Source organism: Heliorestis convoluta, from assembly GCF_009649955.1.
GTDB classification, from domain to species: domain Bacteria; phylum Bacillota; class Desulfitobacteriia; order Heliobacteriales; family Heliobacteriaceae; genus Heliorestis; species Heliorestis convoluta.
The window spans coordinates 2,860,001-2,917,315 of sequence record NZ_CP045875.1; the positions used below are offsets into that span (position 1 = coordinate 2,860,001).

At 44.8% G+C, this 57,315-nt stretch carries 61 protein-coding genes, 4 tRNA genes, 1 pseudogene and 1 riboswitch (2 of these 67 only partly in view); of the genes and pseudogenes, 12 read left to right on the forward strand and 54 right to left on the reverse strand.

Going from position 1 to position 57,315, the window contains the following annotated elements:
- The 3 genes from FTV88_RS13600 to FTV88_RS13610 form a co-directional block, all read left to right on the forward strand.
- On the forward strand, positions 1–995 hold the 3' portion of the coding sequence (locus FTV88_RS13600; RefSeq protein ID WP_153726114.1) for a sensor domain-containing diguanylate cyclase. The gene continues 334 nt to the left of window position 1, outside the view; 995 of the gene's 1,329 nt are visible here — the last part of the coding sequence; the start codon falls outside the window, past its left edge; it ends in the stop codon at positions 993–995.
- Positions 996–1,078: 83 nt separating this feature from the next.
- On the forward strand, positions 1,079–1,939 hold the full coding sequence (locus FTV88_RS13605; protein WP_153726115.1) for a carbon-nitrogen hydrolase family protein: 861 nt from the start codon (positions 1,079–1,081) through the stop codon (positions 1,937–1,939).
- A 72-nt stretch (positions 1,940–2,011) separates the two neighbouring features.
- On the forward strand, positions 2,012–2,674 hold the full coding sequence (locus FTV88_RS13610) for a GNAT family N-acetyltransferase (protein ID WP_153726116.1): 663 nt from the start codon (positions 2,012–2,014) through the stop codon (positions 2,672–2,674).
- A gap of 104 nt (positions 2,675–2,778) precedes the next feature.
- Here FTV88_RS13610 and FTV88_RS13615 read toward each other — a convergent pair whose 3' ends face one another.
- Positions 2,779–4,389 carry a DMT family transporter gene (locus FTV88_RS13615; protein ID WP_153726117.1) on the reverse strand — a complete coding sequence of 537 codons (1,611 nt, stop codon included), beginning with the start codon at positions 4,387–4,389 and terminating at the stop codon, positions 2,779–2,781.
- A 141-nt stretch (positions 4,390–4,530) separates the two neighbouring features.
- On the reverse strand, positions 4,531–5,223 hold the full coding sequence (locus tag FTV88_RS13620; protein WP_162008062.1) for a PRC-barrel domain-containing protein: 693 nt from the start codon (positions 5,221–5,223) through the stop codon (positions 4,531–4,533).
- 407 nt (positions 5,224–5,630) lie between these two features.
- On the opposite strand from FTV88_RS13620, the gene FTV88_RS13625 reads away from it, so the two are divergent.
- Entirely contained in the window at positions 5,631–6,539 is a 909-nt protein-coding gene (locus tag FTV88_RS13625; protein WP_153726119.1) for a polysaccharide deacetylase family protein, read from the forward strand.
- A 127-nt stretch (positions 6,540–6,666) separates the two neighbouring features.
- Here the strand turns inward: FTV88_RS13625 and FTV88_RS13630 are convergent.
- Positions 6,667–6,754: transfer RNA gene (locus FTV88_RS13630), tRNA-Leu, on the reverse strand.
- Positions 6,755–6,879: 125 nt separating this feature from the next.
- Between FTV88_RS13630 and FTV88_RS13635 the strand changes: the two genes are divergently transcribed.
- Positions 6,880–7,113 (forward strand): hypothetical protein, encoded by a 234-nt coding sequence (locus FTV88_RS13635; RefSeq protein ID WP_153726120.1) that lies wholly within the window; start codon positions 6,880–6,882, stop codon positions 7,111–7,113.
- Positions 7,114–7,185: 72 nt separating this feature from the next.
- Here FTV88_RS13635 and FTV88_RS13640 read toward each other — a convergent pair.
- The 20 genes and pseudogenes from FTV88_RS13640 to FTV88_RS13735 all read right to left on the reverse strand — a co-directional run bounded on the left by FTV88_RS13640 (position 7,186) and on the right by FTV88_RS13735 (position 26,389).
- Positions 7,186–7,260, reverse strand: a tRNA-Gly gene (locus FTV88_RS13640).
- Between the two features lie 4 nt (positions 7,261–7,264).
- Positions 7,265–7,340 (reverse strand) — tRNA-Phe (locus tag FTV88_RS13645).
- 11 nt (positions 7,341–7,351) lie between these two features.
- Positions 7,352–7,428: transfer RNA gene (locus FTV88_RS13650), tRNA-Asp, on the reverse strand.
- Positions 7,429–7,547: 119 nt separating this feature from the next.
- Positions 7,548–8,372, reverse strand: a complete 825-nt coding sequence (gene speB, locus FTV88_RS13655) for an agmatinase (RefSeq protein WP_153726667.1) — start codon at positions 8,370–8,372, stop codon at positions 7,548–7,550.
- 35 nt (positions 8,373–8,407) lie between these two features.
- A complete protein-coding gene (gene speE / locus FTV88_RS13660; protein ID WP_153726121.1) occupies positions 8,408–9,247 on the reverse strand; it encodes a polyamine aminopropyltransferase in 840 nt (279 codons plus the stop codon).
- A 15-nt stretch (positions 9,248–9,262) separates the two neighbouring features.
- Positions 9,263–9,721 (reverse strand): pyruvoyl-dependent arginine decarboxylase, encoded by a 459-nt coding sequence (locus FTV88_RS13665; protein ID WP_153726122.1) that lies wholly within the window; start codon positions 9,719–9,721, stop codon positions 9,263–9,265.
- 124 nt (positions 9,722–9,845) lie between these two features.
- Positions 9,846–11,045 (reverse strand): glycosyltransferase family 2 protein, encoded by a 1,200-nt coding sequence (locus FTV88_RS13670; RefSeq protein WP_153726668.1) that lies wholly within the window; start codon positions 11,043–11,045, stop codon positions 9,846–9,848.
- Between the two features lie 191 nt (positions 11,046–11,236).
- Positions 11,237–11,922 (reverse strand): annotated as a pseudogene (locus FTV88_RS13675) (DUF421 domain-containing protein).
- Between the two features lie 121 nt (positions 11,923–12,043).
- Positions 12,044–12,634, reverse strand: a complete 591-nt coding sequence (locus FTV88_RS13680) for a lytic transglycosylase domain-containing protein (protein ID WP_243137174.1) — start codon at positions 12,632–12,634, stop codon at positions 12,044–12,046.
- Positions 12,628–13,224, reverse strand: coding sequence for a dephospho-CoA kinase (gene coaE, locus FTV88_RS13685; RefSeq protein ID WP_153726124.1), 597 nt, complete (start codon positions 13,222–13,224; stop codon positions 12,628–12,630). Before coaE ends, FTV88_RS13680 begins: the two co-directional genes overlap by 7 nt.
- 63 nt (positions 13,225–13,287) lie before the next feature.
- Positions 13,288–13,593, reverse strand: a complete 306-nt coding sequence (locus tag FTV88_RS13690) for a manganese efflux pump (RefSeq protein WP_207707881.1) — start codon at positions 13,591–13,593, stop codon at positions 13,288–13,290.
- On the reverse strand, positions 13,590–14,003 hold the full coding sequence (locus tag FTV88_RS13695) for a manganese efflux pump (RefSeq protein ID WP_153726126.1): 414 nt from the start codon (positions 14,001–14,003) through the stop codon (positions 13,590–13,592). Before FTV88_RS13695 ends, FTV88_RS13690 begins: the two co-directional genes overlap by 4 nt.
- A 72-nt stretch (positions 14,004–14,075) precedes the next feature.
- Positions 14,076–16,061, reverse strand: coding sequence for a ribosomal protection-like ABC-F family protein (abc-f, locus tag FTV88_RS13700; protein ID WP_153726127.1), 1,986 nt, complete (start codon positions 16,059–16,061; stop codon positions 14,076–14,078).
- Positions 16,062–16,079: 18 nt separating this feature from the next.
- The gene (gene mutM / locus FTV88_RS13705; protein ID WP_153726128.1) at positions 16,080–16,904 is read right to left on the reverse strand and encodes a DNA-formamidopyrimidine glycosylase; all 825 of its coding nucleotides are present in this window, start codon (positions 16,902–16,904) and stop codon (positions 16,080–16,082) included.
- 3 nt (positions 16,905–16,907) lie between these two features.
- Positions 16,908–19,631, reverse strand: a complete 2,724-nt coding sequence (polA, locus tag FTV88_RS13710; protein ID WP_153726129.1) for a DNA polymerase I — start codon at positions 19,629–19,631, stop codon at positions 16,908–16,910.
- A gap of 130 nt (positions 19,632–19,761) precedes the next feature.
- On the reverse strand, positions 19,762–22,536 hold the full coding sequence (gene fdhF / locus FTV88_RS13715; protein ID WP_207707966.1) for a formate dehydrogenase subunit alpha: 2,775 nt from the start codon (positions 22,534–22,536) through the stop codon (positions 19,762–19,764).
- 21 nt (positions 22,537–22,557) lie between these two features.
- Positions 22,558–24,342 (reverse strand): NADH-quinone oxidoreductase subunit NuoF, encoded by a 1,785-nt coding sequence (gene nuoF, locus FTV88_RS13720; RefSeq protein WP_153726131.1) that lies wholly within the window; start codon positions 24,340–24,342, stop codon positions 22,558–22,560.
- 15 nt (positions 24,343–24,357) lie between these two features.
- Positions 24,358–24,852: an NADH-quinone oxidoreductase subunit NuoE gene (nuoE, locus tag FTV88_RS13725; protein ID WP_153726132.1), complete on the reverse strand. Its 495-nt coding sequence runs from the start codon at positions 24,850–24,852 to the stop codon at positions 24,358–24,360.
- Positions 24,836–25,507, reverse strand: coding sequence for a 5-formyltetrahydrofolate cyclo-ligase (locus tag FTV88_RS13730; protein WP_153726133.1), 672 nt, complete (start codon positions 25,505–25,507; stop codon positions 24,836–24,838). The genes nuoE and FTV88_RS13730 overlap by 17 nt, the downstream gene beginning before the upstream one ends.
- Positions 25,508–25,705: 198 nt before the next feature.
- Positions 25,706–26,389, reverse strand: a complete 684-nt coding sequence (locus FTV88_RS13735) for a redox-sensing transcriptional repressor Rex (protein WP_153726134.1) — start codon at positions 26,387–26,389, stop codon at positions 25,706–25,708.
- A 336-nt stretch (positions 26,390–26,725) separates the two neighbouring features.
- On the opposite strand from FTV88_RS13735, the gene FTV88_RS13740 reads away from it, so the two are divergent.
- Entirely contained in the window at positions 26,726–27,718 is a 993-nt protein-coding gene (locus FTV88_RS13740; RefSeq protein WP_153726135.1) for a 4Fe-4S dicluster domain-containing protein, read from the forward strand.
- Entirely contained in the window at positions 27,718–28,482 is a 765-nt protein-coding gene (locus FTV88_RS13745; RefSeq protein ID WP_153726136.1) for a formate dehydrogenase subunit gamma, read from the forward strand. The genes FTV88_RS13740 and FTV88_RS13745 overlap by 1 nt, the downstream gene beginning before the upstream one ends.
- Before the next feature lie 109 nt (positions 28,483–28,591).
- Here the strand turns inward: FTV88_RS13745 and FTV88_RS13750 are convergent, their stop codons facing one another.
- From FTV88_RS13750 to FTV88_RS13860, 23 genes are all read right to left on the reverse strand, one after another.
- A complete protein-coding gene (locus FTV88_RS13750; protein ID WP_153726137.1) occupies positions 28,592–29,296 on the reverse strand; it encodes a metal-dependent hydrolase in 705 nt (234 codons plus the stop codon).
- A gap of 49 nt (positions 29,297–29,345) precedes the next feature.
- Entirely contained in the window at positions 29,346–31,151 is a 1,806-nt protein-coding gene (locus FTV88_RS13755; RefSeq protein WP_153726138.1) for an aldehyde ferredoxin oxidoreductase N-terminal domain-containing protein, read from the reverse strand.
- A 23-nt stretch (positions 31,152–31,174) separates the two neighbouring features.
- Positions 31,175–31,771 (reverse strand): 4Fe-4S dicluster domain-containing protein, encoded by a 597-nt coding sequence (locus FTV88_RS15690; protein ID WP_207707882.1) that lies wholly within the window; start codon positions 31,769–31,771, stop codon positions 31,175–31,177.
- A 305-nt stretch (positions 31,772–32,076) separates the two neighbouring features.
- Positions 32,077–32,736, reverse strand: a complete 660-nt coding sequence (locus tag FTV88_RS13765; RefSeq protein ID WP_153726139.1) for a class II aldolase/adducin family protein — start codon at positions 32,734–32,736, stop codon at positions 32,077–32,079.
- 24 nt (positions 32,737–32,760) lie between these two features.
- Entirely contained in the window at positions 32,761–33,810 is a 1,050-nt protein-coding gene (tsaD, locus tag FTV88_RS13770; RefSeq protein WP_153726140.1) for a tRNA (adenosine(37)-N6)-threonylcarbamoyltransferase complex transferase subunit TsaD, read from the reverse strand.
- 13 nt (positions 33,811–33,823) lie between these two features.
- Positions 33,824–34,120, reverse strand: coding sequence for a CC/Se motif family (seleno)protein (locus FTV88_RS13775; protein WP_153726141.1), 297 nt, complete (start codon positions 34,118–34,120; stop codon positions 33,824–33,826).
- Between the two features lie 117 nt (positions 34,121–34,237).
- Positions 34,238–35,032: a dihydropteroate synthase gene (locus tag FTV88_RS13780; protein WP_153726142.1), complete on the reverse strand. Its 795-nt coding sequence runs from the start codon at positions 35,030–35,032 to the stop codon at positions 34,238–34,240.
- Between the two features lie 89 nt (positions 35,033–35,121).
- Positions 35,122–35,547, reverse strand: coding sequence for a CBS domain-containing protein (locus FTV88_RS13785; RefSeq protein WP_153726143.1), 426 nt, complete (start codon positions 35,545–35,547; stop codon positions 35,122–35,124).
- Positions 35,548–35,624: 77 nt separating this feature from the next.
- Positions 35,625–36,122 (reverse strand): ribosomal protein S18-alanine N-acetyltransferase, encoded by a 498-nt coding sequence (rimI, locus tag FTV88_RS13790; RefSeq protein ID WP_153726144.1) that lies wholly within the window; start codon positions 36,120–36,122, stop codon positions 35,625–35,627.
- 11 nt (positions 36,123–36,133) lie between these two features.
- Positions 36,134–36,865, reverse strand: coding sequence for a tRNA (adenosine(37)-N6)-threonylcarbamoyltransferase complex dimerization subunit type 1 TsaB (tsaB, locus tag FTV88_RS13795; RefSeq protein WP_153726145.1), 732 nt, complete (start codon positions 36,863–36,865; stop codon positions 36,134–36,136).
- Positions 36,829–37,344, reverse strand: coding sequence for a tRNA (adenosine(37)-N6)-threonylcarbamoyltransferase complex ATPase subunit type 1 TsaE (tsaE, locus tag FTV88_RS13800; protein WP_153726146.1), 516 nt, complete (start codon positions 37,342–37,344; stop codon positions 36,829–36,831). Before tsaE ends, tsaB begins: the two co-directional genes overlap by 37 nt.
- A gap of 96 nt (positions 37,345–37,440) precedes the next feature.
- On the reverse strand, positions 37,441–37,872 hold the full coding sequence (locus FTV88_RS13805) for a response regulator (protein ID WP_162008063.1): 432 nt from the start codon (positions 37,870–37,872) through the stop codon (positions 37,441–37,443).
- Positions 37,873–37,983: 111 nt separating this feature from the next.
- Positions 37,984–39,132: an amidohydrolase gene (locus tag FTV88_RS13810; RefSeq protein ID WP_153726148.1), complete on the reverse strand. Its 1,149-nt coding sequence runs from the start codon at positions 39,130–39,132 to the stop codon at positions 37,984–37,986.
- A gap of 15 nt (positions 39,133–39,147) precedes the next feature.
- Positions 39,148–40,149 carry an asparaginase gene (locus tag FTV88_RS13815; RefSeq protein ID WP_162008064.1) on the reverse strand — a complete coding sequence of 334 codons (1,002 nt, stop codon included), beginning with the start codon at positions 40,147–40,149 and terminating at the stop codon, positions 39,148–39,150.
- An 86-nt stretch (positions 40,150–40,235) separates the two neighbouring features.
- On the reverse strand, positions 40,236–40,967 hold the full coding sequence (locus tag FTV88_RS13820) for a gamma-glutamyl-gamma-aminobutyrate hydrolase family protein (RefSeq protein ID WP_162008065.1): 732 nt from the start codon (positions 40,965–40,967) through the stop codon (positions 40,236–40,238).
- 53 nt (positions 40,968–41,020) lie between these two features.
- Positions 41,021–41,374 carry a type II toxin-antitoxin system PemK/MazF family toxin gene (locus FTV88_RS13825; protein WP_153726151.1) on the reverse strand — a complete coding sequence of 118 codons (354 nt, stop codon included), beginning with the start codon at positions 41,372–41,374 and terminating at the stop codon, positions 41,021–41,023.
- A 5-nt stretch (positions 41,375–41,379) separates the two neighbouring features.
- Positions 41,380–41,649 (reverse strand): CopG family ribbon-helix-helix protein, encoded by a 270-nt coding sequence (locus FTV88_RS13830; RefSeq protein WP_151620922.1) that lies wholly within the window; start codon positions 41,647–41,649, stop codon positions 41,380–41,382.
- 117 nt (positions 41,650–41,766) lie between these two features.
- The gene (gene alr, locus FTV88_RS13835; RefSeq protein ID WP_153726152.1) at positions 41,767–42,918 is read right to left on the reverse strand and encodes an alanine racemase; all 1,152 of its coding nucleotides are present in this window, start codon (positions 42,916–42,918) and stop codon (positions 41,767–41,769) included.
- Positions 42,919–42,934: 16 nt separating this feature from the next.
- Entirely contained in the window at positions 42,935–43,405 is a 471-nt protein-coding gene (locus FTV88_RS13840; protein ID WP_243137176.1) for a CBS domain-containing protein, read from the reverse strand.
- A gap of 13 nt (positions 43,406–43,418) precedes the next feature.
- Complete coding sequence (locus FTV88_RS13845; protein ID WP_153726153.1) at positions 43,419–44,966, reverse strand: NAD(P)H-hydrate dehydratase; 1,548 nt, start codon at positions 44,964–44,966, stop codon at positions 43,419–43,421.
- On the reverse strand, positions 44,957–45,391 hold the full coding sequence (gene acpS / locus FTV88_RS13850; protein WP_162008067.1) for a holo-ACP synthase: 435 nt from the start codon (positions 45,389–45,391) through the stop codon (positions 44,957–44,959). Before acpS ends, FTV88_RS13845 begins: the two co-directional genes overlap by 10 nt.
- Before the next feature lie 56 nt (positions 45,392–45,447).
- The gene (locus FTV88_RS13855) at positions 45,448–45,948 is read right to left on the reverse strand and encodes a chemotaxis protein CheW (RefSeq protein WP_153726155.1); all 501 of its coding nucleotides are present in this window, start codon (positions 45,946–45,948) and stop codon (positions 45,448–45,450) included.
- Positions 45,948–46,421: an ATP-binding protein gene (locus FTV88_RS13860; RefSeq protein WP_153726156.1), complete on the reverse strand. Its 474-nt coding sequence runs from the start codon at positions 46,419–46,421 to the stop codon at positions 45,948–45,950. Before FTV88_RS13860 ends, FTV88_RS13855 begins: the two co-directional genes overlap by 1 nt.
- A 325-nt stretch (positions 46,422–46,746) precedes the next feature.
- Between FTV88_RS13860 and FTV88_RS13865 the strand changes: the two genes are divergently transcribed.
- The 4 genes from FTV88_RS13865 (at position 46,747) to FTV88_RS13880 (ending at position 48,068) form a co-directional block, all read left to right on the forward strand.
- Positions 46,747–46,956, forward strand: coding sequence for a cation transporter (locus tag FTV88_RS13865; protein WP_153726157.1), 210 nt, complete (start codon positions 46,747–46,749; stop codon positions 46,954–46,956).
- Between the two features lie 123 nt (positions 46,957–47,079).
- Positions 47,080–47,379, forward strand: a complete 300-nt coding sequence (gene rpsF / locus FTV88_RS13870) for a 30S ribosomal protein S6 (RefSeq protein ID WP_153726158.1) — start codon at positions 47,080–47,082, stop codon at positions 47,377–47,379.
- A gap of 49 nt (positions 47,380–47,428) precedes the next feature.
- The gene (rpsR, locus tag FTV88_RS13875; RefSeq protein ID WP_153726159.1) at positions 47,429–47,692 is read left to right on the forward strand and encodes a 30S ribosomal protein S18; all 264 of its coding nucleotides are present in this window, start codon (positions 47,429–47,431) and stop codon (positions 47,690–47,692) included.
- Positions 47,693–47,843: 151 nt separating this feature from the next.
- A complete protein-coding gene (locus FTV88_RS13880) occupies positions 47,844–48,068 on the forward strand; it encodes a YgaP-like transmembrane domain (protein ID WP_153726160.1) in 225 nt (74 codons plus the stop codon).
- Between the two features lie 3 nt (positions 48,069–48,071).
- On the opposite strand, the gene FTV88_RS13885 is transcribed toward FTV88_RS13880, so the two are convergent.
- The 6 genes from FTV88_RS13885 to FTV88_RS13910 all read right to left on the reverse strand — a co-directional run bounded on the left by FTV88_RS13885 (position 48,072) and on the right by FTV88_RS13910 (position 54,334).
- Positions 48,072–49,175 carry an ABC transporter ATP-binding protein gene (locus tag FTV88_RS13885; RefSeq protein ID WP_153726161.1) on the reverse strand — a complete coding sequence of 368 codons (1,104 nt, stop codon included), beginning with the start codon at positions 49,173–49,175 and terminating at the stop codon, positions 48,072–48,074.
- Entirely contained in the window at positions 49,172–49,972 is an 801-nt protein-coding gene (locus FTV88_RS13890) for a sulfate ABC transporter permease (RefSeq protein ID WP_153726162.1), read from the reverse strand. The genes FTV88_RS13885 and FTV88_RS13890 overlap by 4 nt, the downstream gene beginning before the upstream one ends.
- The gene (cysT, locus tag FTV88_RS13895; RefSeq protein ID WP_207707883.1) at positions 49,972–50,799 is read right to left on the reverse strand and encodes a sulfate ABC transporter permease subunit CysT; all 828 of its coding nucleotides are present in this window, start codon (positions 50,797–50,799) and stop codon (positions 49,972–49,974) included. The genes FTV88_RS13890 and cysT overlap by 1 nt, the downstream gene beginning before the upstream one ends.
- Positions 50,800–50,807: 8 nt before the next feature.
- Positions 50,808–51,881 (reverse strand): sulfate ABC transporter substrate-binding protein, encoded by a 1,074-nt coding sequence (locus FTV88_RS13900; protein WP_153726163.1) that lies wholly within the window; start codon positions 51,879–51,881, stop codon positions 50,808–50,810.
- 131 nt (positions 51,882–52,012) lie between these two features.
- The gene (locus FTV88_RS13905) at positions 52,013–53,158 is read right to left on the reverse strand and encodes a trans-sulfuration enzyme family protein (RefSeq protein ID WP_153726164.1); all 1,146 of its coding nucleotides are present in this window, start codon (positions 53,156–53,158) and stop codon (positions 52,013–52,015) included.
- Between the two features lie 45 nt (positions 53,159–53,203).
- The gene (locus tag FTV88_RS13910) at positions 53,204–54,334 is read right to left on the reverse strand and encodes a trans-sulfuration enzyme family protein (protein ID WP_153726165.1); all 1,131 of its coding nucleotides are present in this window, start codon (positions 54,332–54,334) and stop codon (positions 53,204–53,206) included.
- Between the two features lie 74 nt (positions 54,335–54,408).
- Positions 54,409–54,511, reverse strand: a riboswitch (SAM riboswitch).
- Between the two features lie 247 nt (positions 54,512–54,758).
- Between FTV88_RS13910 and cysK the strand changes: the two genes are divergently transcribed.
- Entirely contained in the window at positions 54,759–55,688 is a 930-nt protein-coding gene (gene cysK / locus FTV88_RS13915; protein WP_153726166.1) for a cysteine synthase A, read from the forward strand.
- 112 nt (positions 55,689–55,800) lie between these two features.
- Here cysK and FTV88_RS13920 read toward each other — a convergent pair whose 3' ends face one another.
- Together FTV88_RS13920 and FTV88_RS13925 are read right to left on the reverse strand one after the other, a co-directional pair.
- Positions 55,801–56,013 carry a hypothetical protein gene (locus FTV88_RS13920; RefSeq protein ID WP_153726167.1) on the reverse strand — a complete coding sequence of 71 codons (213 nt, stop codon included), beginning with the start codon at positions 56,011–56,013 and terminating at the stop codon, positions 55,801–55,803.
- A gap of 46 nt (positions 56,014–56,059) precedes the next feature.
- Positions 56,060–57,315, reverse strand: partial view of a methyl-accepting chemotaxis protein gene (locus FTV88_RS13925; protein ID WP_162008068.1) — the 3' portion only. The gene runs 772 nt beyond the window's last position; 1,256 of the gene's 2,028 nt are visible here — the last part of the coding sequence; the start codon falls outside the window, past its right edge — the gene reads right to left on this strand; its stop codon occupies positions 56,060–56,062.

Consider the following 57,315-nt stretch of genomic DNA (forward strand, 5'->3'; position numbering starts at 1 on the left):
TTGTATGTCGAGCTGATAAACCTTGTTTTATCTTAGGAATTGCACGAGATGTGACAAAGTATAAAGCCTTAACGCGTCAACTGGCTGAACACCAAGCTCTTCTGAAAAGCTTGATGAATTCTATGCCTGACATAGTTTTCTATAAAGATACAGAAGGCCATTATCTTGGTTGTAACAAAGATTTTGAAAAACTTGTCGGAAAAACCGAAAGTGAAATCGTCGGCCTTAAAGATGTCGATCTCTTTCCTCCAGAAATAGTAGCGCTATACCAGGAGCAAGAACACCTCTTAATGAAAACGAAAAAAACGCAACGGGTAGAAGTTTTTCTTACCAATGCAAAAAGACAACGCCGTTTTTACGATACGATGAAAACCCTTTTCACAGGTCCGCGTGGTGAAGAGTTTGGGTTGATTGGCGTTAATAGGGATATTACTGAATTGGTTCAAGCCAAGTTAGAGGCAGAAATCGCTAGAGATGAAGCGCAACATATGGCCTCTACCGATTTTCTTACAGGTGTTCTAACGAGAAGAGCTTTGATCCAGCGATTAGAAGGTGAAATTAATCGAACGCGGCGCCACACAAATTCTGTGCTTAGTATGATTTTCACCGATATCGATTATTTCAAAAAAGTCAATGATACCTACGGTCACCAAGCCGGTGATCGTGTATTACAGGTGGTAACACAACTCTTACAGAGTCGTTTGCGTTCTTACGATACCATCGGTCGCTCTGGCGGGGAAGAATTTATGATTATTTTACCAGATACACCAAGAGAAGGTGCGTTCAAGGTTGCCGAGGAGCTCCGCTTAATCTTGTCCACAACGCCGATCGAGCTTTTTACGAACAAGAATCAAAAGACGGTTGTTCAAGTTACAGCTAGCTTTGGTGTGGCTACCATGTTGGATTCGGAGTGTAAAGAAATTGATGATCTGATTCGTGAAGGTGACCACGCTCTCTACAAAGCCAAAGAAAAGGGCCGTAATCGCGTAGAGTAAATCTTTTACTATGATTCCTAAGGAAGAATCAAAGTGAGTTTTTTTTGAGATTCGTAAAATTAAAAGGTCTGGGGGAAGTTGACATGAAAGTTCGTGTATCAGCTGTTCAGTATCATTTGCATCGCATTCATCACTTTGATGATTTTAAGGCCCAAGTAATGCACTATGTAAAGACAGCAGAGGAATTTGATACGGATATTCTATTGTTTCCAGAGTTTATGACAACACAATTGCTCTCTATGGGTAAAAAAGATGGCAGTCCTATGACCATTCAGGATTTGCCGGACTTTACAGAGTCTTATATCTCTTTCTTCAAGGATGTGGCTACTAACAGGAAGTTGATTGTTGCAGCAGGTACTCATGTCATTTCAGAAGGCGGTAAGTTATATAACGTTGCTTTTATGTTTCAACCTGATGGTACGGTTTCTCAGCAAGCCAAACTGCATATTACACCAACAGAAAAAAAGGCCTGGAATATGACAGAAGGTAATGACGTAGCCCTGTTCGAAACAGAAAAAGGAACTATCGCTTTGTTGACTTGCTATGATATTGAGTTTCCAGAAGTAGTGCGTATGGTTAGAGCCAAGGGGGCAGATCTTATTCTTTGCCCTTCCTGTACTGACAATGAGCAGGGCTTTTATCGTGTCCGCTATTGTTGTCATGCTAGAGCCATTGAGAACCAGATCTATGTGGTTAATACAGGTACTGTTGGTGCTTTACATGAAGTTGATTTTATGCGCTCTAATTATGGTCAAGCTGCATTGATTACACCTAACGATATTCCCTTCCCCCCTCGAGGCATTATGGTAGAAGGTGTTTTGAATCAAGACATGGTCGTAACAGGCGATTTGGATCTCGATCTTCTCTATGAAGTTCGTGAAAAGGGCTCTGTAAGAACTTGGCTCGATCGTAGACTCGATCTTTATCCTTCTTTTCAATCTTAATTCTTTACTTCAGCTTACTTTTGTAGCCACTTACAAATTCATTGGAGGTACGATTCATAGGAGGTACGAAAGTTGAATAAAGAAATCTTTGTTTTTAACGGAAAAAGTCATCAGAAAGTACGAATTCGCAATTATACCAAAGATGACTTTGACGGATTAATTCGTGTTCAACAAGAAAGTTATCCACCGCCTTTTCCTCCTGAGTTATGGTGGAATCAAGAACAGCTAGAAAATCATTGTACACTCTTTCCTAAAGGTGCTTTATGTGTAGAAGTAGATGGCCGGATTGCTGGTTCTATGACGGGATTGATCGTTCCTTTTGATCCAGCTCATCCTGTCCATACTTGGGAAGAAGTTACCGATAACGGCTATATTCGCAATCATAATCCCCAAGGTGACACTTTGTATGTTGTAGACATCTCTGTAAGCCCTTTGTACCGTCAGTTAGGCCTGGGCAGATGGCTGATGTTTTCAATGTATGAAGTGGTAATTCAACTCCGCTTGAAGCGTCTACTAGGTGGCAGTCGCATGCCAGGTTATCACAAAAAAAGTAAAGATTTGACGGCCCAGGCTTACGTAGAGGCCTTGTTACGAGGCGACTTTCATGATCCCGTCGTATCTTTTCTTCTTCGCTGCGGTCGCATGCCGATTGCGGTGATTCCAGAATATCTAGAAGATGAGGAATCTTGTAATTATGCTGTTCTCATGGAATGGCGCAATCCTTTTATCTCTTGATAGACCACATGACCTATAGCAACATAAAAACCGACTCCAATCTCACACAGCGTAGAGTATTGGAGTCGGTTTTCTTATATTCTTTATACTTGCGTAAGAAGAACTTAGGAGGACTTGTCTTCCTCAATAGGACGTTGCTTATCGATAAGCGCATTCAGTTCTTTGGAAAGAGCGTGCAACTCCTGAAATGCTGTGATCAGTGGAATCAAGTGATCTTCCATTCGAACCATTTGATTATAAAGCTTATCTATCTTGATGCCTTTTTCGCTAAGTTCAACCACTGCGTCTAAGCTATCGTGATAAGAGTCTAACAAGGATTGAAGGACTTTTCCTGAATTAGTAACCCGCTCTGTAAACTGTACTGCCTGTTCCTTGGCTTTTTCCCAAGCATCGCGATCCTGATGAATCATGTCATCGGCAATACCGCGCATCGTGTTTAGGAAAGTGCGATCCTGCAGTACTTTTGTCAGAGCGATCAAGGTATCTTCTGTCATTGCTGCTGGGATAACTTTTGGAGAGGCCTCTATAGCAGTTCTTGAAACTTCTTCTGTAACTGCTACTTCTGTTGCTTCTTTCACGGACTTTGGTTCTTTTGCTTCCGGTTCTTTTGTTTCCGTTACTTCAGCGACTCTTTCTTCTATAGCTTCTACCTGTTCTGTAGCTTCTGTTTCTGTCGTCGTTGCTACAGCCATTATGTTTTCTTGGCTCTCTACAGGTTCAGACTGGCTATCTTCAACAGGCACAACAGCTTCAACTGGTTCTTCCACTTCTGTTGGTTCAAGCACTCTTTCAGGTTCAACTTTTTCAAGCTCAACCTTTTCCTCTTGTTCGGCGTCTTCAACCTTTTCAAGTTCAACAATAACTTCCGCAGGCTCTACATTTGTTTCTGCTGTCTCAGCGAAGCCCGAATCTTCCTTCTTCTCGAATGACTCTGCTTCTATGACATCAGAATCATCATCACGCCGGCAGGCAGAAAGAAGCCACTCTTTTTCTTCCACTGTTAAAGCAGCAGAGGGCACATTCACTGTTATTTCCCGTTCTTCTATCATGGCTTGTTCAACAGGCCCATAGGATGTGCCGGATAGGTCTGTCGTTCCCTGTGCATCGTAAGCTTTTTCATCAATCGCAGAGGCTTGCGCCGTTGCGGTTTCAGGCACTTTCATTTCCACCTTTTCCTTTCCGTTCATTTCGTTAAGAGCCACAATAGGCTCTGGCACGATATCAGGACGAGTTGGTTCGGTGTTATCAGGTGAAATGACGGCTGCAACTTCGGTGGTTCTATCTAGTATAGATGCGTCCTGCTCATCTTTTCTATCTTCCGTATCAAAAGAAGCCGCACTGCTTTCTTCCGTCTTAGGCATTGCCCATAAAGCAAGAGCAGAGGCGATAAAGCCCATTACGGCTAACAAGTGAACCCACCAGAGCGCTTCAGCCATAAGCCACCACAATACTAAAACACAGGAAGCTATGCTAGAAATGGCCCATGCAACAAAGACAACCATACCTTGAGATGGACCCATCCTTCGTGCAAGAGCTGTGGCAGCCACTCCTATCCCATCATTAATTGCACGGATCCAAAGATTTCTTTCTAATTCTCCGGAAGTCCAAGTGGATAGGATTATGATTACAAATGATACAAATGCGCCAGCAGCCAAGCCCACAAGAAATTGGCGCGGAGTAGAATTGAAGCCTTTTATCGATTCTGCGGTAGGCAAGACTTGCTCAACTCCCCTATGTTCAATTGACGCGCTATCTCTAAAGCACATTCATTGAACAAAATGAACATTTCAAGGTAATGAAATAGCTGTCTAAAAAATAAGGACCATAGCATGATACTTGAAAGAGAGTTCTTATAATTAACTCTCCAGCGTTTCAAAAATCGAACGTGGTAGACGGGAAGCTCTAGATTCCTTTTTCTCTAGTTCCTGTTCAGCATTCTCGTTCTCTTCAGAAGCGCTTTCTTTCACTTCTTTTACTTCTTCTGTTACAACTGTTTCTGCTTTTTCAGTGACTTCAACAGTCTCTTCTACAACTGTAGCCACAAAAGCTTCTGAAAAAAGCTCTAGGCTCTCTTCGTTGAGATCTTCCACAACAACCAGTATGTCACGACCGAAGGTAACTACACTATCGACAGGAATGATGCGCTCACCCAAGTCTTTTTTTGCTGGTACAAGCAAACAACCGCTGATCTTTCCAGAATTAACGTCAACAAAGTACTCATCAACATTTCCGATCATACGGCCATGCTTGGTCAATACTTTGGTTCCTGTAATTTTTACATTCCGTTTAATGAGCTCTTGAACTTCTTGAAGATCATGTAGTCGTTGTAAAGATGCTTCACTTTCAATGGTAGCAGCGTACTCTCCTACGCCTTGTAACTCTTGAAAAGGAATTACATCTGCACCGAGATACCAGGAGTCGTTTTCAACTATCAAATACTCCACGGCCCGCTTTTCAGGGTTGATAATTAAATTACGTACTATCCCCAGTTCTCGACCATCGTTGATACTAATAATAGCCAATCCAATGATATTTTGGCTGTTGGTCATGAAGCTTGTCCTCCTCTCAGATAAAAAAACATCTTTCAGATGTACCGCGACTGCTTTACCATTTTTCATGTATTGGTATAGCTATTTGGATTTACTGGTACAACATAATGGTATCTTTCGACAGAAAAAATCAAAACCCTTCAAAACACGTTACACGAATCGATAAAGAAAAAATATTTTTATTTGAACATCATTGTATTATTGTAGCAAGATAGACCTAATTAATGCAATACACAGACAGGTTAGATTTCATAAAAAACGTTAATAGGTACAGTGCTTGATCTTTCCAAGAATTTGGTATATATTCAGTATTGTAAAATGTAGTAATAATGTTCAATGTATTCGAAGTCATCTATGAATATTTTTGTACGCTTCGATTACATAATTGAGGGGAAGGGTCTTTCATTGTGAAGAAAAAGTCACCTATCGTAGGTCTTCCTCTAATGAAGTTGTTTCTTCTGTCTATGTCATTCTTCTTATTGATTCAGTCTGTCTCTTATCTTTATCAGCTAGCTCCCGAACGAAGGACAGAGATTATTTCTTCTATAACAACTTCATCTTTTTCTACCGGTGTCGTCGCCATGGCCGAAGAGCGCGTTGCCTCGGAAACAGATGCTATTTTATGGGAAGAAGTTGAAGAGGAAAGCAGTGCCCTTACAATACTTATAAAAGAAGAAGATGAGCTTGTAGAAGAAACAGTAGAGAAAAAGACTGTTTATCTAACTTTCGATGACGGTCCTAGCTCCATTACACCTTTTGTATTAGACATTTTGCAGGCTTATAATGTGCCAGCTACTTTTTTTGTAATTGGCAACCAGGTGGAGAGATATCCAGAGATTGTGCAACGCATGGTTGACGATGGGCATCTCGTTGGCAACCACACTTACTCTCATCGATATCGCGTAATTTACGCTTCACCACAAGCTTTCATTGACGATTTAGTAAAGTCAGAAGAAGTTCTTTACAACACCATTGGTATAAGGCCGAACATTGTCCGTGCTCCCGGCGGAACCCAGGGTAACGTTAGTAAAGCATTGGCGAAAATACTTGTAGAGCAAGGCTACATCCTCCACGACTGGAACGTTGATTCGAGAGACTCAAAAACTTCTCTCGTACCAGCTGCTTACATCCAAAAACAAGTACATATGCAGACGATGAATAAAAAAAGCGCTGTTATCCTCTTCCACGATGGTGTCGGTAAAACAACCTTGCCTGTCGCCTTACCTCCTATTATCGAGGATTTGCAAAGCAGAGGATTTACATTTAAGACGTTAGATGAACATCCTCAACCGATTACCTTTATAAAAATGGAATAGTTGAACCTTGTAATCAGATCTCTTTCATGGGATCTGATTTTTTATATGGATTGCGTTTTATCACTTCTAGCGATAAAAAACAAGAGCTCTGAATCATTATTCAGAGCTCTTGTAACTTGTTATGTTATGGTGCCGGAGGCCGGACTCGAACCGGCACGGATTATTCGTCCGCGGGATTTTAAGTCCCGTGCGTCTACCAATTCCGCCACTCCGGCAGCTTGCGTGGTTCTAACCACAAGGAAGAGTATAACACAGATTGACTACATCGTCAACAAGAAAAATGAACCAGTTTCATCATCCCTTGTTCAAGCAACACTAGTTGAAGACAGGAGGTGATATTGTGACGACACACTACATTGAAATTACACCTGCTACGGACCAACTGGGTATTCTATCCGATAGAATCCGAGAGCTCGATAGACAGGATGAACTGGTTATCATCATGAATGCCAAAGACGCCCATCAACACGACAAGGTCTTCGAATTCTTACGAGCCCGCGGCCTAGACTATCAACCCCAAGGTTCTCACGACGGCAACGAGTACCGCGTCATAGCCAGACGACGATTTCATTGATGAATCTATGTCGGCGGTCGTCGACAAAGTCTTGTAAAAAGCCACCATACAGGTGGCTTTCCTGTTCAACCATGGAGCGGGAAACGAGATTCGAACTCGCGACCCTCGCCTTGGCAAGGCGATGCTCTACCACTGAGCTATTCCCGCAAAATGGTGCCTCGAGGCGGAATCGAACCACCGACACGAGGATTTTCAGTCCTCTGCTCTACCGACTGAGCTATCGAGGCAATATATAAGATGGCGGAGCTGACGGGATTCGAACCCGCGGTCTCCTGCGTGACAGGCAGGCATGTTAGGCCTCTACACCACAGCTCCCTCGCAACAAAGAGAATTATACAACAAGCTCGAAGGAAACGTCAACTACTTTTTTAATATTTTTACGAAGGGGTGCTTGAAAAATCTTTCCAAAACACCCCGCTCGCTTGTTTATCTTCTTACCAGAACGATAAAATCGCTTCTCGAATTACTTTCGCTGCTAAAAGAGACGTACGGTCGGACAAGTCGGCCGAGGGAGCTACTTCAACAAGATCAAAGCCGACAATATCGAGCTGACCCAACAACCGCATCGCTTCAAACATTTCTCGAGGTGTACAACCACCAGGCTCTGGCGTTCCTGTTCCAGGTGCATAGGCTGGGTCGAGTACATCTATATCTAAAGTAACATAGACGGGACGACCTTTCAGCTTATCAACAACCTTCTGTAAAGCAGGAAAGATTTCGTCTACATACATATGCGTATTCTCACGAGCAAAAGCAAATTCTTCTCTCGTTCCAGAACGAATTCCAAACTGATAGACATTGTCGCCACCGATTAAGTCTACCACTTTGCGAATCACAGTAGCATGAGAGTTTGTTTCGCCCAGATAATCGGTTCGCAGATCTGCATGAGCATCAAAGTGAATGACGGCTAGATCAGCATAGCGGTCTGCAAAAGGCTTTACAATCGGATAGGTAACCAAATGTTCTCCACCGATAAAAATCGGTTTTTTGCCTTCTTGAAGTAGGTCGGCCGCTACTTCTTCTATCCGTTCTAGCGATCCTGTTACGTTTCCAAAGGGCAACGCAATATCACCAGCGTCATAGTACTTCTTATCTATCAAGTCTTTATCTTGATAGACACTATACTCTTCGATTCCATAAGATACGAGACGAATCTGCTGGGGACCCATTCGAGATCCTGGGCGAAAGCTAACGGTAAAGTCCATGGGAATGCCTACAAGGACTACATCTGCTTCTGCATAGTCTTCCGTGGCTCCCATGAATCCTGTTAGGCGTTCAAGATATCTGTTCAAGCTTACTTGCCCTCCGTTAGATTTCGGACAAATTGGGGAAGGGCAAAGGCTGCTTTGTGCAGGTAGGGGGTGTAATACTTGGTATCAAGCTCTGCCAATTCCCGAGGCTCAATGGCTTCTGGGTCGTAGACTTTCGAGCCCACTGTAAAGCTCCAGAGACCGGACGGATAAGTAGGAATTGAAGCTAAATAAAGCTTGGTAATAGGGAAAATAGAGCCTATGGTAGGAAATACAGTTTGAATCAATTCTTGGTTATAAAAAGGAGATTCTGTCTGTGCCACCATAATACCATCGGGCTTTAACGCCTCTGAAACAGCTTGATAAAACTCTGCTGTAAATAGCACTGCCCCAGGGCCGATGGGTTCACTAGAATCCACGAGAATCACGTCGTATTCTTCTTTTGCTTCTTTGACATGCTTAATGCCATCAGCAACCAGGATATCAACTTTGGGATGTCCCGTGAGCACAGAAGCTATCTCTGGGAAATACTTTTTCGATGCTTCGATGACTTGCCCATCGATTTCACAAAGCACTGCTTTTTCTACTTTGGCGTGTTTTACCACTTCTCGAATGGTCCCACCATCGCCGCCGCCAATAACCAGCACTTTCTTGGGATTGGGATGGCTGTTCATCGCGACATGGCTGATCATTTCATGGTAGACAAACTCATCTTTGTCAGTTGTCATAACCAGGTTGTCGAGAAGCAACATGCGCCCCCACTGCAAGGTCTCTACAACAGCTAGATCTTGAAAATCTGTTTTTTCACTGTGCAGTATATTGTTAATTCGACAGCCAAAGCGAATATTGGCTGTTTGTTCTTCTGTAAACCACATTCCTGACATGGTGCATCCTTCCTTCTAGTACCACAAAGGAGCGGCAGCAAAAGCACAGCCGATTTTCTCTACTTTATGTTCTACTGCATTCACTTTGACTTCTTTTAGGGCCATACCACGAACTTCAAAAGCTTCTTCAACCATACGAGTGATTGTTGCTTCTGCTTCTTCTTTGGAGCACTTGCCTGTAAACTCCATGATCACACCAAAACTATCTTCCGATACACCAACTGCAACAGCAGCAGCAATCGTTTCACCGGGAATCTCAGATACAATCGAGCCATAGGCCGTCGGCACAAGAGAGCCTGGAGCAATCTTTAAGCCCGGAGTGAATTCAGCCTCTGGGGGCAGAATACTGCTGACCCGCACCAGGTTGACGTTGCCGATTCCTGCTTTCAATAGAGCATTGTCAAAGGCTGTTAGTTTGCTTTTTCCTTCTGCCGATGCAGCGGTAATAAAATACTTCTTGGGTACGGGTAGCATGCGCCATTCCTCCAACGTTGTTATAATCAAATTTTGTCATAAACCGTGTTTATTATACCAGAACCGACTAAAAAATAAACTAAAATTTGTGTTAAAAAATTTAAATAGGAAGACTTGTGTCTTCCTATTTAATCACTTCGTTATAAGAGAGCCCTCTGGTGTGCACAGTGTGGCTCCAGTCCCTTTTGTTACGATGCAAGAAACCGAGAAAAACAATAGGTACCCAGGTGTAGATAAAGAATGGGTAGAGAAGAACCCACTTAAAGGCTCTTCGATCGACTTTGTCTAACAGTAAGGCTGCAAAAGGTAAGGCCAATTGTACATAAGATAAAAGCTGCCACAAGCTCAGATCATTCATTAAGCCAAAGACTTGGGTGTAAGAACCATGCAAGAAAAAATTCATCATAAGAAAAAAAGTTACAATCATAACCAGGGCAGGTTGGAAAAGGTGAATCGCGCCATCTAACATGGAAAAATTCCCTGTTCGTAACCCTTTCCAAAGCAACTGCGGAAAATAACGAAAAAAGCAGTCTACATGACCTTGGGCCCATCGTTTGCGCTGATTCCAGGATTGCTTGAACTTGAGGGGCTTTTCGTCGTAAATAATCGCTTCATGAGCCCATGTGGTTTTTACTCCGTTTAATAAGGCTTTCATGGAAAACTCTAGATCTTCCGTGAGCGATGTGGCACCCCAGCCATATTGACGAAGGGTCTCTGTAGAAATACACATGCCTGTTCCACCAAGAATATTCGACAGGCCAAGGTTGTAACGAGCCAGTTGAATGAGACGATTAATGTGCCAGAAGGCGATAGAGAAGGTAGCTGTCACCCAAGTGTCGAAAGGATTCTTGGAATCTAAATAGCATTGTACAATTTGATGACCTTGTTCAAGCTTTGTATTCATCTCGAGTAAAAAATTAGGCTTGACCAGATTGTCGGCATCAAAGATGACAACCGCATCAAATTGTCGTTCCATGCGAAAGATTTTTTCGAACATCCACTCTAAGGCATAACCTTTTCCTCGCTGTTCCTCATTAAACCTCTCATGTACTTGTGCGCCTGCTTCTCTTGCAATGGCCGCTGTACGGTCACTACAGTTGTCAGCAACAATAAAGATTTCGTACAGTTCCCGCGGGTACTCTAATTCTTTCAAGTTCTCTACCAGCGGTCCGATGACGGCTTCTTCATTATGAGCTGCTACCACTAGGGCAAAGCTCTTGCTTGGAGATGCTGGGGGCCCTTCTTTTTTCCTCCAAAAACCGAAAAGTGATAAAATCAAGTAATAGAAAGTACAGAAGATGATAAGGAATTGTAAAGGAACCATAAAAAAGTCATATTTTTCAAGAAAAAGTGATTGCCAGAGCTCCAATGCTTAACTCTCCTTTCCCTTCCCCAGACCTGTGAAGGGGAGAGACGATTCCCAAGAGCGGAAAATATAGGTTATCCCGCTTGCTGTATTGTACCGAATCGTACCAACTTCGTCAATTGATAAATCAATTGTTCGTGGAACCTTTTCTATCCTTTCCGTGGACATACATAAAGATTACCTCGGCTATCTAGGCAGGCAAAAAATACATCTTGCGTCCCTGCAACACCATGATTGGCCAATTCATTTTTGAGCATGATTCATCTAAATTGTGTTCCTGCAAGTTATGGTGCTCTACTTTACCATCTAAAATAATAGGGACAGGCAGACCTTCATACTTTGTGGAAATTCCCATATCAGCAGGGGTAAGCGGCCGTTTTTGCGATTTAGGAATGATACTTAATGTCCCTGATGTTTCAAGAACGGCAAATTCTACGTCTTGAACGTTGGGTGTTCCACGGTCTCGAAGTTGACTTAATAGATCGTCTAGGTTATAACGGCTACGACGCATAGCTTCTTCTTGAATTTTTCCATCGCGAATGATAACTGTCGCTGTGCCGGTCAGCCAAGAGCGCATTTTCGGAGATCTGAGCTGTAATAAGGAAAAGCCAATCTCTGCAAACATGAGTACAAACATCGGCACCAAGGCATGATAGATCGGCGTTTCCATATCTTCCATGGGTATAGCTGCGAGCTCCGCAATCATAATGGCAACAACAAGATCGACTGGCGATAACTGGCCAATCTCTCTCTTGCCCATGATGCGCATGATCAAGAGCACAGCCATATAAATGAGTAGGGTCCGTGAAATGATTACAATGACTTCTTGAACCATAATGCCACCTTGAGATCATAATCGCTATATGCCTCTCTTATTATGACCTTTACGTAGCGATTTATGAGAGAACCATTATTTACTATTCCACAAGCCCCTATAAATACCTTCCATATTATAACTATAAAGGATCGTACAAATGACGATAGATCTGGTAATCCGCTAAGACACCTTTGACGTATTCTCTTGTTTCAGGGTAAGGGATTTGATCCAATGATTGCACCTGGCCTGTCCAATGCTTTTCTTCCAGCCATTGACGAACATTGCCTCGACCACCATTATAAGCAGCAATCACAAGTACCATATTTCCTTGAAACTCTTGCTTTAAATTGGCCAGATACCAGCAGGCCATTTTTATGTTCCGATCGGGTTCATAGAGCTTTTCAAGCTCATAATCATCCATTTTCATCTCATGGGCGATCCACTCTGCTGTTTGTGGCATTAATTGCATGAGACCTCTGGCGCCTTGTGGACTTTCTGCCCAGATCCAAAATTTGCTTTCTCTTCTCATAATGGCTGTTACGAGATAAGGATCGAGATTGTACTGCGCCGCATACTTGAAAATGGTTTGCTTGTGAGGAATGGGATAGAATATCTTTTGAACCCAAGGACTAAACCAAAAAAAGTTGCCCAATATGATCAGCGCCAAAATGGCTACTGCCATGCGGGGCCGTGATAGCCTGTAGTAGACAACAAGAGGTCCTCTCAGCAACAGGTCGCCTCCTTCCATAGAGTCGCTACCTGATCAAACATATCCTCTTTGCCTACATTGGCATCAATGATTTTATCAGCCTTTTTTATCTTTTCTTCCAGAGGCATTTGCGCTTTGATGCGAGCCATTGCCTCTCCCTGTTCGAGTTGATCTCTTTGAATCACTCTTTCTACTTGTTGTTCTTCTTTCACAGCAACCACCCATACTTCATCGACCATCTTGTCCATACCTGTTTCTAATAATAAGGGCACATCCCAAACAATCGCGGGAAGCCCTTTTTTTGACCATTCTTCTGTTTCTGTTCGAAATTGTTCTCTAACTCGAGGGTGGATGATCTTGTTGAGCTGTTCTCGCGCTTTCGCATCGAAAAATACGAGTTTCCCAAGGGCTCTTCGATCGAGCTGCTGATCCGGTAAAAAATAGCGCGGTCCGAAGTATTCTTGAATGTCTCGCCAGGCTCTTTCTCCTGGAGCAACGACTTGACGGGCCACATGGTCGGCGTCGATAACTTGTGCTCCTAATTCCCGTAAATAATTGGATACGGTTGTCTTTCCGCTGGCAATGCCACCCGTCAAACCGATGATTCTCACCTCAGGCTCACGCTCTCTTTACTGTAAGATATGAATGATTTCGTTAGGGAACACCCATGGATGCTATAAAAAAATTTTGCTGGCACCAAGAGATAGCAACACAAAGCCAGCGAGATAAGAAATCCAGGGGCCACCGGCCCAGCGAGCATTGTTGTGACCCCACCAGAGGCCGGCAACAACGAGGAAAAATAGTGTAATGCCTACGATTAGCGGTGCAAACAGTGGAATTCCACCCAGCAAAGAAGCCCCAAAACCTGCCGCTAGAGCATCCATACTAAGGGCCAGCCCTAAAAGAAAGGCTTCTTTGAAACTTAGTTCCCCCGATGAGTCTAGATCAGCATCTGTCGGTTCTCGAAAAATCTGAATCACCAACCAAAGGGAGGCAGTGTAAGAGAAAAGACTCTTTCTCTTTCCCCTGCTGTCTCTGTGATCCGTGCAGAAGCATTCACAGGAAGATCTGTGCTTTTCGTTGGAGGAACCTCTTCTGCTTGCTCTTTGTCTTTTCCAATCTGCTTTTTTCTCTTACTATTGTAGATTTGAAAAAGCCCTAAGAAGATTAAAATCGCTCCACCTAAATTGCCGATCCAGGCTTCTGGCAAAAAAGTAGATAAGCCTTTTCCTGCTAGTAAGGCGACTGCCATGGCAGCAGTCGAACAGAGGCAGATAATCAGCAGAGAAAAAAAAGGAACACGAATTCTTTTCAGTCCGTAAGCAACGGCTGCTGCAAAGCCATCTAAACTTAATGCAAATGCCAGACCGAATATGGACCATGTAGACACGTACTGTCCCTCCCGGGTTCACCTTTGCCTTATACTATGCAAAGGGTAAGAAAAGGGCACTTGTACAGTGGCTTACAGGGATTCCATAAGGCTTTCCCATTCTTCATACGCTTTCGCTAGCGCTTCTTGCGCTTCTTCAAATTCTTGAGACAATGCCTTGGCTTTATCTCCATCTCTATAGGTCTCTTCATCACCAAGAAGAAGGGTCAGTTCTTGAATTCGCGCTTCTAGTTCTTGAATCATTTTTTCGCTTTTTCCAATGGCTTCTTCTCTTTTCCACGGATTTGTTATTTTTCTTGCTTTTTTCTCCCTAGATTCTTCTGAAAGCTCCTTTTTCGTTGGCTCTTTTCGCTGAGCCGCTCCCTCTTTCGGCCCATTGGCCATCTTTTTGCGCTTTTCATCGGCCAGAGCTTCCGCTTCTGCTTTCGCTTGTGCCAATTCTTCTTTCTTTCTGCGATAGTCAGAATAGTTGCCTAGGTAGGTTGTAAAGGCACCCTCTTCTAGCTCTAAGACCCGATCGGCCAAACGATCGAGAAAATAACGATCGTGAGAGATAACCATTAAAGTACCTTCAAAATCAGCCAACGCTTCTTCTAATGCTTCTTTGGCTTCAATATCAAGATGGTTTGTCGGTTCATCAAGCAGCAGAAAGTTAGCACCGGTTAGAAAAAGCCTTGCAAAGATTAATCGGCTTTTTTCACCACCACTGAGGACATCTACGGTCTTGTAAACGTCTTCACCGCGGAACAAAAATTGCCCCAATAAAGTCCTCGCTTCTTCTTCTGTCATGGGCCGCATCTGGCGCAATGCTTCTAGAACCGTTTGCTGTCCTTGTAGCTCTTCTTGCTCTTGGGCATAGTAGGCCGGCTTGACTCGCATCCCAAAGACGATGTCACCCTCTTCGGGCTGTAGTTCTCCAAGAAGAACACGAAAAAGGGATGTCTTCCCTACGCCATTTCTACCGAGAATGGCCACACATTCTCCTTTTCGCACTGTTAGATTTAGGTTCTTAAAAAGGGCTTTTCCTGGATAAGAAGCGGCCAAATCATGGGTCACCAAGACTTGCTCTGCACTGGGTATGTGCGGTATGAACTTTAAATCTTTTAAGCTCCTTCGTTCGACAGGCTTTTCTATGCGTTGTCGTCGAGCTAGTATGGTTTCCCGACCTCTTGCTTGTTTGGATTTGATACCTGCTTTGTAACGTCGTATATACGCTTCAATTTTGGCGATCTCGGCTTGATCTTTGGCATAAGCTCTCTGCCGCGCCATCATTCTATCTTCACGCAACTGTAAGAAGCGGGAATAATTGCCGCTGTATTCTTCTAACTTTCCTTGTTCCAAATGAAAAGTTCGTTTACATACTTTGTCCAAGAAGTATCGATCGTGAGAAATAACAAGTACAGCGCCTCCATAGTCGCGCAAGTACTCTTCCAACCATTCTACAGCCGTTAAGTCAAGGTGGTTGGTCGGCTCATCTAAAATAATAAGATCATGCCGTCGAAGCAGCAGTCGTGCTAGAGCGAGGCGCCTCTTTTGCCCTCCACTGAAAACTTCCACGGAACGGGGAAAATCTTCTTCTGTAAAGCCCAAGCCTTTTAAGACGGAGCGCACACGAGCCTCAGCGCCATAGCCTTCTTTTTTCTCATATTCTTCTACCGTTTCAGCATAAAGGGTCATCAACTCTTCAAGCCTTTGTGGATCTCTATGGGCTTCTGAGCTCTCCATGGCTTTTTCTAATTCCGTCATTTTTACTCGTAAGTCCAACAGGTCAGACAGCTCATTGATGGCCACTTGAAAGAGGCTTTGCCCTTCTGGTACCTGGTTCAACTGACTGACATAGCCGACTTCTATGCCGTTGCTCCAGTGCAGAGTCCCTTCTGTGCTTTCTTCTTCTTCTGTCATCACTCGAATTAAGCTGGTCTTGCCAGCGCCATTCGGTCCAACGAGGCCGATTTTATCATTTTCGTGAATGAGAAATGAAACATTGTCGAAGATGGCGTTGCTCCCATAGGATAGGGCTAAGTTTCTGGCTTGTACGATAATTTTGTTGCTCATCATCTCTCCCCAGATTCTTCTTTATTGTTGGCAGCAAGGGCAGAAGTGCGTACTTCTGCCGGCTCTTTTTTCTCGTATAATCTTTTCGTGACAGCGACGACAAGCTTCACCTTCTCGTCCGTAGACCCAAAGTTGATTCTGAAAGTCTCCTTTTTGACCTTCACCATCAACATAGTCGCGAAAAGAGGTCCCTCTGGCTTCAATACCTTCACGTAATACTTCTTGTATGCTTTGATAGAGCTTCTGCCCTTCTTCTTCTTGTAAGGACTGGGCCAGGCGGTCGGGATGAAGGCCCGCTCGTGCCAAAGCTTCATCAACGTAGATGTTGCCCAGACCTGCTAGAAAATGTTGGTTAAGTAGCAGTGGCTTTAGTTTGCTCTTTTTTTGGGAGAGTGCTTTTAGAAATATTTGAACTGTAAAATCTTCTGATAAAGGTTCTGGTCCTAGGCTCATTAAGCCGGACAAATCTGTGAGCTGATTGGAAGGACGTAAAGTAAGCGTACCAAACTGACGAACGTCGCTATAGCGAAGTTCTACCTCTTGACTTAGTTGAAAAATTACATGGCAATGAGGAAGAAGAGGCTCCTCTTTGGGCGATGCGACCAGGCGCCCCGTCATGCGCAAATGAATAACGAGACTATAGTCTCCTGAGAGTTGAAAAATCAAATATTTGCCCCGCCGCTTTATGGCCTCAATGGTACGCCCTAGAAGGGTTTCAGCAAAATCTTCTCCTGGCAAGCTGCTTACCATTTTGGCTAGCTTAATGGTGACGCCTTCTATCTTGTGACCGACGACTTTCTTTTCTAAAGTGCGTCGAACTGTTTCTACTTCTGGCAATTCAGGCATGACTTAGGCCTCCTCAGGAAGAGGATAGGGCGTCATGTCATACCAGTTTTGTCCGATTTTCATATCAACGACGAGAGGTACTGATAGTACAATCGTTGTTTCCATTACATTTTGGATCATTGGTGCTATTTCTGTCAATTCTTTCCTTGGTACTTGGAAGATTAATTCATCGTGAACTTGTAAAATCATACGAGTGGCTGCTTGTTTCTCTTGTAAAAGCCGATCAATGGCTACCATGGCTGCTTTAATAATATCGGAAGCCGTACCTTGGATGGGTGTATTCATAGCCATCCGCTCTCCAAAAGCTTGGCGAACTTTGTTACGCACTGCCAGTTCTGGCAGGTGCCTCCGCCGGCCTAATAAAGTGGTAACATAACCGTCTTTTCTGGCTGTTGCAATTGTTTTTTCAATGTAATCTTTAACGCCGCCATAGCGAGCAAAGTATCCTTCTATATAGTGTTTTGCTTCTGCTCGACTTACTGACAAGTCTCTACTTAAGCCAAAGTCGCTAATGCCATAAACAATGCCAAAGTTGACGGCTTTGGCGCGCCGTCTCATTTCTGAAGTGACTTCTTCCATGGGTACAGCAAAGACTTCGCTGGCTGTGCGCGTGTGAATATCTTGCTCTTTGGCAAAAGCATCAATTAAAGAGGCGTCACCAGAAAGATGGGCTAAAATTCGTAGCTCGATTTGCGAGTAATCGGCTGCAACCAATAGAGTTTCTTCTGCTGGTGCTATAAAGGCTTTGCGGATCTTGCGCCCTTCTTCTAAACGAATGGGAATGTTTTGAAGGTTGGGATCTGTTGAGGAAAGGCGCCCTGTTGCTGTGACTGTCTGATTTAAGGTACTGTGAATACATCCATCTGCTTCGATGAGCGGCAATAGACCTTCCACGTAGGTTGAATGAAGCTTCATGAGCTGTCGATACTCTATTACTTTCTCCACAATGGGATGGCGGTCTCTTAGTTCTTCGAGCACTTCTACGTCTGTGGAGTAACCTGTTTTTGTTTTTTTGATAACCGGTAGGCATAGCTTTTCAAAAAGGATCTTGCCGAGTTGTTGGGTTGAGTTGATGTTAAAGCTTTCATCGGCTAGATCATGGATGCTTTGCCGCAATCCTTCGAGATGAACGCGCAGCTCTTCGGACATTTCTTGCAATACTGTTGGGTCTACGGCAAAGCCTTCTTTTTCCATGGCTGCTAAGATGGAAGCGAGCGGCAGCTCCACTTCTTGATAGAGTGTGAAAAGCGCCTGTTCTTGCAATGCTTTTTCTAGGATTGGTATCAAGGCAAACAAAGCAGCCCCAAAGGAAGCTTTCTCTCCATCTGATGGCGCTTCATCTTTCCCTGTACTGTCTATGTTCCAGCCTAAATATTTTTCTGCCAACTCTGATAGACTGTAGCGATTGGTAACAGGGTCCAGCAAGTAGGCTGCAAGAAGGGCATCGCCCCGTACGCCTTTGAGGTCAATGCCTGCTTGTTGGAAAAGTAGCCAGTAGGCTTTGGCATCGAAAAAGACTTTTTGACCTTCTTGGCTTGACCAAAAAGGTTCTGTTGCTTGGAAAAAAGCATAGGGATCATCGATAATGTGCACTGTCGGTACTGCTTCAATGGCGCCATAGGCGAGGACGAGCTTTTCTAGCTTTCCTTTCCGTGGGATCCCTTCCCAGGTTCCCCAGAGGGCTACGAGCTCCTCTTTTTTTGTGCCCTTTTCTTGTAGTATCTCTAACAAAGCGCCATAGTCAGAAGACGCTAGAAGTGTATAATCGCTTGTCTTTGCCAAAGAAGCCTTCTTAGCTTCATTCTCTCCATTTCCGGCAGAAGAACTATGACTTTGCTTGCTTGCACTTTCTCCTTCCTTTTCTACTCCGGGCAAGTTGCGAAGCAACGTACGAAACTGAAGATGCTCATACTTTTCTCGCAGCCTTTCATAGTCTGGTTCTTGCAAAGCACAACTGGACCACTGCAAAGGCAGTTCCATATCTTGCTTAATGGTTGCCAGTTCTTTGGAAAGCAAGGCTTGTTCTTGATGGAGACGCAGTTTTTCTTGTAGCTTTCCTTTGACTGCATCAATTTGCTCGTAGAGCTTTTCTATGGAGTCGAATTGTTTGAGCAGTTTAAGAGCTGTTTTTTCGCCGACGCCTGGTACGCCTGGGATATTGTCAGAGCTATCGCCCATTAATCCTTTGAAGTCAATTACTTGCTGCGGCGCTAGACCTACTTTTTCTTGCAAGAGAGCTTCATCATAGCGCTCTATTTCACTAATTCCTTTTCGCGTCAACAAGACTTCTACGTCTGCTGTAATCAGTTGCCAGGCGTCACGATCACCTGTGACGATGAGGCTATGAAACCCTTCTTGTTCGGCTTTGCGGCTGAGCGTACCAATGATGTCATCGGCTTCATAACCCTCTTCTTCAAAAAGAGCAATGCGATGCAATGCCATGACTTCTTTAAGCAAAGCAAACTGTGGTCGGAGCTCTTCCGGCGTAGCACCCCGATTGGCTTTGTAGGCTTCATAGGTCTGGTTACGAAAGGTTTTTCTACTTTTATCAAGAGCTACTGCCAAATAGTCCGGCTTGTATTCCCTCTTAAGCCTTTCTAACATATTCAAAAAGCCATAGACGGCGTTGGTCGGTATACCTGCACTGTTTGAAAGCGGCGGTATGGCATAAAAAGCACGATGCAGCAAACTGCTACCGTCGATAATCATAAAAAGGGGTTTGTTCACAGTTATAGACTCCTTTCGGCATCAGAAAAGGGGACGGCCTTTGTAAAAAGTGCCGTCCCTCTCTAGTATCTCTTTGATTGGGAGCAAAAAAACGTCAAAATCCTTGCTCTGGAGAAGGCGCTCTTGCTCATTATACCAAAATTCTTTTATAGCGCCCTTCTCTCTTTGACCAATCTTTTTCTTTTTCTATTCTTACGGCACAATGCTTTAGTTCTGGTATCTTCGCAATGGGATCGCGAGCACCGTTGGTTAGTTCATTAATTCGACTTTCCCTAAAGTGAAAAGAAGAAAAAACAAGACCAGGCGCAACGCCTTCTGTCAAGTATACCGGTAAAGTTACAGCACCTCGTCGCGAGTGAAGGGTAACAAGGTCGCCCGTTCGTAAACCTTCTTGTGCGCCATCTTTTGGGTGCATCTCTAGGTGTTCTTCCGGGTAAGCCCAGTGAAGGGCCCCTCGACGAGTCATAGACCCCCCGTGATAGTGAAAAAGCCGTCTACCTGTCGAGAGGATGTAGGGATAGTTCTGGCAAGGTTCCTCTGCAGGACCTAGGTAGGGCACGCCATGAAACTTTCCTTTTCCTCGTGAAAAGCTTTCTTCATGAAGGCGTGCTGTTCCAGGATGATCAGAACTGGGGCAGGGCCAACAGAGGCTGCCTTCTTTATGTAGCCTTTCGGGCGTTATGCCACCGTAGGCGCTGTTGACCAGGTTAATCTCTTCTAGAATTTCTGCCGGGCTTTCATAATTCATGGGATAGCCCAATCGACAAGATAGTTCTGTGAGAATTTTCCAGTCAGGACGGGCTTCTCCTCTTTGTTCAATGGCTTTATGCAAAGATTGTACTCTTCGTTCTGTATTGGTAAAGGTGCCTTCTTTTTCAGCAAAAGAGGCAGCCGGTAAGACCACATGGGCTAGCTCTGCTGTTTCTGTTAAAAAGATATCAGCCACAACGAGTATGTCTAACTTTTGCAATGCTTTGACGACATGACTGCTGTTGGCATCTGCTAAGACAGGGTTTTCTCCCATGATAAACATAGCTTTGATGGTCCCTTCAGCAGCACCATCTATCATCTCACCGACAGTACAGCCGGGTCGAATCGATAGTTTTTCTTCTTCTACAGCCCAAAGTGACGCCATCTTGCGCCGTATTTTTTCATCTTGTACAGCTTGATAGCCTGGATAGACGTCGGGCAAAGCGCCCATGTCACAGGCGCCTTGTACGTTATTTTGACCGCGCAAAGGATTGACGCCTGTGCCTGGACGTCCTATATGGCCTGTGAGCAAAGCAAGGTTGGCAATGGCCATTACGTTGTAAGTGCCTGTAAAGCGCTGTGTTATGCCCATGGTGTAGTAAATGGCGGCTTTTTTTGCGCGACTGTAGGCTCTTGCTACAGCTATGATTTGTTCTGGTCGAAGACCTGTGATTTCGGCAGCCCATTGGGGCGTACAAGGAGCGACGGCTGCTGCTAGCGCCTTAAAGTTCTCTGTTCTCTCTTCAACAAATCTATTGTTATAAAGTTTTTCTTCTATGATCACATGGGCTAGGCTATTTAAGAAAGCGAGATCGGTCCCTGCTTTGATTTGTATATGTTCTTGGGCCAGTTGTGCTATCTCTGTCTTGCGCGGGTCAATGACAATGGCCTGGCTTCCTTTCTTGATGGCTTGAATCATTTGCTGGGCAATTACAGGATGGGTCTCTGTGGTGTTTGAACCAAGGACGAGAAAGGTGTCGCTTTTTTCAATATCTTTGATCGGATTGGTCATAGCACCTGAGCCAAATGCAGCAGCAAGACCGGCTACAGAAGCGCTGTGACAGAGACGAGCGCAGTGATCGATGTTATTCGTACCAATAACAGCACGGCTGATCTTGTTAAGCAGATAATTCTCTTCGTTCGTTGTTCTAGCAGAAGCTAAAAAGGCAAAAGCATCGGGCCCTTCTGCTTGCAACAGATCTTTGAATTTCTTTGCAATCGTAGAAAAGGCTTCTTCCCAAGTCGTTTCTATCAGTTTTCCATTTTTACGAATCAAAGGCTTGGTTAATCGTTCAGGATGGTGAATAAAGCCCATGCCAAAGCGCCCTTTGGCACAAAGCGATCGTCCATTGACAATGCCCCCACCATGGGACGGCGCACTGGCCGCTATGACTTCTCGGACACCCTTTTTCTGTACCACTTCTAATTCGATGGTACAGCCTGTTCCACAGTAGGGACAGAGGGTAGGGACTTTTTCAATCTCCCAGCTTCGCGCTTTGCCTTTTTTCGTTTTATCGATCAAAGCACCGGTCGGACATACCTGAAGACAGGCACCACAAAAAACACAAGGCGAGTCCTGCAAAAGGCCGTCGCCTTCGCTCACGACTTTGGTGGCAAAGCCTCGATAGGCATAGTCTAGAACGTGCCGCCCCTGTTCTTCTTGACAGATGGTTACACATTTGCCACAAAGAATGCACTTGGTCATATGGCGTTCTATAAAAGGATTGCTGTCATCGCTGGCATATTGATTTTTCTTCCCTTGATCTTGTTCCGCAGGAAAGTCCACACCGTATTCATAGGCATATTGCTGCAATGCGCAGTGGCCTGCTTTTTCACAGCGCAAGCAATCGTTCGGATGGTTGGCTAACAAAAGTTCTAGAATTGTTTTCCTCGCTTCTATTGCGTCTTCTGAATCTGTTTCTATGATGAAACCGGGCTGAACAGGGGTGACGCAAGCCGGTTCAAGTCTTTTCTCATTTGTTTTTCCATCAATGACCGTAACGACGCAAAGGCGACAGGATCCTTGGTTCGAAAGAAATGGATCGTGACAAAGCGTAGGGATTTCTAGGTTCAGCTTACGAGCGACTTGAAGCACTGTCATGCCTGGTGATACGGTCTGCTGCTGGCCATTGATGGTGATGGTGATGTCTTGCACTTTTTGCATTGCTTTTCCCTCCTATACCCGAACAATGGCCTTGTATTTACAACTTTCTAGGCAGGCAGCGCATTTGATACAACGGATGCTGTCGATGCGGTGGGCTTCTTTCGCCTTTCCTTCGATGCATCTAGTGGGACAGCGCCGTGCACAGAGGGTACAGCCAACACAGCGTTCCGGCAAAATGGTATAGCGTAATAAGGCGGTACAAGCACCGGCGGGACAGCGCTTTTCTCTAATATGACTTTCGTATTCAGAGCGAAAATACCGTAGTGTCGTTAGGACAGGATTGGGTGCTGTCTGTCCCAAGCCACAGAGAGAGGTCTTCTTGACGACGGCAGCCAATCGTTCTAGCTTTTTCAAGTCTTCTTCTTGCCCTTGTCCTGCCTTGATCTTTTCTAGTATTTCAAGCATACGCAAGGTGCCTTCACGACAAGGTGTGCATTTGCCACAAGACTCTTTCTGCGTAAAATTAAGGAAAAACCGAGCAATATCGACCATACAAGTGCTTTCATCCATAACAACAAGTCCACCTGATCCAACCATAGCGCCGGCCTTCTTTAAGCTATCGTAATCAACTGGAAGGTCGAGCAGTTCCTCCGGCAAGCATCCACCTGAGGGGCCACCAATTTGTACTGCTTTGAAAGCTTTTCCATCTTTGACACCACCACCAATATCCATGATGATGTCTCGCAAAGACAGTCCCATGGGCACTTCAACCAAGCCTGTGTTGTTTACTTTGCCTGTTAAAGCAAAGACTTTTGATCCTTTGGAGTTATCTGTGCCCATGGAAGAAAACCAAGCAGCGCCTTTTCGTAAGATGGCAGGGATGTTGGCAAAGGTTTCTACGTTGTTAATGTTTGTTGGCTTTCCCCAGAGACCTTGAGTGGAGGGATAAGGCGGACGCTTGCGAGGCATGCCTCGCTGCCCTTCCATCGAGGCAATTAAGGCACTTTCTTCGCCACAGACAAAGGCGCCTGCACCGGCTTTGATTTCTATTGTAAAGTTAAAAGTGCTTTGTAAGGTTTTTGCACCGAGGAACCTTTTGGCATTTGCTTGATCAATTGCTTTTTGCAATCGTTCAATGGCCAGTGGATATTCCGCTCTGACGTAGACATAGCCTTTTTGCGCTCCAATGGCATAGCCTGCTATCATCATTCCTTCTAAGACAGCATGGGGATCGCCTTCTAGGACAGAACGATCCATGAATGCACCGGGATCGCCTTCGTCAGCATTGCAGATTATGTACTTTTCATCGCCTGCTGCTTCTGCAGTAAGCTGCCATTTCAGTCCCGTGGGAAAACCGCCACCACCGCGTCCGCGCAGTTCTGAACGCTTTATTTCGTCGATCACCTGGCGTGGTGTCATCGATAAGGCTTTTTTTAGACCTTTATATCCCTCTTGGGCTACATAGTCTTCTATTTTTTCAGGGTCGATGCGTCCACAATTGCGAAGGACCGTTCTTTCTTGCTTGCTATAAAAATTGATGTCTTCATATGTTTCAACGTTTCTTCCTGTAAGGGCATCTTGGTAGAGCAAGGGAGTGATAATTTTTTGGTTTATTAGATGGCTTTCTACAATCTCTTGAACATCTTTTTCTTCTACTCGACAGTAGAAGACTTTTTCAGGCTCTATGATGACGAGCGGACCTTGTTCGCAAAATCCATGACAGCCTGTTAGGACAATCTCGAGAGTCTTATGAAGCTCCCTTTCTTCTAATGCTTTCTGAAATGCTTTTTCTACTTTTTTCGCACCCGAAGCAATGCAACCTGTGCCGGCGCAAATCAAGATACGCCTTTGATCCAAGGTACCGTCCCTCCCTTATGGGTATTGTTGTAAGATAGCAGTGACTTGGTCCGGCTTCAAGCGTCCATAGGTGTCTTCGTTAATTGTAATAACGGGCGCTAAACCACAAGCACCGATGCAAGCAACCGATTCTAAGGTAAAGCGGCCATCTTCTGTTGTTTCACCGTCTCCAATGACCAGTTCTTCCTGCAATGCTGCAAAAATTTTATCACCGCCACGGACGTGACAAGCTGTGCCCATGCAGATACGAATGATATGGCGGCCTCTTGGACTTACGTGAAATTGGCTGTAAAAAGTGGTCACGCCATAGACTTGGACAAGAGCGATATCTTGACTTTTTGCAATCAAGGGCAGCACTTCTTCTGGCAAATATCCATAGAGGGTCTGTGTTTCTTGCAAAAGGGCGATGAGTGCACCTTTTTTTCCTTTGTACTTTTGTAAGATCTCTTGCAAAGCTTGGTCTTTCTGCTGGGAAGAGTTTTTAGAGGCACTGTTACAACAACGATTCATGAGCAAAACCTTCTTTCTGAATCTTTTTTTGCCTCTGCCCCAACTCGGCCAGGGACTGGCCGAGTTCGCAATCAATCCAACCTTTTTCTGTCACAATGTGATTAACAGGAATGTCATGGGGTTCCGATAAGAGCTTATGAACGATCTGTATTTGGTAGGCCAATCCGATTTTTATTGTTTTATCATGGATCTGGGTAAAAAAGCGGTCATAATAACCAGCGCCATAACCCAATCGATGACCTTGTCGATCGAAAGCCAGGGCCGGAACAAAGATTAGATCGATTTCCGTAGGTGCGACCAGAGATAAACTTTCTTTTCGTGGCTCTAAAATCCCCCAAGTACCGGCGACAAGGTCGTCCTGGCTTTTTATCTCACAAGGTAGAATTGCTTTTTCCGAGGGATGACACAAAGGCATCACCATTCTTTTGCCTTGCTGTAAAGTTACGTCAATCAGTTCTCTTGTGTCTACTTCTTGGCGAAAGCTGGCGTAAGCCATAATTACTTTTGCATCATAGAAGAGCCTTGACTGCACGATGATCTCGGTAATCTTTTTACTTTTTTCCTCTTGCTCCTCTAGACTCATTTGTTTTCGCTGATGAAGGATCTGAGCCCGTAATTTTGCTTTATCTTCTTTTCTATCATATATATATGACAAGCTTTCTCACTACTTTCTGAAGCTTGCTGTTCAGGCAAGTGCTTATGATAACTATATAGTATTCGTGAGGAAGTGCTGAAAATCCTCGAAGAAAAGGTTTCCTTTTAATCTTTGCTCTTTCTTCTTCTTGTGGAAAAAGACAAAAAAAAAGACCCCACAATGGGTCTTTTTGCCAGGTAGCAACAGTAACGATGTGGACTACCGTACAGCCAGTCCTCGTAAAGAAGAAGACTGTGGTCGAAGTCCGTCTTGTTCATTTAAGTTGGATGTGAATCTCATTAAATCGAAGAAGACCGTTAGGTCGACGTTTTGCACTTGGGCTTTAGTGGCTGGTACTTTAAGGATGATGGGTGAGAAATTCAGAATGGCTTCGATGCCCAGATCAATCATACGCTGAGCAACAGACTGTACTGCATCGGGCGGTACAGCTAAAATTGCCATTCGTACGCCTTGTTCCTTGATCAGCTTCTCCGCTCCAGCCCAATCTATAACAGGGTGTCCCTGAATTTCTGTACCTGCAAGGGCAGGATCAGAATCAACGATTGCTTCAATAGAGAAACCTCGCTGGGTAAATCCAGGATAAGCGGCTAATGAAGAGCCTAAGTGGCCTGCACCTACAATAATGACCGGCCAACTCCGATCTTGTCCCAGAAGCTTGCGGATATTGTCACGTAACTCTCTAACGTTGTAACCGACTCCACGAACGCCAAATTCGCCAAACATAGACAGGTCTTTACGAACGACGCCGGAGTTAATGCCGACTGCATCGCCAAGTTCCACAGAAGAAATAATAGGTACGCCTCGTTCTTCCAGTTGCTCAAGAATTCGTGAATACAACGATAATCTCATAATCGTTGGTTCTGGAACTTTAAAAAATTTCATTGAATCCCCATCCCCCTCAAATGATGTCAATACTCGCGTTGTCAGCTGCCTTTGTCCCAAAGGAAATGGATAATTGGCAGTTATATATGTCTGAATTAACTATACATGCGAAAGTTTCCACTTGCAATACCTTTTTGCACATTTTGCTAAAACTTTGATCGACTTTTTTTAATCCTTTCTATATCTTCTAACATATTAGAGAAAGAAAATATTCAATTGGTACTTTATGGTGGTCATGGTAGATTGGTAACAATTTTTTCGCTCCCCCTTGACACCCTATACCCCTATCAGGTATATTTTTTAAGCATAGAAAGAACATAAAGGAGGCTCACAAGTATGAGCAACCTAACGCGGCGTAACTTTTTTAAAAGAACGGCCATTTCAGGTGTCGTCGGTGCTGCCGTTTTAACAGCAGGGAAAGAAGCTCTCGCTTCGCCTTCTGAAATTGGTACTGTCGGTACCCTGATTGATTTAACTCGTTGTGATGGCTGTGTCCATGAAAACACACCACAATGTGTATCAGCCTGTAGACAGAAGAACCAGCGTCGTTTTCCCGAACCAGAAAAGCCCATTCTTGATTATTGGCCTCACAAAACCCATGAAGATTGGTCCGACAAAAGAGAGCTCACCAATCGCCTGACTCCTTACAATTGGACTTATGTACAGAATGTAAAAGTGCAAAAAGACGGTGAAACGAAAGAAGTCTTCGTTCCTCGCCGCTGTATGCACTGTGAAAATCCACCTTGTGCTCATATCTGCCCTTTTAGTGCCAATACCAAAACAGCAGAAGGCGTCGTAGTGATCGATGATGAAATCTGTTTCGGTGGCGCCAAATGTCGCGATGTTTGCCCTTGGGAAATCCCGGCCCGCCAAGCTGGTGTGGGACTTTATATGAAGTTTGCACCGAAGTTCGGTGGCGGCGGCGTTATGTACAAGTGTGATCTTTGCATTGATCGTCTCCGTGCTGGCAAGGCACCGGCCTGTGTCGATGCCTGTCCCAATCAAGCGATTCTATATGGTCAAAAAGAAGCGCTTTACCATGAAGCCCTGACCAGAGCGAAAGCAATCAACGGTTATGTTTATGGTGATAAAGAAAATGGTGGTACTACAACCTTCTACGTCTCTGAAGTACCCTTTGAAGATCTTCATCAGGCGATGGTAGAGCAGTCGATAGACGGCAAGCCCGGTCGTTCTGGCATGCCTGTTGGCGTTGGTAACGCTATGGACAATGCCAACAATTTGGCCAAAGCAGTTCTTTATGCGCCTTTTGCTGGTATGGTAGCAGCCGGAGTGGCAGCTTATCGAACCATGAAAGGAGATGATAAGTAGTGGCTCCTAGATTTAAAGAGAGTGAAAAGATTCTGGAAAACGGTAAAGTACTACGGCATGGCAAAACAACGCGATTGCTGCACTGGCTCATTGCCTTATCAATTTTTTCTCTTTTCTTTTCGGGATTTGGGCAGATGCCCATGTATAAGCGTTACATGCTCGTCGATGTACCCGGCATGGCTTGGACAGGCGATTACGCCCTGACGCTGGTGCTTCATTATGTCGGTGCCATTGCCTTAATTGTCCTTGTGGCTTTTCATCTTTTTTATCATGCTTTTCGCCGAGAATTTGATATTGTACCCCGCAAAGGCGACGTGGGTGAATCAGTGCAAATTATGAAAGCCATGGTAACAGGCAAAGACGAACCACCTTCTCATAAATATCTAGCCGAACAGCGTCTCGCTTATGCTTTTATTGGTGTGAGCATTCTAGGTGTCATCATTACAGGCATGGTGAAAGTCTACAAGAATCTTCCCGGTGTTGATCTAGCCGAAAATACAATCTTCTGGATGACACAACTACACAACATCACAGCCATGATGATCTTACTCGGCATCGTCTTACACCTTGCCGCTTTCCTAGTACCAGCAAACCGCAAGCTTATTCCTTCTATGTTCAGCGGTGAAGTCGATGCTTCTTACGTAGAACATCGCCACAGCAAATGGTGGGCACAATTGCTTGCTAAAAGCACCGGTTCATCAACAGGCACAACAAGAGCATCTACCTCTTCTTCTGATAAGAGTTCAAAAAACATCTCTTCTTAAAAACTAACTCCTCTTTCAAAGCAATTATGGCCGGACGGTCACAACCAAAGATGAACTTAAGAAAAAGGGCCGATTGATCAAGACTGATCAATCGGCCCTTTTTCTTCTATCACTTGATTACAAAACTATCGCCTGGCTCCATCAACTGACACTGGGCATCACTACCCTCATGAACCATTTTCTTAAAAGCTTCGCCGTCTTGTTGCAGCAAAGGAAAGGTATTGTAATGCATAGGAACAACATAGCGAGGATGAAGCCACTTGGTCGCAAAGATTGCATCTTCCGGCCCCATTACATAATTGTCCCCAATTGGCAGAAGCGCTACATCAAGACGTTGACTTTTGAGGTGACAAAGGTTGATCAATTCCATATCTCGAAAAAGCCCTGTGTCACCAGCATGATAAATACTTTTACCGCTCATTTGAATTAAAAAGCCACAAGGATTGCCACCGTAAATCATTCGGTCACCTTCTATAATGGCCGATCCATGGTGAGCCGTTGTAAGTCGCACTCTCCCAAAGTCAAAGTCATGCTTGCCCCCAATGTGCATACCATGAACTTTAGCGCCTTTGGTACTGCAATAGTGAGCAATCTCATGGTTCGTAATAATGGTAGCATCACAACGTTTGGCAATATCAATGGCATCTCCGAGATGGTCTCCATGGCCATGGGTAACCAATATATATTGTGCCTGTATTTGATCAGCTTTCGTAGGACTAGCAGGGTTGCCTGTAAACCAAGGGTCGACAAGCACTTTGTATTTGCCATCGTCTAAAAGAAAGTTGGCGTGACCGTAAAAGGTAAGCATGAGCATAAATAACAAGGCCTCCTTAACACTAACTCCATCTCGTTACATTAGATCCCTATACATCAATTCTAGGCGAACCACCCGATGGTAGATCTTCTCGATCGGGTACAGGTCGATGGCCGCCCCGGTTTTCTTGGTCAATTTTCTGCCATAAAGCGACTAGCTTCTCAAATTGCTTGCGTTCAAGCTTGCCTTTATAGCTTGGTGTTTCAAAAAGACGATCCGGTAAATCTTTCGGATCCACTTTATAACCTAATTTTTCTTTGATTCGCCACTTGATCTGATGGATCTCTTCGCCAAGCCAGTCCAGCTCTTCGTCACTTCGTCCCATGCCGACGGCATCAAGGCATTCACGAACAGAATTGCGATCATAAGCTTTGCGAGAGAAAAGACAAATGGTGAGACAGTTTAAGACATTGCGCTCTTTTTCTTCGGCTAGCAGGGCCTTGACAAGCTCTTCATCATCTAGAGGTGGTCGTTGTTGATCAAGGGCGTAGCCTGCGTTATCAAGGTGAGAGTGTCGGGCCCCTACAAGCTGCCCAAGCAAGTTGCCATAGCCTGTATGGTATCCTGCCATCTCCAATCCCCCAATGGCGCAGGCATACTCTTCCCCGCCATATTTTGCCGTAACATGAGGTAGCCCTTTCCCCAGAGCAACATAGAAATCATTGGTTCCATTGCAAAGATGACCCAATGCTTCGTTAAACCCTTTGAAATCACCAAAGCGAACGGGCGTTACCGTTTCTTTCTCTGTGATCAAGCCTCTTTCAAAAGCTTCTGCCGTCCAAGCCAAGACGACACCCGAAGTAATTGCGTCCAAGCCATCTAATTCTACTCTTTCAATCAAGCCTAGAATATCTTCACGATTGCCTAAGCCTAACATAGAGCCGAAAGAATAGACCAGTTCATGATCGTACGATAGATGGACTGACTCATATTCATAAGGTTCAGCAAATTGACGACGATGCAGGGCAATGTGAATACAGCCAATGGGGCAACCGGAGCAGGCAATTTTTCGAATTAAGTTATGCTCGGCAAAAGCTTCCCCAGAGATACTTTCTGCTTCTTCAAAGCTTCCAGATTGACAGTTGTTTGTCGGCAAGCCACCTATTTCACTTAGCGGAATGACATTGCCGGCTGTGCCTAAGCCATGATATTTGAGCATGACATCGGTGTCATTAATTTTATGATACATATTGCGATACACTTTGGCATAAGCGCTTTTGTTTTCGATAGGGTACGATTCGGTGCCATGGACGACAATGGCTTTAATATATTTTGAACCTAAAACAGCACCGAGGCCAAGTCGCCCCCAATGTCGGAAGGTATCAACAACGACGTTGGCAAAAGGAATTTGTCTTTCTCCAGCAATCCCTATACGAACAATGGAACGCTTTCCCGTCCCTTCTTCCAGATCGCGCAAGATGCGGGCCGATTCTTCGGAGGACAATCCCCAGATACCTATGCCGTTTTTGAAGTCAACGCCCTGGGCTTTAATAGAAAGATAGATCGGTCCATCGGCTTTACCGGTAATTACAATGGCATCCCAGCCTGAGAAGCGCATGGCCATGCCAAAGCGAAGGCCAGCATAAGATTCTCCCAGTTCCCCTGTCTGAGGAGAGACAAAAAGAGCAGGCACTTTCGTTATGACAGGATAGAGAAAGTTAAGAGCCCCATTGGCAAAGACAACAGGTTGTTCGGGATGGAGTGGAGGAAGGCCGGGCTTGCATTGTTCTTCAAAAAGCTTGATACCGACACCGAGACCACCGAGATAGGGATAGAGATCTTTTCGGTTCTCAAATCGAACAGTCTGATCTGAAACATTAATATAGAGAACACGAATGTAATCTTTGTTTAACACTTATTATTCACTCCTCTTCGGTCTCAGTTCCCATCATGAACTAGATCATTTGGATTTTTCCTCTTTGACGAGGGACCTTCTAGCTCCTTAATAGGAAAAGCACCGCCAGGGGCATTTTCTTCTGCGTGAGGACTTACTTCCATTGTCAAGCATTCATGAGGACAAAAGCTAGCACAGTTACCACATTGAATACAGATAATAGCTTTTTTCTCATCTTCATCATAGTCAATGACTTGAACGACACAAGCGTCGGCACATTTTCTACAGCCAATACAACGATCTCGATGATAGCGTATCCCGCCGCCGGCTCTTGGAACAAGGGCCTGCACACAGCAAGCTCGCGCGCAAGGCGGATCGATACAAGCTCGACATATGTTGGCTACAAATTTGCTCGTATAGCCGCCTCTTGTTAGGATTTTAATGGCGCTTTTGTGCATCGAGTAGCTGCGATAAACCATGCGAGCACAAGCTTGCATGCACGAGTAGCAGGCGATACACCGATTCATGCCTGGTGCCATTAAGACGCGAGGGCGACGCTTCTGGTCCCCTTCTTTCTTCTGAGCAACCACAGGACCGGCTTCACCTGTTACAACCTTTTCTTTGTCATTCTTTTCATCCACTGCCATCACCTCAAAACCATTATGAACCATTTTAGTGTTACTATGCAAGGTATTTCCTATAGCAAGAACGTAACATCGTCGAATGTATGTATGGCTTATCTTTATCCCCAATCTTGTCCTTATATTTTCCACAGCATAAAAGCCGATTATATATAGTTATTAACAGACTTATACACATTATCCACAGGTTTTTCATGCACACCCTAGCAGGCGAAGGTATGTTTGGTGTTAAGAACCTTCCTTTGCTATAGAAAAAAGGCCTGAGGTTCTAGCACCTCGGCCTTCTCTATTCTTCTCTATCGATATTAGGCTTGCCCATATTTTCCTTGTAACCACTTGATTTCTTCTTCTACTTCTTTTTCTGTTAGGGCTACGGGACCACCGGCCAAAAAAGATAGGAGATAGATCTGGGCACATTCTTCCAATAGCTCGGCCATGAGAAAGGCTTGGCTAAGGTCTTTACCAACAGCCACAGCCCCGTGATTGGCCATGAGGGCTACGGGTCTTTCTCCCAGGGCTTTCACTACATTGTCAGCCAAAGATAAGGAACCGATGGGGGCGTGCGGTGCTGTTATAACGCCTCCACCGAAATAGGCTACCATGTTGTCTAGAACAGGTGGTATGTCATTCCGTGTTGCTGCGACAGCACTGGCATGTTTGGAGTGACAATGCACAATGGCCTGAACATCGGGCCTTGCTTGTAAAATGGCTCGATGCAATCCTTTTTCAATGGATGGTTTCCTGTGCCCCTCTACAACGTCTCCTGTCTCAATATCCATAATGACCAAATCTTCTAGTTGAAGCTTGTCATAGGCCATACCACTCGGCGTAATCAACATTTTTTTCCCTTCCGGTAAACGATGACTGATGTTTCCGCCTGATCCACTTACAAGTCCCTGGGCAATGAGCTTTTTGCCGTAATCTATAATTTTTTCTCCAAGGGCTCCGATTTCTTTATTGACCATCTGTTGCTTACTGCCTCTTTTCCATTACGATTCTGTTCTGATTAAAGGTAAGTTGGCCTGGCCATTTAAGTCACTGCCTGCTCGTTCTCCTCTTTGCAGGCGATAATAGCCAGCACAAGCGATCATAGCAGCATTGTCTGTGCATAACTCTAGTGGTGGAACGAAGAGCTTCTTATCTTTCTTTTGTAGAGCTTTTTCTAAGCGCTGGCGTAGGTAGCCATTGGCAGCAACGCCACCGGCTAAGAGAACCGTTGATATCTGCAGACTTTCTGCGGCACTGCAAGTTTTCTCTACCAGTACATCGACAACAGCTTCTTGGAAAGAAGCCGCTAGAGCCGCTTTGTCTACTTCTTCCCCTTTTAGCTTGGCTCGATTGAGCAAGTTAAGAACGGATGATTTTAAGCCACTGAAGCTAAAATCATAGCTATCTTTGAGCCAAGCTCGCGGCAGCTCATAAGCAGTAGGGTCGCCTTGGCGAGCTAACTTTTCAATGAGTGGCCCACCAGGATACCCTAAGCCGAGTGCTCTGGCAATCTTGTCATAGGCCTCTCCGGCTGCATCATCACGGGTTGACCCAAGAATTTTCATCGTTCCGTGATCTTGTAGATAGATCAAGTGGCTATGACCGCCTGAGACAACGAGACAGAGAAGCGGAAAGGAAAGCTGAGGATATTGTAGAAAATTGGCATAGATATGCCCTTCAATATGATGAACCCCTACAAGGGGCAATTCTCTAGCCATTGCAACGCCTTTGGCATAAGCAACACCGACAAGAAGAGCACCGACAAGACCAGGCCCTTGGGTAACCGCGAGGGCTGTCACATCAGACCAACGACATTGTCCTTCTTCTAGCGCCCGATCAACGACAGCCGTAATACTTTCCATATGCTTTCTCGAAGCAATCTCCGGTACAACACCACCAAAAACCTGATGCGTCGCCACCTGAGATGCAATAATGTTCGAACGAATCTTATGTCCTTCTTCAACAATCGCAGCTGAGGTCTCGTCACAACTCGTCTCTATAGCTAATATCACTTTCCCTTCTGGGAAAGCTGGGGAAGCATGGCCTGTCAACGTCTAATCCACCTCATAATCGTACATTTTCAACTTCAAGCCCATGAGGAAACCAACCCTCGCTGCTTGTGATTCGAGCGGGTCTTTCTTCTGCAATCAAGAATAGCTTGTGGGGATAGTAAAGGGTAACTTCATCGACCTTTACTACATTGTAGGGTGCTTCATCCTCAGGCTTGCCTTCCACGACCACAGGGAGATATTGATCGATACAGCAACAACCTCCGCCAACGACACAGCGCAAATCAATCGTTACGATATTACCGAGTGCAGCAATTTTCACTTTTCCTTCTTCTGTGATCTCCCATCGCATCGTAGATGCCCCCTTATTCGAAACTTCTCTTCCTATTATACCCCCATTAGGTATATGTTTGCAAAACTTTCCTTATAGAACACTTTCACCGCGTCACAAGGCTTCATCAACTATGCCCTACGTAAGCAACCCTTCATGAAAAGACATCATATACTCCCGAAAACCAGGATCTTTCTGCATAAGCGCCTGGGCCGCTCGCAAAGAAGACATAATCGTCTTATTCTCTGGATCAAGAATGGCGCTATCAAGACCTGCACCAATGGCCAAAGTAAGAAAAGTTCTGTTTAAGAGGGAGCGCACAGGCAAACCAAAAGAAACATTGGAGAGGCCACAGAGAATATGAACGTCCGGCAGCTCTTTACGAAGCCTTTGAATGACTTCTAGAGCGAAGGCAGCCCAATGTTCACCATGCACAACAGGTCGCAGTAGAGGGTCGAGGTAGATGTCGTCCATTTGAACTCCATCAGAAAGAAGTCTATCTACAAGGCGCAAAGAAACATCAACTTGCTCCTCTACAGTTTCGGCAAGACCGCGATCGTCGAGACACAAAGCAATTACGCGACAGTGATACTGCTTTACCAAAGGAATAAAGATACGATAGCGACTTTCCTCCGCAGAGATAGCATTAAGCCACGCTCTCCCTCGGTGTACTTTCAAAGCTCCTTCTATAGCCAAGGGATTGGGACTGTCTAGACAGACTGGATCATCTACAATGTTTTGTACCGTTTCTACGAGCCAAGCCAAACCTTCTGGTTCTTTTTGCCGCAATGTGGTGCAATTGAGGTCCATAACATGAGCACCCGATAATTTTTGGCGCAATGTCAGTTCTTGTATCAATGCTGCATTGTGAGACAATACAGCGCTTTCTATGCCGGGCCGACTTGTATGAATCTTTTCCCCAATGATGAGCATTCTATCCATCCTTCCTTGCTGTCACGAACTCATCTGGATCTTTGTGAATTCTTTCGCCAAAAAAACCCTGCTCTATGCAGGGTTCTTGATTATGATGGGTCTACTTGTTCTTGTTCTTTTATCTCTTTTTCTTCTAGCAATTCATAGCAAAGGTTCATAATATCACTTACCGAAAGAATGCCTACTACTTCTTCTCCTTCTAGAACAGGTAAGCAGCTGACTTTGTACTTTTTCATCATGACTACCGCATCGGCCAGCCTTTTCGACCGATCAACCGACACAGGATTGCGAGTCATCACCCATTCTACAGGCGTATAAGCAATAACACCTGGTGCCCGCATGGCTCGATCAATATCATGGTGGGTAACAATTCCAACCAAGCGACCTTGATCATCTACCACAGGCAAGCGTCGAATGATACGCTCGGTCATAACACGTAGCGCTTCAGAGATAGGCGTTGTCATTGTTGTGGTAATGGCTGGAGAGATCATCTTTGCTTCTACAAGCATGGCCATTCCCTGCCTTTCTACTTTAACCCCATTACTAGGTTATAATAAAAATACATTCGCCACAAAGATTACAAATCCTTCTCTTACCGGACTTCTAGGCTAGAATCCTCTTGCAAGCTGCGCCACATAATAAGCGCGTCTTCACCATTGTCACTATAGTAGTTCGGCCTGCGACCAACGCTTCGAAAGCCCATTTTATGATAAAGAGCCAGTGCACTGCCATTGGACGGTCTTACTTCGAGCGTAATCCGCTCTCCACCTAAAAGAGATGCTTCTAAAAATAGATAGCGTAAAAAAGCTTCTCCCACACCTTGTTGCCGCCAAGTATGGGCAATCGCTATGGTAGTGATGTGAGCCTCATCGAAAATAAGCCATAAACCGGCATAGCCGATGATCTCTTCACGTTCCTCGCATCTCGTTGCAGCCACCCAATAATGAGCTAGGCGACTCTCTGTTAACTCATCTTGAAAAATCTGACGACTCCAAGGTGCAGGAAAAGAAGCTTCTTCGATCTCCAAAACTGGATCAAGATCGGCTATAACCATGGTACGAAAATAAACTTGACCGCCTTCCACTTCCATCTCTGCTCTCCTTATGTTGTAGCACCTTTGAGGGCTTGCTGCTTTTTGTAATTTACTTCTGCTTCAGAAGGTCGAATGTAAAGAGGTGCTAGTTCATGAAGTGAATCTTCTTCCCCGCTCTGCAGTCGTTGCCAGCCTAGACGAGCTACCTGGCTGCCCCGAGGATAGGCTAGCTCTGGTGGAGCAAAAAGCGCCGAAGGTCCCATTGCCTCTTCTAGATAGGACCGATAAACGGGCACCGCATCGCCAAGAAACAGTATAGGCTTCTTCTGCTCTTTCCATTTGCTTTCTAATTGCTGGATCAGTTGTTGAGGTGATAGAGCTTCATAAGGGCTCAGCCTTTTCATGCCTTCTCCTTCCGCTTCGTATAAGGCCGTATAGACTTCAGATTTGCGAGCATCAAGAATGGGGCAAATGAAAGCAGAGCTATGGGCAATGTTGCGAGCCAATGCATCGAGAGTCGGTATCGCTACCACAGGTAGGCCTAGCGGATGAGCCATACCTTTGACAGAAGCTAGGGCTATGCGCAGCCCTGTAAAAGAACCTGGACCAATTGCGACAGCAAAACCATGCAAATCGGAAAGCTTACACCGCGATAAAGCAAGGGTTTGCTCTAAGGCCGGCATCAAGCGTTCTGAATGAGTCCCCTGGGTATGTAGAAAGGTCTCGGCAATCACCTTTTCATCACTGACTATCGCAATGGTTGTTACGGTTGTTGAGCAATCCAATCCAAGGACGTACATGCTTGATTCCACTCCCTTACGATTTGCTGGGCCTTTTCTCCAGAACCATTAAGTTCCATGCGGCGGGCAATTTCACCATTGCTTCGTTCAATTGGTACCAATCTCACTTGTAGAGCTTCCTCCGGCATAAGATGACCCAGTCGCTCCGGCCACTCTATGCAAAGCAGACCTTGTCCTTGCAGATAATGAGACCAGCCGATGTCCCATACTTCTTCTGGCTCTGTGAGCCGATACAGATCAAAATGATAAATTGGTATATTCCCTTCGTATTCATGAACGAGGGTAAAGGTAGGGCTTGTCACAGCTCCATCATAGCCAAGTGCGCGAACAAGCGCTTGTACAAGCGTTGTCTTGCCGGCACCTAAATCTCCAAAAAGCAGCAAAATATCATCTTTGGCCATATATTGTGCCAACCAGCAACCAAAAGCATCTGTCGCTTTTTCATCGATAAGAATCCCTTGACCCACTTCTCTTTGCAAGTTAACGGCTCCTTTGCATCATCTTCTTTTAAGGATATTGCCAAATTCGGTTATATTATACAGAAAGAAAAAAGAAACCCCCTTAGATAAGGAGGTTTAACGAAAAGCTTCCTGGCTCACGGTCCCACTCTGTTCTTTTCTCTCTATTAGAATAGATTGCCATAGTTGCTCTACGCGGCTACTGATACTGTATACATCAAAAGGCTTGGTCAAACAGTCTACAGCGCCTTCACGCAAAGCTCGTTGGACAAGACTTTCATCGGTATAAGCCGTCATCAGAATGACTTTGATAGAGGGGCTCGCTTTTACCATTCTAAGCATGGATTGAAATCCATCAAGCCCTGGCATCCGGACATCCATCAATACAATCGGTGGGTGATTCTTTTCTACGATATCGACGGCTTCTAAACCATTAACAGCTGTCAATACATTAAAGCCTGCTTCTCGAAATATAATCTGTAATAGTGATCGAACACCTTGTTGATCATCCACTACGAGAATGGTTTTGGCATCGATTTCCACACTCACTGGAATCACCTCCGTAAAAAAAGAAGGCTTTCAATAACTGCCTTTTATTTCCCATTTCGTCATGATTTATCAATTTCCTTCTTTTTTTATGTATTTTTTAGAAGTCCTTTCTTAGAGCACTTGCTTTCCAGCAATCCATGCTTTTGCTACTTTACTCCGACTGTCAAAAGGGTGACCCTCCCAAAGGACCAGATCCGCTTCTTTTCCGACTTCTAAGGTTCCTAAACGGTGCTCAAGACCTAGAATTCTTGCTGCGCCTATGGTTATGGCTTGCAAAGCCCTTTCTTCCTCTAAGCCATGCTTCACAGCAAGGCCTGCACAGAGGGGTAAGTACTGGATTGGAATAACGGGGTGATCTGTCATAATGGCAAAAGGAACGGACGCTTCTTCTAAAACTGCAGCGGTCCGAGGCGTAATTTCTTTCATTTCCACTTTGGCTCGATGGACAAGGGAAGGTCCAACGACAGCTGCTACCCCGGCTTGGGCCAATTCTGCTGCAATGAGATGACCCTCTGTACAGTGTTCAATCACCAGAGTAAGGTCAAACTCCTGCGCGATGCGCAGTGCTGTAAGAATATCATCGGCTCGATGGGCATGTACACGCAAGGGTACTTTTTTTTCAAAAAGAAGATCCAGTGCGTCCCAACGTAGATCCACATCCTGTTCAGGTGCTGCTTTTTTTTGCTGATATCTTTTTGCTTTTGTTAAAGCTTCTCTTAGCAAGGCAGCTGAAGCCATTCTTGTAATAGGTGCTTTGTTCTTTTCACCATAGACTCGCTTTGGATTTTCGCCAAGGGCGCATTTGATGGCACTTTTTTCATTGACAACACGTTGAGAAAAGCTTTGCTGACCTGCTTTCATAACAACAGCTTGTCCTCCAATGATATTGGCACTGCCTGGTAAAATACATAAAGTGGTGACCCCGCCTGTGAGAGCGTCTTCAAAAGCGGGATCAAAAGGATTAATTCCGTCTAGCGCTCTCATCTGCGGGGTTATAGGATCGGATGTTTCATTCAAGTCGTTGCCTTCGATGGGCGCATTTTCTTCCAGCAGCCCTACATGACAGTGCGCTTCGATAAAGCCCGGTAGTAATAAAAAGCCACGGCCATCGATGATTTCTCCCTCTTCTTCAAGCGTTGTCAGAGGTGGACAAGGTCCTACATGAGTAATAATTCCATGCTCATTAAAAGCAAGTAGTCCTTCTTCAATCGTTTCGCCCTTCATTGTCTTAATGGTAGCGCCGTATATGATTTTTTTCATCTCTGCATTCCTTCACTATGACTCTAAAGTAAATGCGGCTCTCATCTCGCCTACTTTATCACGTAAGTTGTTTTTTATTATTTTGGTATCATGATGAGCCAAGGCTTCCCGTTGTTCTGCCGTCAGTAAGCCCAGTTGACTCAATGCTTCAAGGACAATGGGTCCTAACGCATTCATATTACCATCGGCTACTTTGACAGCCATGCCCCAACCTTTCTCCGGGGCAGCCAAGGCATAGACACCATCGGCACCAATTTTGGCGACGATGGCGCCTTTGGTAACTGTCATAAGATCGCTATCTAACCGTCCTGTTCCGGCTACCAAAAAGGGATGATTTACCATGGCTTTCACAATTCTTGCGCAAGCTTTTTTTCGTCTTTCTGAGCCACTGCTAGCAAGGCCAAAGCGTCCAAAAGCGTATGCAATATTTTCCAGCGGCATGCCATATACAGGGATGCCACAGCCATCGACACCGATAATAACTTCTTCGGGTCTTAGTTCAGCAAGCGAAGCAACGGCTGCTAGTATATCTTTTTCAGCAGGATGCTCGGAAGAGACATAGTTTTCTAAGGGATAGCCCTGAAGCAAGCAGTAGGCTAAAACACCAGTATGTTTACCGGAACAGTTACAGTGTAGTAGCGTTGGTTTTTCTCCTGCTTTTAACAAAGCTTCTGCCGTTTTACGATCAAAAGGTCGATGGGTCCCACAAGCCAGCATTGTCTCTTCTAAGCCAATTTTCTGAATGCTATCAAGGACCCAGTGGCGATGCTCTTCTTCCCCTGTATGAGAACTCGTAAAAATCGCCAGGTTCTCTTCCGTGAAATTGAATTTTTCCATGCCGCCATTTTCTACGAGCGGTATCATCATGAGCGGTTTTGAAGAGGATCGCATATAAGTGATGCCTCCCTGCCCAGCTCGAGCTACGGTACGACCATCTTGATCAACGACGACGATCGATCCATAATGACGATTTTCTACCATGGGTCCTCTCGTAACTTCTACAAGTAAGGTGCTCATGTCCTGGCTCCTTTCGATATCTATGGTTCTAGGCAGGATCATTGTCTTTCTGTGGCAGGGAAAGCCCCAGTCATTCTTTTGTTATCTTATGCTTCCCCATTTTGCGAAAAAATGCACCGCTTGTATTGCTTGCAAGCTTCCGCAAAGAGTCGGAACAAGGCTTTTGCTTCTTGATCATTGCGGAAAAGATCTTCAGGATGCCATTGGACAGCCATAATAAAGGATTCACCTTGCCCTTCTATCGCTTCAACGATGCCATCAGCAGAGTGGGCGACAGCTTGAAGACCTTTTCCGAGACGATCAATGGCTTGATGATGAAAGCTGTTCACTTGTCCTGTTCCATTACGATATATCTGATGCAATTGGGAGCGTTCCACAATGTCAATGTTATGACTTTTATGCCAACGTGGAGATTTTTGTTGATGACGCAAAGCAGATGGTTTTTGCCGTGGTATATCTTGAATCAGCGTACCGCCTCGGGCAATGTTTAAGACTTGTAAGCCTCGACATATGGCTAGAACGGGCATTTTTCTTTGCAGTGCCTGGGCTAAAACAGCAAAATCTAAGCGATCTCTTTCGGGATCTACTTCTCCCAAAGCAGCATGCGGTTGTTGGTGATAGTAGATGGGATCGACATCACCACCACCAGATAAGACAAGGCCCTGGGCTTGTTGACAATAAGATTCTACTTCTTCAATTCCTTCAATGGATATGGGCCAGGGGAGCAAGCCTCCTTCTTGTAAGGCTTGTAGGTATTCACGACGGACTATGAGACGACCTCTTTCAAATGAGGGTGTGATGAGGACCAATGGTTTCATTGGAACGAACACCTCCATAAAAAAAGCGCCCGGGATGTCCCGAGCGGATGGTGTTAGAGATCGATCAGACCCAGGCTTATTTCTAGAGCCTGCGCAACCTTGCTCATCATATCTTCGTCTAGTAATCCAATCTTTTCACGCAACCGAGTCTTATCGATGGTTCGAATCTGTTCCAGCAGTACGACTGAATCCCGATCTAGCCCGCTTCTGCTCGATGGCACTTCAACATGGGTCGGCAACTTGGCTTTGCTGATCTGAGACGTAATAGCTGCCACAATGGTAGTGGGTGAATATTGATTGCCGATGTCATTTTGAATGATCAGAACAGGGCGGGTACCTCCCTGCTCTGAGCCAACTACAGGGTTCAGTTCTGCGTAGTAGACTTCTCCGCGACGTATATGGGCCATCTTACTTACCTAGCCAGCCTAGCCTCAAACAATCGCTCGACGTCAACCTCAGCTGTAAACCCTTCTAAGGCTAACTCCAAATTGATTCGGGCCATTTCGATATATCCACGACGCATCTGGTCACGTAACACCTTTCGTTTGTGCTCAATCATATACAGGTTAACAGCTTCCCGAATCAGTTGACTGCGGTTCATCTTTTCGGCCATCAATACTCGATCAAGTTCTGTCAACAACGTTTCCGGCAAGGTAACCTGAATGCGTTTTAAATCGGGCACGCAGTGCACCTCCCAGGGAAATTCCGCTCTCGTACTACCCATTATATAAACATTGTACCCATGAAAGCAAGAGGGTTTATACAAGCAGAATCATCCAAATAATTGTATCTATGACAATCAGCGATAGATACGGGGCACTCTGTTAGAAATCCCAGTCATGATCTCATAAGAAATCGTACCAGACAATTGCGCCCATTTCTCCATTGTAAGTTCAGGCAAAGCTTTTGGTTCCGAACCTTGACCTAGGAGAATGATTTCATCACCTTCTTCAAGCGGGGCATCGGCAATGTCAAAAACCATCTGATCCATACATATTCGTCCTACCTGGCAAATCATGCTTCCTTTTCCATACGCTTTTATTTTTCCAGAGAGAACCCTTGGTACACCATCGGCGTAACCGAGTGGAACCGTTGCAACACGGGTTGCTCGTGGACAACGATAGGTGCAACCATAACTAATGGGACTTTGAGCGGCTACTTTTTTGACTTGGACAATCTTTGCTTTTACTGTCATTAAAGGCTGTAAGTCTATTTTGGTCGCGCTTGCAGGAGAAGGGTAATGTCCATAGATGGCCAAGCCCGCTCGTACTGCATTGTAGTGGGAGTCTGGTATTTCAAGAAGCGCTGCCGAGTTAGCCATATGACACAGTGGCACTTGCAGCCCTTCTTTTTCCAGTTGCCGCAATAAGATATTAAAAGACTCTAGTTGATAATAGGCAAAGCTTTTGTCTTCTTCGTCAGCTGTGGCAAAGTGACTAAAAACTCCTTCAATCTCAAGTCCAGGAAGTCTGGCTACAGCGAGAAGATCTGAGAGACCTTGAAGTGCTGTAAAGCCGACACGGCTCATGCCTGTGTCTACTTTGAGATGTACTTTGACTTTTTTTCCGCTGGCAACAGCGGCTACTGAAAGCTCTTCTGCTGCTTTTCGAGTAAATATGGTCTGCGTTAGCTTTTCTTCAGCAAGGATAGGGAGTTGCGCAGGCGTGGTATATCCTAAGATAAGTATTGGCACCTTTACACCGGCTCTTCGTAATGCAATTGCTTCATCTAGAAGAGCTACCACAATGCCATCGACACCTTCTTGAGAAGCGATTTTGGCAAGTTGAACAGCACCGTGACCGTAGCCATTGGCTTTTAAGACAGCGAAAAACTGCGTTCCAGAACTGGTAAATTTTTTTAAGGATTTTATATTATGTGCAAAAGCGCTTACATTTATTTCTGCCCAGGCAGGTCTATTTTCTATATACCCTTTCTGTGCTGTCTCCTCCATCCCTGTGGCCCCCGTTTTATAAGGATTCTTCTGATAGTGCTTTGATGATGTCCGCCCGGGTCACAATGCCAACAAGCTTACCTTGACGAACCACAGGAAGTCGATTAATCCGTTGTTCTGTCATAATGGCTGCCATATCGGTGACTAAGGTATCTTCTTCTACAGTAATGACATCTTGGGTCATGATCTCTTCGGCACGTAATGCAATCATTTTGCGAAATTCTTCTTCAAATCGCTTTGGACTTTCTAAATAGACAAGGCCACCTAGCAAAGCAATATAGGAAGGATATTTTACTTCTCGATCTTTATAGAGCAGATCGCCTTCCGATACAATGCCGATGACTTCTCCTTTACTCGAGATAACAGGGACACCACTGATTTTCTTTTCTGTGAGCAATTTGGCTACTTCGTTAATGGGGCTATCTCCGTAGACAGAATACACTTCACGCGTCATGATTTGAGACGCTTTTATTGTTTGGGGACTCACAAAAACACCACCATCAATCTTCTTCGATTCTTTTCCAGGCTGCTGGCAAAGATGCGACAATATCGCCTGCTTTCATGGCCTTATGTCCATACAATTCTACAGCAATATCACCAGCCAAACCATGGACATATACAGCCAGTGCAGCGCCTTGTGCTGGGCTGTAGCCCTGTGCTAACAGGCTGCCTAGAACGCCTGCCAGCACATCACCACTGCCTGCCGTCGCCATGCCAGGGTTGCCTGTGGGGTTGATAAATAGTTCACCTTCAGCAGTCGCAATTAAAGTTCGAGCACCTTTTAAAGCGATGGTTACGCCCCAGTCCTTTGCAAAATGGGTGACGACTTGAAGACGGTTCTGTTGTATTTCTTCTATCGTTAAGCCTGTAAGTCGAGCCATCTCGCCCGGATGTGGTGTAAGTACGAGAGGCCCCTGGGCTGCCGCCAGACTTTCTATGTTACCTTCGAGAGCCATGAGTGCATCGGCATCGATAACGACAGGTCCCTTTGTTTTTTCGAGAAATTCTTGTAGAAAGAGGGCAGCTTCGCCATAACGACCCAGACCAGGTCCTACTACAAAACTGGTAAAAGAATCAAAAGATTTGCCCTCCAAAGCCGAAGCTTCCAATCGACCTTGGGGAGCCGATAAAGACAAGCTCATGGCTTCAGAAACCTGGGGAATGACGTAGGAGGCAATGCCCTCTGGCACAGCAACGGTCGTTTTTCCTGTACCGGAACGCAAAGCACCTTGTACTGTTAAGGTGATGGCCCCAGCCATGCCATTGCTGCCCCCCATGATCAAAAGATGGCCAAAATTTCCTTTATGCGCTTCAGGGTCTCTCTGACGTAACCAGCTTTTGCAAACTTTTGAGGTCAATAACCTTCGAGTAAGCAAAGGATTGTCTAGCAAATCTCTTGGGATAGATATATCGACCACAACAAGTTTTCCTGCAACAGATGCACCAGGCTCTAAGAGCAGCCCCAGCTTGGGCAGGCCAAATGTGACGGTCATAGTTGCTTTCAAGCAGATATTGCTAATTTTTCCTGTATTGACTTCAAGACCAGAGGGTACATCGACAGCAAGGGTTGGCAAAGCCAGCTCATTGAGCATCTCTATGGCTCGTGTAATTAGTTTTGGAACAGTACCGGAAAAGCCTGTGCCATAAATTGCATCTACGACAAGATGGGTTGATAACAAGCCCATTCGCAACGCATTGAGATCTTTCTGATCCATTAAGGCGTAGATTTTCCCGCCCATTCGTTTGTAAATGGTTAGGTTGGTGAGAGCATCGCCTCGTACATCTCTTTCGGGGGCTAGTAGGAACAGCTTCACGTCGGCGCCTTTGTTTAGAAGATGGCGCGCTACAACGAAGCCATCCCCTCCATTGCTTCCTTTTCCACAGAGGATTAAGATACTTTTACCTTCACAGGTACCTCCTAAGAGCTTGGTAACTTGCTTCGCAACTTCTATACCTGCATTCTCCATAAGCAATAGAGAAGGAATCCCATACTCTTCTGTGGCTCTTTGGTCCATGCGGTTCATTTCAGCAGCTGTTACTACTCGCATGATTCTGACCTCTTTGGATCGTCATGCCAGCACAAAACAACGGCCATAGCATGACTTCTTTCATGAGACAAACTGACAGACCAACCTTTCCAGCCTATAGAATCGATATACTCTTTCGTTTTTCCACGAAAATGAACTTGAGGTTTCCCTTTTTGGTGAGGGCGAATGACTTCAATTTCATCAAAAGCAGGAATGAAGTCACCAGGCATCGCTTTGATGACCGCTTCTTTGGCAGCAAAGCGTGCTGCGAAAGAGGGCCATGGATCTGTTTTTTGATGACATTCTGCTCTCTCTGCATCTGTAAAAATTCTTGATAAAAAGCGAGAATGTCGCTCCGCTGCTTTTTGAATGCGCTTGATCTCTACAATATCACAACCAATATGCAGGGGTGCCTCTGCAAGAATGGAAAAGTTAACCTTTTTCATAAGCCTAGTATGACCACCCTGTACAGAGGAAAAACCTAGTTCTAAAGCCATCCTTTCTAGGCTTTGTTCGTATTCCCTGCACATGCTTCTGAAGCCGATAATTGTTCCTTTTCTTTGTCTGATAAAATTTTATCGAGATCGAGCAATATGAGCAAACGCTCGCCTACCTTCCCTACGCCTTTGAGGTAGTCAACAGAAATGGAGCTAATCATCGGTGGAGGTGGCTCTAAGGCTGCTGTAGAGAGGCGCAGAACTTCTGTAACAGCATCTACGATCACGCCGACGGTGTTCTCGCCAATGTTAATCACGATAATGCGTGTATTGGCCGTATGATCGGCAAGGGTTAAGCCAAAGCGCTTCTTCAAGTCTATAACCGGAATAATTTTTCCCCGTAAATTGATAATACCTTCTACGAAGGGCGGTGCTTGTGGTATTTTCGTTGGCGTCATCAGTCGATTGATCTCTTGGACCTGCGTGATGGGAACGCCATATTCCTCAGAGCCTAGCTTAAAGACAACGAGTTGTATTTCTGTCGTTTCACTATTACTTTGACTCATTATGATTTCCTCCTCTCAGAAGTGGAAAGCGGATTCTGCTCGTATAGAGCTTTTTTGTCATAGGATGGCAAAGTAACTTTTTGTGGTATATACTTAGTCATGTAAATCGTAGTCCCTTTTTCGTTATAGGAAACTTCGTCCATCGATGCATTGATAAGCAAAATACCTCGACCTGATTCACTCAATAAATCCAGTTCTCCCACTTCTTTGGGAGAAAAACCTTTGCCTTCGTCAGAAATCTCTAGGTGTAAAGCCTCTTCTTTCACTTCATAAGCCAGTCTTACTTTTTTATTCAAACATTCTTTATTCCCATGAACGACGGCGTTTACCAATGCTTCGATCATAGCTAGCTTAATGAAGTCTAGGTCGCCCTTATCCCAAGGAAGATCTTTGATATCTTCGATAACCTCGTTGACAATTTTTTCAACATTAAACCGACTGCTGGCAAAATAAAGCTCTTTTCTTGCTATCATTGCTTCATTCCTGCTTTCCCCGCCTCGTTGCTAGAACCTCTGGCTCCTGCCACAGAATGGAAGAAGGTTCTATCTAAGCTATGAGACAGGCAGCGTCCTTGATTCCTTTTGGAGCTCAACATTCTGCCCCCCTCATCAAGTAATACTCTGGATCTGGAGCAGTATCCTCTTGTACTTTTATAATACAATTATTTCGATATTTAACACAGTAAATCCTTTTTATATTTTGCCTTTTCTTAATAGTTACCCTACATTATGCTCCCTTCAGCAGCAGCCGAAATGGCTGTGCTGCCCAATTTAATCATATTTTTTAGGAGGTTTCTCAATGTTAGAATTAACGCTTCATGTAGAAGGTATGTCTTGTGGTCATTGTAAAGCTGCCGTAGAAGGCGCTCTTCAAAAGGTTGAAGGTGTTAAAGAGGTTGCTGTTTTTTTGGAAGAAGGTACCGTGACCATCCGCTTTGATGCTGAAAAGACCGCACCCGAAGTACTGATTGAGTTGATTGAAGAGGAAGGATACGAAGTACTTGATTAATTTGCGCAGAAAGGCTTGCTAAAAATACTTTATAATGCTATATTATAAAAATGTGGCTTAAAGCCATCAATCCCTGCTCTATCCGTAGAGATAGGGCCATTTGTCCGAAGGGAGGTGCCTGGTTTGCGGAATTACGAAGCGATGATTTTAGTTCGCCCCAATCTTGAAGAAGAAGCTTTTCAAGCTGTAGTGGACAAGTTTACGAACCTCATTGCCCAAGAGGGTGGCGAGATCGTCAAAGTTGACAAGTGGGGCAAGCGCAGGCTTCAGTATGAGATTAACAAGCTCAAAGAAGCCTTCTATGTTCTCGTCTACTTCAAAGGAGAACCTGCTGTGGCGCAAGAATTAGAGCGTGTTATGAAGATTTCTGATGACATCGTTCGTTTCTTGGTCATTCGTATGGAAGAAAAGAACGCGAAGTAGCACTGTTCAACAGACCATCTTGTACACTGAAGGGTAAAGGAGGGTTATCATGCAAGATCGAAGTGAAAAGCCAGAGCGCAGAGGCGGTCGTAGAGGCCGTCGTCCTCGCCGCCGCATTTGCTTCTTCTGTGTCGATAAAATCGACGCTGTTGATTACAAAGAAGTGGGCAAGCTGCGTAAGTATATTACGGAGCGAGGTAAAATTTTACCTCGTCGTGTTTCCGGTTGCTGCGCCAAGCATCAACGCCAGTTAACACAAGCGATTAAGCGTTCCCGCCACGTTGCTTTGTTACCTTTTACGACGAACGAGTAATAAGTTCGCCGTTGAAAAAAAGGCACTGTAGAGATAGATTCTCTGCAGTGCCTTTTTTTTGTTTTTTTTGCTTTTTATTTTGTAACATCATGACCACTCAAAGGGGCACACTCTTAGATAAAAAGGTCGCAGAGAAAGGAGTGGTGTCAACATGCAATTGCAGTTTAAACCCAATGTGGGTCAAATCGATCGCTTGATTCGCCTTTTTCTGGGTGCTCAGTTGTTGCTGTTAGCCTTCCTCTTCCCTGTGTCTGCTCCAATCACGCAAACTCTGATTGCATCGCTTGGACTCTGGCAAATGATCCAAGGCCTTTTAGGCTACTGCTTTGTCTATGATCTTCTGGGTTATTCTAGCCTAAAAGCAGCCTTGAAGTAATTGTTATGCTTGTGCTGCTTGACCGAGATCTTCAATGTCTTTTCGTTTCTGAAGCAAAGTTAAGGCTGGTGTTCGCTCTTTTGTAAAGAGTTTGCTTGAGATGATTTTTACCGACACCCAATCTTGGGGCTGGATCACCCAGCCCTGTTCTTTTGGAACTGTGGCAATTATGCTTTGTTGATCGGCTATGACCATTTCTACTTTGAAAAAGTCACCTAGAAAGGTTGTTTGGCGTACCTGTGCTTTCACATCGGCTTTCTCATGATAAGGTTCTATACGGACATCTTCTGGGCGGATTACTACTTCAACGTCGCTGCCTTCTATCAGCCTGTAAGCTCGAATCTGTAAGGCACCAAGATCTGCATTGCCATTTTTTACTTTCGTTCGATAGTAATTAACATCACCAACAAAACTCGCCACAAAAGGTGTTGCAGGACGATGGTAAATTTCTCTTGGTGTCCCCAATTGCTCTAGTTTCCCTAGGTTAAAGACAGCCACTCTGTCAGCCACTTCTAAGGCTTCTTGTTGATCGTGCGTTACAAAAATACTTGTTAACTTCAATTCTTCATGAAGCTTCACGATCCACTGCCGTAACTCTTTGCGCAGCTTGGCGTCAACGGCCGCAAAAGGTTCGTCTAAAAGAAGCAACTTAGGCTCCGATGCAAGTGCTCTTGCTAAAGCGACTCGTTGTTGTTGTCCCCCTGACAATTGATGGGGATAACGATTCTCTAAGCCTTGTAGAGCCATTTTCTCTAAAAACATAAAGACCTTTTCGTGAATGGTATCTTTATCTTTTTTCTTAATCTTGAGGCCAAAAGCAATGTTATCATAGACTGTCATGTGTTGAAAAAGAGCATAGTTCTGAAAGACAAAGCCAATGCCTCGTTGCTGCGGTGGCAAGAGATCGACTCGCTTCCCCATGATATGAATCTCTCCTGCACAGGGTTGTTCTAGTCCTGCAATAATTCGCAATAAGGTCGTTTTTCCACTGCCGCTAGGACCTAATAAAGCTGTCATTTCTTCTTCTTCCAGTTGAAAAGATAGGTCTTTGAGGACTTCCGTTCCACCTGGAAATTTTTTGACTACGTTTTTGACTACAATACTCATGACTCTATCACTCCCTTCTTGCGCTTTAATAATTCAAGAAAAATCAATATCACAAAAGAAGTGCCTGCTAGCACCAAAGATACAGCAAAAGCAGCTGCCATATTAAAGTCCGTAGCGGCCTGGTACACATACAGTGTTGCCGATTGCGTGGCCATAATGATATTGCCAGAAACGACCAGCACTGCTCCAAATTCTCCCAAAGAACGGGCGATTGTTAAAACCATGCCATATAAAACGCCCCACTTGATTGACGGTAAAGTTACTTTCCAGAAAGTCATCCATCGTGAGGCGCCGAGTGTGTAGGCCACTTCTTCTTGACTTTTACCCATTTCTTGTAATAAAGGCATTACTTCGCGCACCATAAAGGGATAGGTAATAAAAAGTGTAGCAATGATCATACCCGGTAAGGCAAAGATAATGGAAAAGGTCATTTCGCTGAAAAACATTCCAATTATACCCTGTGGTCCATAGAGCAATAAGATCATTAAGCCTGCAATGACTGGAGATACGGCAAAGGGAAGGTCCACCAAGCCGTTAATAAAATTCTGACCCCAAAACTTTTGTCTTGTCATGACATAGGCCGTCAGTAGCCCTAAAAGGGTATTAATACAAAGAACAATTACGGTAATAATAAAAGTTAACTTCAATGCATGAATGGCTTCCGGTCTTGTTATTTCATGCCAGAAACTATCGAGCCCATAACCAACTGTTCCTACGACCAAAGCACCTACAGGAGCAATTAAAAAAAGGGTAAACCAGACATACAAAAGACCGGCGAAAATTCTGTTTTTTTTCATCAGCCGTCCCTACCTTTTCCAGCAAACCAGCGGCTTTGAAGATAAAGCAAGCTAAAAGAAAAGAAGAGCAAAACAACAGATACAGCCGAAGCGCCTAGCAGATTAAAGCTTTCTACTTCTCCGTAGATGTACACGGAAGCGACTTGTGTTTGCAAGGGAATGTTACCAGCCACAATAACAATCGATCCGAATTCCGCCAAAGCGCGAGAAAAGGTTAATGAAAATCCTGAAGCAATACCCGGCCAGAGCGAAGGCAACGTAATTTTCCGAAAAGTTTGCCATCGACTTGCGCCGAGGGTATGAGCCACTTCTTCTTTATCCTTGCCCATTTCCATTAAAAGGGGTTGCACAGCTCGGATAGAAAAGGGAAAGGTGACAAAAATCATTGCCAGGAGAATGCCCGGAACAGCATAGATAATGTCAATGCCCCGTTCGGAAAGCCAAGATCCAATGGGACTTTGTGGACCATAAAGAATTAAAAGCATTAAACCACTGACAGCTGTAGGTATGGCAAAAGGGAGATCGACGAGAGAATTAAGAATTGTTTTTCCTTTTACAGGATAACGAACGAGCACATAGGCGGCAAAAGTACCTGCAATCGCGTTAACAATCGCTGTAAAGAGAGCTAAGAAAAAGGTAAACAACAACGTAAAGGTAGCATCGGGCTTATTAATTGAGTGCCAGAATCCAGCCCATCCTTCTCGGAAAGCTTCGGCAAAAATATGACTCAGAGGGAGCACAATCAACAGTAAAAGGTAGCCAAATAGAATGCTACGCAATGCTAGAGCCGTTAAATTGTAGTTTGTTCCAGTCTGCAATCGATTCAAGTCCCCTTTCACCTCCCCTTGCTTTCAATAATTTGGGTCCAAGCGCCATGTGGTCCAAAAAGATTCTTTCTTACTTCATCCCAACCACCAAGATAGTCTATGGAAAAGAGCAACTCCGGTTCTACATATTGGTCTTTTCTTGCCTTTATCACTTCTTCATGTACCGGTCGGAAGCCATAGGTAGCAAGGATTTGTTGCGCTTCTTCACTCCATAAATAATCCAAAAATGCTTCGGCAACTTCTCTGTTTCCTTTTCTATCTACGTTTTTATCTATAATTGCAATCGGATTTTCAATTCGAATTGTTGCTTTTGGATAGACGATGTCATACAGTTTTTCTTCACGATTGCGCAGCAAGAGTTCATTTTCATAGGTGACGATGAGGTGACCGAGCCCCTGTTCAAACGTTGTCATCGATTCTCGAGCGCTTTTGTCCATAACACGTACTCTTTCTTGAATCGCTTGAAGACGTTGTAGCGCTTTTTGCGAATCTGGCTCCCCTGTTGCTGTTTCGCTTTCGATGAGCGCAGAGCCGTATATGGCATTAATGATCCACATGGCGCCACCAGACGTTCTAGGACTGGGATAGATGACTTCAATGCCTTCTTGCGTTAAGTCAGACCAATCTTGGATTCCCATGGGATTACCAGGTCGTACGCCAATGGCAACGAGTGAATGTGTTACCATGCCGCCATAGTTTCTCTCTTTCCAAGGCTCTGTGATCAAGCCTTTTTCAGCAATCAAATTCATATCATTTTCCAGTGCAAGAAAAGCAATATCGGCTCGTAAGCCGCCTACGATGGCTCGCGCCTGGGCTCCCGAAGGACCATAGGATTGTCGAATGGTTACTTGCTCACCTTTTTCCTCCAACCAGTATTTTTGAAAAGCAGGAATTACTTCGCCTTCTAATGCTTCTTTTACAACAGAGTAGGCTGATAAGGTTAGAACTACTTCATTCGGTTTTTCTTTTCTGTTAACGTTTTTACTTTCTATCGAACAAGCCGTAGCGACCAAGGCAAGGGTAAAAAAAAAGATCACGCAATAAATTAGTTTTTTTATTAAACTTTTATTTTTTTCTTTCAATCTATTCTCACCTCGCTATCTATCTATCTATCTATCTGTGGAAGGCAAAGAAAAAACCCCCGTATTGGTCTTCATAGTATGTTGAAGAACATCGGGGGGTTCTTTATATCTTATATGGATTTTATTTTTTCTTATCTATCTAGTCTTTGTAAGGCTTGTTCTAAGTCATCGATTAGATCCTGGGGGTCCTCTAAACCTACAGAGAGCCTCAAGAGTCCAGGTCCAATACCTCTTTTGATTCGTTCTTCCGGCTCCATAGCACCATGCGACATGGTCGTGGGATAAGACAGAATCGACTCGACGCCGCCTAGGCTTACAGCAACGAGCGGCAATTTTACCTGGCTAAGAAACTGTTTGACTCTCTCTCGGCTGCCTAGATCAAAGGATAGCACAGCGCCTGGCCCAGCTGCTTGCTTTTGTTGTAACTCATAGCCTTTATGACTTTCTAGACCTGGATAGTAGACTTGTTCGATTTGTTTGTGTCCTTCCAGATAACGAGCAACGATTTCTGCTCCTTTTTGAGAAGCTTCCATGCGAACTGCTAGCGTTTTTAAGCCTCTGAGCAAGAGCCAGCTATCATGAGGACTAAGGATGGCGCCAAAGGCGTTTTGATAAAAAGAAATTGCTTTTCCTAGCTTTTCATCTTTGACAACAATGGCACCGGCAACAAGATCACTATGTCCACCTAAAAACTTCGTGGCACTGTGTACAACCACGTCGACGCCCAGATTAAGGGGCTGTTGCAGATAGGGCGTCATAAAGGTATTGTCAATGATAGTACGCCATTTTCTTTCTTTGGCCAGAGCAACAGCGCCTGCTATATCGGTAATCGCCATCGTAGGGTTAGAAGGCGATTCTAGAATCAAGCCTTTTGTGTTGGGGCGAGCCGCTTTGGCAATCGCCTCTACGTCTGTGGCATCTACAAAGGTTGTCTCCACACCAAAGTGAGGCCAAACTTTAGAAAGAAGGCGATAGGTGCCGCCGTAAATGTCACGGGAAGCAATTACATGATCGCCGGCGCCAAAGAGGGCCATCGCAGTCGTCATGGCTGCCATCCCAGAAGCTAAAGCAAAGCCCCTTGTTCCACCTTCTAGCGTAGCAAGGGATATTTCCACGGCTTCTCTGGTGGGATTGCCAGAACGAGAATATTCATAAGGCGGGATTTCATCAATATCCTTCTGGTGAAAGGTAGAAGCCATGAAAATTGGCACACTCGATGCACCTGTATGTTTTTCCGGTTCTACACCGGTGTGAATCACTTGCGTTGCTTTTTTCATTTTTCTCTGTCCTTCCTCTATTCTAGCTATCCCACTTTGAATTAATTAGCCTAGAGCTTCCTCCAGATCGGCGATCAGGTCATCTACATTCTCAATACCTACGGAAAGTCGCAAGAGCGTCGATGTAACACCTGTTTGTTGTCGCAATTCTTCTGGAATGTCAGCATGGGTTTGGCGAGCCGGAAAGGTGATCAGCGATTCCACACCACCTAAACTCTCAGCAAAAGAAATCAGTTGAACGCGAGATAACACTTCTTCGACTTTTTTTTCTTCGCGAACGGCAAAAGAAACCATGGCGCCTGCGCCACGTGCTTGTTCAAAATGAACGTCTCTACCAGGATGACCAGGCAATCCTAGGTAATAGACTTGCTCAACTGCCTTGTGCTCTTGTAACCACTGGGCGATTTTTTGTGCACTGGTCTGACTTTGTTCCATTCTCAAGGCCAAGCTTTTCATGCCTCGAAGCAAGAGCCATGCATCGAAGGGGCCTAAGACAGCACCAATGGCATTTTGCATAAAGTACAGCTTTTCACCGAGTTCTTCCGTTGCTGCAACAACAAGGCCTGCTACCACATCGTTGTGCCCTCCTAGGTATTTGGTTCCACTGTGCACAACAATATGGGCTCCTAACTCAATGGGTTGCTGCAGATAAGGACTCATAAACGTGTTATCTACTATAAGAAGCAAGGAATGCTCCTGACACAACTTGTTAAGTGCTCGCAGATCGGTAATATGCATTGTCGGATTCGTAGGCGTCTCTACGAAAATGGCTTTTGTCTTTTCTGTAACGGCGTCAGCAATTTTGTGGCTCCAGCGAGTGTCAACGTAGGTAGCTGTAAGGCCTAGAGGCTTGTAGATTTGTTCCATCAATCGATAGGTCCCACCGTATAAATCTTGACAAAAAATGATGTGATCACCTGGCGCAAAGATAGACAAGCAGTTGGCAATGGCAGCCATACCTGAAGAAAACGCAAGTCCCCTTTTCCCTTTCTCTAGTTGAGCAATTGCTTCTTCTAAGACTTGTCTTGTCGGATTGCCAGAACGGCTATAGTCATAACCTGTGCTTTCCCCTAAAGCAGGATGGCGGAAGGTGGCAGAGGGATAAATCGGGTAACTTACAGCACCAGTATGATCTTTTCCATTCCCTAGTTGAGCTAGTAAAGTCTCTATGCGCATGTACCGCATCCTCCTTCTTGTGTTACATTAAAAAAAGTCTTCCCTGTTGAAGAGAAGACCTTGTCTTGCTTGCGATCTTATCTTCCAGGGTGATCCCCGCAGGATGTAGCACCTTGCAGTATTTCTGCCGGTTGCCGGGCTTCACAGGGCCTGTCCCTCCGCCACTCTTGATAAGAGACCATATGCAGTTCCAGATATTAGAGTAAGCGCTAATTCTTAAAAGGTCAAGACTTTTTTGCACGGGCATGGCGGTTACATTAAAATGTTTAATTGTTACTTTGTGGTGGGAGCATGGCGAGTTAGCAATAAATTGTCAAAAGCATGTATTGACAAAGCACTCTATTACCAGTATCATGAACTCAAGAGATATCGTTAATATCCGATATGATTAGTTGGGATTAAAAGCATAAGGAGTGACTTTGTTATGGCTTTGATAGCAAATAACGTCAGTGAGCTAATTGGAAAAACCCCGATGGTGCAGTTGAATCGCATTGTAGAGGCTGACAATGTAGAAGTCATCGCTAAGTTAGAATCATTCAATCCTGGTGGCAGTGTGAAAGATCGTATCGGATTGAATATGATTGTAGATGCCGAGCAAAAAGGATTGCTCAAAGAAGGTTCCGTCATCATTGAGCCAACAAGTGGCAATACGGGCATTGCTTTGGCTATGATTTCTGCCGTCAAAGGCTATAAGCTTATCCTCACAATGCCAGAAACAATGAGCGTAGAAAGAAGAAACTTGTTGAGTGCCTACGGCGCTGAACTCGTACTAACACCTGGTGCCGAAGGCATGAAAGGCGCTGTGCGTAAAGCAGAAGAATTGACCGAGACCATTGAAAATGCAGTCTTGCTACAACAGTTTGCCAACTCTTCTAACCCAGCCATTCATGAAGTAACAACCGGTGAAGAAATCTGGAAAGATACAGAAGGAAACATCGATATTTTTGTTGCTGGTGTTGGTACGGGTGGTACCGTCACAGGCGCTGGTAAGACACTGAAAAAATATAACAGCAACATAAAAGTAGTTGCTGTAGAACCTGCAGCTTCTCCAGTACTCTCCGGTGGAAAACCAGGCCCTCACAAAATCCAAGGTATTGGAGCTGGCTTTGTCCCTCCTGTACTCAACCTTGATGTAGTCGATGAAATCATTACGGTCTTAGACGATCATGCTCTGATTACAAGTCGTAGACTGGCCAAAGAAGAAGGCTTGCTCGTAGGCATTTCCGCAGGTGCTATTGCTTATGCAGCTCTCCAGATAGCCAAGCGTCCTGAAAATGCTGGGAAGCGCATCGTCGCTGTCCTTCCTGACACGGGCGAACGCTACTTGAGCACTGTACTGTTTACAGAAGCGTAAGTGTTTTACGTAAAGATAAGAAAGAGTTCACCCTCACCAAATCATTGGATTTGCGGGGCGAACTCTTTCTTTTTTTGTCATCCTATTAGAAATTGCTCAGGTACATCGTGCGTTAGCGGGGATCTTTCGAGATTTCTGGTAATGTATCATGCTCTTCAATCGTAGCCATACCAGGGTCAGATGGAATTCCTTGTAAACTATCGGGGTCAACGGCTGATGGTAAATTGGTTAGTTCATGATTTTGCAAAGGCTGGTCTTTCTTTTTGTCACTTTGTTCTGCCTGGTTGTGATAGCCATTCTCGCCTTTTTGGTGTTGATGATTCATTATAACGCCTCCTTTTCTTTTTTACTTTTTCCGAAGAAAAGGTGGCTCATGCTTCTTTATTGTCTTTCTTAACTTTAAAGCTTTCTGTCACTGCTTTTAATTCCATGGCCATCGCACTAGCTTCTTCTGTAGCGGCTGAGATGGTCTCCATGGCAGCAGAAGTCTCTTCAGCAGAGGAGGCTACATATTGCGCTTTCTTGAATGTTTCTTCGATGGAAGTCGCCACAGAGTGAATTAGAGAAACTATCTTATCGGAGCTTGCCACTTCTTCTGCTGTTAGATCTACAATATCTTGCACTGCTGTTTCCGCTTCTTTAACAGTGATTAAAATCTGTTGTAGTGCCTCTCCAGCTTTTCGAACGACAACAACCCCTTGCTCTACTTCATCACGGCTTTCTTGCGTCGCTTCTACAGCAGCTTTTGTGTTTTGCTCTACTTTTTTTACCAGCGCTGCCACGTCTTCTGCGCCTCGACTGGATTGTTCTGCAAGCTTGCGAATCTCTTCCGCAACAACTGCAAAGCCTCGTCCTTCTTCACCGGCTCGTGCTGCTTCAATGGCTGCATTCAGCGCCAACAAGTTCGTTTGTCCTGCAATGTTGGTAATGGTTTCTGTGATCATGCTAATTTGCTTGGAGTAGTGATTCAGTGTTGCAATCTGCTCTTCTGTCTCTACGGTCTTTTTTCTAATCTTGTCCATTCGCTCTACTGTTTCTTCAACAGTATTTTTCCCTTTTTCAGCAGCTTTTAAAGAGTCTCCCGTATAGTCGGCCGCTGCAACAGCTTTGCTCTTCGCAATTTGAATCAGCGAAGAAAGTTCTAACAGTACTTCGGAAGAATCCATGGTAGCCTGGTTGCCTTTCTCTGCATCTTCCGTAAGTTCTTGAATATTCATGACTACTTCTTCCGTTGCCGCAGTGACTTCCTGCGTTGAAGCAGCCATTTCTTCAGAGCCTGCTGCTAGTTCATCAGCACTTTGACGAACTAGAGAAATGACAGTGGACTGCTTTTCGATCATCTGATTAAAAGAATTGGTTAAATCTCCGATTTCATCGCTAGAACGAACTGTCCCTTGTACTGTTAAGTCACCAGCACCTGCCTGGGCCATGAGATTTTGTAATTCTTTTACTGGTGCCACAATCTGGCGGGCAAAAAAGAGTCCAAGAAAGGCAGCTGCAGAAAAAATAACAAGGGCGGCCACAGTAGTCCGAAGGACCAAGGCAACTTGAATATCTCTAATCTCGGCACGAGGAATTGCCGTTCCAATCATACCAATAATTTGACCACTGGCACCTTGCAAAGGCA

What these genes read in the sequence shown, in the direction of transcription:
- FTV88_RS13605 (WP_153726115.1), top strand. Translation starts at nt 1,079, where the DNA reads ATGAAAGTTCGTGTATCAGCTGTTCAGTATCATTTGCATCGCATTCAT.
- FTV88_RS13785 (WP_153726143.1), bottom strand. Translation starts at nt 35,547, where the DNA reads ATGGCCATGCTTGTAGAAGCAAAGATGATCTCTCCAGCCATTACCACA.
- FTV88_RS13920 (WP_153726167.1), bottom strand. Translation starts at nt 56,013, where the DNA reads ATGAATCATCAACACCAAAAAGGCGAGAATGGCTATCACAACCAGGCA.
- FTV88_RS13885 (WP_153726161.1), bottom strand. Translation starts at nt 49,175, where the DNA reads ATGAGTATTGTAGTCAAAAACGTAGTCAAAAAATTTCCAGGTGGAACG.
- FTV88_RS13750 (WP_153726137.1), bottom strand. Translation starts at nt 29,296, where the DNA reads ATGCTCATGCTTACCTTTTACGGTCACGCCAACTTTCTTTTAGACGAT.
- FTV88_RS13815 (WP_162008064.1), bottom strand. Translation starts at nt 40,149, where the DNA reads ATGAGCACCTTACTTGTAGAAGTTACGAGAGGACCCATGGTAGAAAAT.
- speE (WP_153726121.1), bottom strand. Translation starts at nt 9,247, where the DNA reads ATGTCAGGAATGTGGTTTACAGAAGAACAAACAGCCAATATTCGCTTT.
- FTV88_RS13910 (WP_153726165.1), bottom strand. Translation starts at nt 54,334, where the DNA reads ATGCGCATAGAGACTTTACTAGCTCAACTAGGGAATGGAAAAGATCAT.
- FTV88_RS13820 (WP_162008065.1), bottom strand. Translation starts at nt 40,967, where the DNA reads ATGAAACCATTGGTCCTCATCACACCCTCATTTGAAAGAGGTCGTCTC.
- FTV88_RS13765 (WP_153726139.1), bottom strand. Translation starts at nt 32,736, where the DNA reads ATGGTCAATAAAGAAATCGGAGCCCTTGGAGAAAAAATTATAGATTAC.
- mutM (WP_153726128.1), bottom strand. Translation starts at nt 16,904, where the DNA reads ATGCCTGAATTGCCAGAAGTAGAAACAGTTCGACGCACTTTAGAAAAG.
- FTV88_RS13740 (WP_153726135.1), top strand. Translation starts at nt 26,726, where the DNA reads ATGAGCAACCTAACGCGGCGTAACTTTTTTAAAAGAACGGCCATTTCA.
- FTV88_RS13890 (WP_153726162.1), bottom strand. Translation starts at nt 49,972, where the DNA reads ATGAAAAAAAACAGAATTTTCGCCGGTCTTTTGTATGTCTGGTTTACC.
- speB (WP_153726667.1), bottom strand. Translation starts at nt 8,372, where the DNA reads ATGGGAGCCACGGAAGACTATGCAGAAGCAGATGTAGTCCTTGTAGGC.
- rpsR (WP_153726159.1), top strand. Translation starts at nt 47,429, where the DNA reads ATGCAAGATCGAAGTGAAAAGCCAGAGCGCAGAGGCGGTCGTAGAGGC.
- rimI (WP_153726144.1), bottom strand. Translation starts at nt 36,122, where the DNA reads ATGGAAGTGGAAGGCGGTCAAGTTTATTTTCGTACCATGGTTATAGCC.
- FTV88_RS13780 (WP_153726142.1), bottom strand. Translation starts at nt 35,032, where the DNA reads ATGCTCATCATTGGGGAAAAGATTCATACAAGTCGGCCCGGCATAGAA.
- FTV88_RS13845 (WP_153726153.1), bottom strand. Translation starts at nt 44,966, where the DNA reads ATGCGAGTAGTAACAGCTGCTGAAATGAACCGCATGGACCAAAGAGCC.
- FTV88_RS13880 (WP_153726160.1), top strand. Translation starts at nt 47,844, where the DNA reads ATGCAATTGCAGTTTAAACCCAATGTGGGTCAAATCGATCGCTTGATT.
- FTV88_RS13825 (WP_153726151.1), bottom strand. Translation starts at nt 41,374, where the DNA reads ATGGCCCATATACGTCGCGGAGAAGTCTACTACGCAGAACTGAACCCT.
- FTV88_RS13860 (WP_153726156.1), bottom strand. Translation starts at nt 46,421, where the DNA reads ATGATAGCAAGAAAAGAGCTTTATTTTGCCAGCAGTCGGTTTAATGTT.
- FTV88_RS13665 (WP_153726122.1), bottom strand. Translation starts at nt 9,721, where the DNA reads ATGCTACCCGTACCCAAGAAGTATTTTATTACCGCTGCATCGGCAGAA.
- FTV88_RS13670 (WP_153726668.1), bottom strand. Translation starts at nt 11,045, where the DNA reads ATGGTTCCTTTACAATTCCTTATCATCTTCTGTACTTTCTATTACTTG.
- acpS (WP_162008067.1), bottom strand. Translation starts at nt 45,391, where the DNA reads ATGAAAAAGGTTAACTTTTCCATTCTTGCAGAGGCACCCCTGCATATT.
- FTV88_RS13865 (WP_153726157.1), top strand. Translation starts at nt 46,747, where the DNA reads ATGTTAGAATTAACGCTTCATGTAGAAGGTATGTCTTGTGGTCATTGT.
- abc-f (WP_153726127.1), bottom strand. Translation starts at nt 16,061, where the DNA reads ATGATGAGCAACAAAATTATCGTACAAGCCAGAAACTTAGCCCTATCC.
- alr (WP_153726152.1), bottom strand. Translation starts at nt 42,918, where the DNA reads ATGGAGGAGACAGCACAGAAAGGGTATATAGAAAATAGACCTGCCTGG.
- FTV88_RS13810 (WP_153726148.1), bottom strand. Translation starts at nt 39,132, where the DNA reads ATGAAAAAAATCATATACGGCGCTACCATTAAGACAATGAAGGGCGAA.
- FTV88_RS13775 (WP_153726141.1), bottom strand. Translation starts at nt 34,120, where the DNA reads ATGCGATGGGAGATCACAGAAGAAGGAAAAGTGAAAATTGCTGCACTC.
- FTV88_RS13855 (WP_153726155.1), bottom strand. Translation starts at nt 45,948, where the DNA reads ATGAGTCAAAGTAATAGTGAAACGACAGAAATACAACTCGTTGTCTTT.
- nuoE (WP_153726132.1), bottom strand. Translation starts at nt 24,852, where the DNA reads ATGAATCGTTGTTGTAACAGTGCCTCTAAAAACTCTTCCCAGCAGAAA.
- FTV88_RS13620 (WP_162008062.1), bottom strand. Translation starts at nt 5,223, where the DNA reads ATGACCAACAGCCAAAATATCATTGGATTGGCTATTATTAGTATCAAC.
- FTV88_RS13735 (WP_153726134.1), bottom strand. Translation starts at nt 26,389, where the DNA reads ATGAAATTTTTTAAAGTTCCAGAACCAACGATTATGAGATTATCGTTG.
- FTV88_RS13905 (WP_153726164.1), bottom strand. Translation starts at nt 53,158, where the DNA reads ATGAAAAAAGCAACGCAAGTGATTCACACCGGTGTAGAACCGGAAAAA.
- cysK (WP_153726166.1), top strand. Translation starts at nt 54,759, where the DNA reads ATGGCTTTGATAGCAAATAACGTCAGTGAGCTAATTGGAAAAACCCCG.
- tsaB (WP_153726145.1), bottom strand. Translation starts at nt 36,865, where the DNA reads ATGTACGTCCTTGGATTGGATTGCTCAACAACCGTAACAACCATTGCG.